Source organism: Pedobacter sp. SYP-B3415 (genome assembly GCF_004138205.1).
Classification (GTDB): Bacteria; Bacteroidota; Bacteroidia; order Sphingobacteriales; family Sphingobacteriaceae; genus Pedobacter.
The window spans coordinates 288,357-346,027 of sequence record NZ_RXNQ01000022.1 but is presented as its reverse complement, the minus strand read 5'-3'; the positions used below and the strand labels follow the sequence as shown (position 1 = coordinate 346,027).

44 protein-coding genes and 1 tRNA gene (2 of these 45 cut by a window edge) are annotated in these 57,671 nt (G+C 45.2%); 35 read left to right on the top strand and 10 right to left on the bottom strand.

All coding sequences use genetic code 11. The annotated features are described in order from the left end of the window. Positions 1-1,322, top strand: partial view of an ABC transporter ATP-binding protein gene (locus EJV45_RS10170; protein ID WP_129715567.1) — the 3' portion only. The gene continues 430 nt to the left of window position 1, outside the view; only the last 1,322 of its 1,752 coding nucleotides appear in the window; its start codon lies beyond the left edge, outside the window; it ends in the stop codon at positions 1,320-1,322. 154 nt (positions 1,323-1,476) lie between these two features. Here EJV45_RS10170 and EJV45_RS10165 read toward each other — a convergent pair whose 3' ends face one another. The 3 genes from EJV45_RS10165 to EJV45_RS10155 all read right to left on the bottom strand — a co-directional run bounded on the left by EJV45_RS10165 (position 1,477) and on the right by EJV45_RS10155 (position 3,332). Then, on the bottom strand, positions 1,477-2,763 hold the full coding sequence (locus tag EJV45_RS10165) for an MFS transporter (RefSeq protein WP_129715566.1): 1,287 nt from the start codon (positions 2,761-2,763) through the stop codon (positions 1,477-1,479). Between the two features lie 63 nt (positions 2,764-2,826). Next, positions 2,827-3,012, bottom strand: coding sequence for a DUF6358 family protein (locus EJV45_RS10160; protein WP_129715565.1), 186 nt, complete (start codon positions 3,010-3,012; stop codon positions 2,827-2,829). A gap of 2 nt (positions 3,013-3,014) precedes the next feature. After that, the gene (locus EJV45_RS10155) at positions 3,015-3,332 is read right to left on the bottom strand and encodes a rhodanese-like domain-containing protein (RefSeq protein WP_129715564.1); all 318 of its coding nucleotides are present in this window, start codon (positions 3,330-3,332) and stop codon (positions 3,015-3,017) included. Positions 3,333-3,528: 196 nt separating this feature from the next. On the opposite strand from EJV45_RS10155, the gene EJV45_RS10150 reads away from it, so the two are divergent. The 4 genes from EJV45_RS10150 to EJV45_RS10135 all read left to right on the top strand — a co-directional run bounded on the left by EJV45_RS10150 (position 3,529) and on the right by EJV45_RS10135 (position 9,279). After that, positions 3,529-4,653 (top strand): DUF4407 domain-containing protein, encoded by a 1,125-nt coding sequence (locus tag EJV45_RS10150; RefSeq protein WP_129715563.1) that lies wholly within the window; start codon positions 3,529-3,531, stop codon positions 4,651-4,653. A gap of 72 nt (positions 4,654-4,725) precedes the next feature. Then, positions 4,726-6,561: a M61 family metallopeptidase gene (locus EJV45_RS10145; RefSeq protein ID WP_129715562.1), complete on the top strand. Its 1,836-nt coding sequence runs from the start codon at positions 4,726-4,728 to the stop codon at positions 6,559-6,561. 2 nt (positions 6,562-6,563) lie between these two features. Next, entirely contained in the window at positions 6,564-7,880 is a 1,317-nt protein-coding gene (locus tag EJV45_RS10140; RefSeq protein ID WP_129715561.1) for a M20/M25/M40 family metallo-hydrolase, read from the top strand. Positions 7,881-8,439: 559 nt separating this feature from the next. Further along, positions 8,440-9,279, top strand: a complete 840-nt coding sequence (locus EJV45_RS10135; protein WP_129715560.1) for an AraC family transcriptional regulator — start codon at positions 8,440-8,442, stop codon at positions 9,277-9,279. On the opposite strand, the gene EJV45_RS10130 is transcribed toward EJV45_RS10135, so the two are convergent. After that, positions 9,276-10,952 (bottom strand): alpha-glucosidase, encoded by a 1,677-nt coding sequence (locus EJV45_RS10130; RefSeq protein WP_129715559.1) that lies wholly within the window; start codon positions 10,950-10,952, stop codon positions 9,276-9,278. The two genes, EJV45_RS10135 and EJV45_RS10130, sit on opposite strands and share 4 nt — an antisense overlap. Before the next feature lie 103 nt (positions 10,953-11,055). Between EJV45_RS10130 and EJV45_RS10125 the strand changes: the two genes are divergently transcribed. Both EJV45_RS10125 and EJV45_RS10120 read left to right on the top strand, forming a co-directional pair. Then, positions 11,056-11,271 (top strand): hypothetical protein, encoded by a 216-nt coding sequence (locus EJV45_RS10125; RefSeq protein ID WP_129715558.1) that lies wholly within the window; start codon positions 11,056-11,058, stop codon positions 11,269-11,271. A gap of 105 nt (positions 11,272-11,376) precedes the next feature. Continuing rightward, a complete protein-coding gene (locus tag EJV45_RS10120) occupies positions 11,377-13,065 on the top strand; it encodes a S41 family peptidase (RefSeq protein WP_129715557.1) in 1,689 nt (562 codons plus the stop codon). A 21-nt stretch (positions 13,066-13,086) separates the two neighbouring features. Here EJV45_RS10120 and EJV45_RS10115 read toward each other — a convergent pair whose 3' ends face one another. After that, positions 13,087-13,416 (bottom strand): 2Fe-2S iron-sulfur cluster-binding protein, encoded by a 330-nt coding sequence (locus EJV45_RS10115; RefSeq protein ID WP_129715556.1) that lies wholly within the window; start codon positions 13,414-13,416, stop codon positions 13,087-13,089. A gap of 74 nt (positions 13,417-13,490) precedes the next feature. After that, positions 13,491-14,501, bottom strand: a complete 1,011-nt coding sequence (locus tag EJV45_RS10110; protein ID WP_129715555.1) for an NAD(P)/FAD-dependent oxidoreductase — start codon at positions 14,499-14,501, stop codon at positions 13,491-13,493. Positions 14,502-14,750: 249 nt separating this feature from the next. On the opposite strand from EJV45_RS10110, the gene EJV45_RS10105 reads away from it, so the two are divergent. The 4 genes from EJV45_RS10105 (at position 14,751) to EJV45_RS10090 (ending at position 18,467) form a co-directional block, all read left to right on the top strand. Then, positions 14,751-15,551, top strand: a complete 801-nt coding sequence (locus EJV45_RS10105; protein ID WP_129715554.1) for a UDP-2,3-diacylglucosamine diphosphatase — start codon at positions 14,751-14,753, stop codon at positions 15,549-15,551. A gap of 201 nt (positions 15,552-15,752) precedes the next feature. After that, positions 15,753-16,826, top strand: coding sequence for a peptide chain release factor 1 (gene prfA, locus EJV45_RS10100; RefSeq protein WP_129715553.1), 1,074 nt, complete (start codon positions 15,753-15,755; stop codon positions 16,824-16,826). Positions 16,827-16,928: 102 nt separating this feature from the next. Beyond that, positions 16,929-17,002: transfer RNA gene (locus EJV45_RS10095), tRNA-Asp, on the top strand. A 247-nt stretch (positions 17,003-17,249) separates the two neighbouring features. Then, the gene (locus EJV45_RS10090; protein WP_129715552.1) at positions 17,250-18,467 is read left to right on the top strand and encodes a site-specific integrase; all 1,218 of its coding nucleotides are present in this window, start codon (positions 17,250-17,252) and stop codon (positions 18,465-18,467) included. A 470-nt stretch (positions 18,468-18,937) separates the two neighbouring features. Here EJV45_RS10090 and EJV45_RS10080 read toward each other — a convergent pair whose 3' ends face one another. After that, positions 18,938-19,210, bottom strand: a complete 273-nt coding sequence (locus tag EJV45_RS10080) for a helix-turn-helix domain-containing protein (RefSeq protein ID WP_129715551.1) — start codon at positions 19,208-19,210, stop codon at positions 18,938-18,940. A 379-nt stretch (positions 19,211-19,589) separates the two neighbouring features. Then, positions 19,590-20,897 carry a HEPN domain-containing protein gene (locus EJV45_RS10075; RefSeq protein WP_129715550.1) on the bottom strand — a complete coding sequence of 436 codons (1,308 nt, stop codon included), beginning with the start codon at positions 20,895-20,897 and terminating at the stop codon, positions 19,590-19,592. A 442-nt stretch (positions 20,898-21,339) separates the two neighbouring features. Here EJV45_RS10075 and dndC point away from each other — a divergent pair, with 442 nt between their 5' ends. From dndC to EJV45_RS10015, 12 genes are all read left to right on the top strand, one after another. After that, positions 21,340-22,659 (top strand): DNA phosphorothioation system sulfurtransferase DndC, encoded by a 1,320-nt coding sequence (gene dndC, locus EJV45_RS10070; protein ID WP_129715549.1) that lies wholly within the window; start codon positions 21,340-21,342, stop codon positions 22,657-22,659. Beyond that, positions 22,649-24,796 (top strand): AAA family ATPase, encoded by a 2,148-nt coding sequence (locus tag EJV45_RS10065; RefSeq protein ID WP_129715548.1) that lies wholly within the window; start codon positions 22,649-22,651, stop codon positions 24,794-24,796. The genes dndC and EJV45_RS10065 overlap by 11 nt, the downstream gene beginning before the upstream one ends. Next, a complete protein-coding gene (locus EJV45_RS10060) occupies positions 24,786-25,181 on the top strand; it encodes a DndE family protein (RefSeq protein WP_129715547.1) in 396 nt (131 codons plus the stop codon). The genes EJV45_RS10065 and EJV45_RS10060 overlap by 11 nt, the downstream gene beginning before the upstream one ends. 109 nt (positions 25,182-25,290) lie before the next feature. Then, positions 25,291-25,548, top strand: a complete 258-nt coding sequence (locus EJV45_RS10055; RefSeq protein WP_129715546.1) for a helix-turn-helix domain-containing protein — start codon at positions 25,291-25,293, stop codon at positions 25,546-25,548. Between the two features lie 3 nt (positions 25,549-25,551). Further along, positions 25,552-27,303, top strand: a complete 1,752-nt coding sequence (gene dptF / locus EJV45_RS10050; RefSeq protein ID WP_129715545.1) for a DNA phosphorothioation-dependent restriction protein DptF — start codon at positions 25,552-25,554, stop codon at positions 27,301-27,303. Then, complete coding sequence (dptG, locus tag EJV45_RS10045) at positions 27,300-28,781, top strand: DNA phosphorothioation-dependent restriction protein DptG (RefSeq protein ID WP_129715544.1); 1,482 nt, start codon at positions 27,300-27,302, stop codon at positions 28,779-28,781. Before dptF ends, dptG begins: the two co-directional genes overlap by 4 nt. Beyond that, positions 28,753-33,942 carry a helicase HerA domain-containing protein gene (locus EJV45_RS10040; RefSeq protein ID WP_129715543.1) on the top strand — a complete coding sequence of 1,730 codons (5,190 nt, stop codon included), beginning with the start codon at positions 28,753-28,755 and terminating at the stop codon, positions 33,940-33,942. Before dptG ends, EJV45_RS10040 begins: the two co-directional genes overlap by 29 nt. 24 nt (positions 33,943-33,966) lie before the next feature. Beyond that, on the top strand, positions 33,967-34,839 hold the full coding sequence (locus EJV45_RS10035) for a GIY-YIG nuclease family protein (protein WP_129715542.1): 873 nt from the start codon (positions 33,967-33,969) through the stop codon (positions 34,837-34,839). Between the two features lie 422 nt (positions 34,840-35,261). After that, a complete protein-coding gene (locus EJV45_RS10030) occupies positions 35,262-35,822 on the top strand; it encodes a BfmA/BtgA family mobilization protein (RefSeq protein WP_129715541.1) in 561 nt (186 codons plus the stop codon). 1 nt (position 35,823) lies between these two features. Next, positions 35,824-36,762 carry a DUF5712 family protein gene (locus tag EJV45_RS10025; protein WP_129715540.1) on the top strand — a complete coding sequence of 313 codons (939 nt, stop codon included), beginning with the start codon at positions 35,824-35,826 and terminating at the stop codon, positions 36,760-36,762. Positions 36,763-36,778: 16 nt separating this feature from the next. After that, entirely contained in the window at positions 36,779-38,797 is a 2,019-nt protein-coding gene (gene mobC, locus EJV45_RS10020; RefSeq protein WP_129715539.1) for a conjugal transfer protein MobC, read from the top strand. A gap of 174 nt (positions 38,798-38,971) precedes the next feature. Beyond that, the gene (locus tag EJV45_RS10015; RefSeq protein ID WP_129715538.1) at positions 38,972-39,445 is read left to right on the top strand and encodes a JAB domain-containing protein; all 474 of its coding nucleotides are present in this window, start codon (positions 38,972-38,974) and stop codon (positions 39,443-39,445) included. 5 nt (positions 39,446-39,450) lie between these two features. Here EJV45_RS10015 and EJV45_RS10010 read toward each other — a convergent pair whose 3' ends face one another. Continuing rightward, positions 39,451-39,744 (bottom strand): helix-turn-helix domain-containing protein, encoded by a 294-nt coding sequence (locus EJV45_RS10010; protein WP_205942363.1) that lies wholly within the window; start codon positions 39,742-39,744, stop codon positions 39,451-39,453. A gap of 534 nt (positions 39,745-40,278) precedes the next feature. Here EJV45_RS10010 and EJV45_RS10005 point away from each other — a divergent pair. The 6 genes from EJV45_RS10005 to EJV45_RS09980 all read left to right on the top strand — a co-directional run bounded on the left by EJV45_RS10005 (position 40,279) and on the right by EJV45_RS09980 (position 50,976). After that, positions 40,279-41,649 carry a TlpA disulfide reductase family protein gene (locus tag EJV45_RS10005; RefSeq protein ID WP_129715536.1) on the top strand — a complete coding sequence of 457 codons (1,371 nt, stop codon included), beginning with the start codon at positions 40,279-40,281 and terminating at the stop codon, positions 41,647-41,649. Then, the gene (locus EJV45_RS10000) at positions 41,642-44,824 is read left to right on the top strand and encodes a SusC/RagA family TonB-linked outer membrane protein (RefSeq protein ID WP_129715535.1); all 3,183 of its coding nucleotides are present in this window, start codon (positions 41,642-41,644) and stop codon (positions 44,822-44,824) included. The genes EJV45_RS10005 and EJV45_RS10000 overlap by 8 nt, the downstream gene beginning before the upstream one ends. Before the next feature lie 10 nt (positions 44,825-44,834). After that, the gene (locus EJV45_RS09995) at positions 44,835-46,184 is read left to right on the top strand and encodes a RagB/SusD family nutrient uptake outer membrane protein (protein WP_129715534.1); all 1,350 of its coding nucleotides are present in this window, start codon (positions 44,835-44,837) and stop codon (positions 46,182-46,184) included. A 737-nt stretch (positions 46,185-46,921) separates the two neighbouring features. Further along, a complete protein-coding gene (locus EJV45_RS09990; protein WP_129715533.1) occupies positions 46,922-48,079 on the top strand; it encodes an AAA family ATPase in 1,158 nt (385 codons plus the stop codon). Beyond that, the gene (locus EJV45_RS09985) at positions 48,054-49,118 is read left to right on the top strand and encodes a DUF4435 domain-containing protein (RefSeq protein WP_129715532.1); all 1,065 of its coding nucleotides are present in this window, start codon (positions 48,054-48,056) and stop codon (positions 49,116-49,118) included. The genes EJV45_RS09990 and EJV45_RS09985 overlap by 26 nt, the downstream gene beginning before the upstream one ends. Beyond that, positions 49,105-50,976, top strand: coding sequence for a DUF262 domain-containing protein (locus EJV45_RS09980; protein ID WP_129715531.1), 1,872 nt, complete (start codon positions 49,105-49,107; stop codon positions 50,974-50,976). The genes EJV45_RS09985 and EJV45_RS09980 overlap by 14 nt, the downstream gene beginning before the upstream one ends. 767 nt (positions 50,977-51,743) lie before the next feature. Here the strand turns inward: EJV45_RS09980 and EJV45_RS09975 are convergent. Beyond that, a complete protein-coding gene (locus tag EJV45_RS09975; RefSeq protein ID WP_205942362.1) occupies positions 51,744-52,727 on the bottom strand; it encodes an endonuclease/exonuclease/phosphatase family protein in 984 nt (327 codons plus the stop codon). Positions 52,728-53,373: 646 nt separating this feature from the next. Here EJV45_RS09975 and EJV45_RS09970 point away from each other — a divergent pair. The 6 genes from EJV45_RS09970 to EJV45_RS09945 all read left to right on the top strand — a co-directional run. Next, complete coding sequence (locus EJV45_RS09970; RefSeq protein ID WP_129715529.1) at positions 53,374-53,997, top strand: hypothetical protein; 624 nt, start codon at positions 53,374-53,376, stop codon at positions 53,995-53,997. 58 nt (positions 53,998-54,055) lie between these two features. Then, positions 54,056-54,253: a hypothetical protein gene (locus EJV45_RS09965; protein ID WP_129715528.1), complete on the top strand. Its 198-nt coding sequence runs from the start codon at positions 54,056-54,058 to the stop codon at positions 54,251-54,253. Beyond that, positions 54,240-55,232: a DUF932 domain-containing protein gene (locus tag EJV45_RS09960; RefSeq protein ID WP_129715527.1), complete on the top strand. Its 993-nt coding sequence runs from the start codon at positions 54,240-54,242 to the stop codon at positions 55,230-55,232. The genes EJV45_RS09965 and EJV45_RS09960 overlap by 14 nt, the downstream gene beginning before the upstream one ends. A gap of 400 nt (positions 55,233-55,632) precedes the next feature. Continuing rightward, positions 55,633-56,214, top strand: a complete 582-nt coding sequence (locus tag EJV45_RS09955) for a helix-turn-helix domain-containing protein (RefSeq protein WP_129715526.1) — start codon at positions 55,633-55,635, stop codon at positions 56,212-56,214. An 83-nt stretch (positions 56,215-56,297) separates the two neighbouring features. After that, positions 56,298-56,483, top strand: a complete 186-nt coding sequence (locus EJV45_RS09950; RefSeq protein WP_205942361.1) for a hypothetical protein — start codon at positions 56,298-56,300, stop codon at positions 56,481-56,483. A gap of 128 nt (positions 56,484-56,611) precedes the next feature. Beyond that, positions 56,612-57,671 carry the 5' portion of a mechanosensitive ion channel family protein gene (locus EJV45_RS09945; protein WP_240755247.1) on the top strand. The gene runs 530 nt beyond the window's last position, so the window shows 1,060 of its 1,590 coding nt (coding positions 1-1,060); its start codon is at positions 56,612-56,614; the stop codon falls past the right edge of the window.

Below are 57,671 nucleotides of genomic sequence, written 5' to 3'. Positions count from 1 at the left end.
GTATTATTGGGATTGTGTTTGTTACCGTTTATGCGGTAACGGTTTATTGGCTTATTGCTGTTGTTTATTTCTCAGCGATTCCATTGCTTGGCATTCTGAGTTCTGTCCTGAGCAAGCGTATAAAAAAAGTTCAGAAAAGCATTGTGTCAGAAACGACGGCTCTCGCCGGATCCACAACCGAGTCGCTCCGCAATATTGAACTTGTGAAAAGCCTCGGCCTGGCTCAGCAGGAGATCGGCAGGTTGAATACAACCACAACAAAGATCCTGGGGCTTGAGCTGAAAAAAGTAAAGTATGTGCGCAGCCTGAGTTTTATCCAGGGAACGTTTGTAAACCTGCTTCGTAACGGGTTGCTCTTTCTTATGATGTACCTGATCTTTGCCGGGACGATCACCGTTGGCGAGTTCTTTTCGCTGTTTATTTATTCATTTTTTATTTTCGGACCGCTTCAGGAGCTGGGTAATATTATTAATGTTTATCGGGAGACCGAGGTTTCGCTCAATAATTTTGAAGCAATCATGAGCAGGCCAAAAGATGCTAAACCGGCCAATCCGAGACATATTGAGCATATTGCCAGGCTTGAGTTTGAGCAGGTTGGGTTCAAACACCAAAGCGCGAACAAAAATGCGCTTGAGCAGATCAGTTTTGCTGTGAAGACAGGCGAGACCATAGCATTTGTTGGTCCGTCGGGTGCAGGAAAAACCACACTTGTGAAACTTCTGGTTGGTTTATACCAGCCTAAGATAGGCAAAGTGCTTTACAACGGCATTGACAGTGCAGACATTGATCTTGATGAACTCAGGGAGAAAATTGGCTTTGTAACGCAGGATACGCAGCTGTTTTCGGGAACGATAAGGGAGAACCTGCTGTTTGTAAACCCATCAGCATCAGACGAGGATTGCATGCGCGTCCTGCATCAGGCTGCCTGCCAAAACTTGCTGGCACGGGCTGAAAAAGGCCTCGATACCGTGATTGGGGAAGGCGGGGTAAAGGTCTCTGGCGGAGAAAAACAACGTTTGTCTATCGCAAGAGCCTTGCTGCGTAAGCCTGACATCCTGGTGTTTGATGAAGCTACCTCATCACTTGATTCCATCACTGAAGAGGAGATCACATCGACAATCCGTAACGTGTCTGATATGACAGATCACATCACAATCCTCATTGCGCACAGATTGTCTACAATCAGACATGCTGACCGGATCTATGTGTTGGAGAAGGGACATATTGTTGAATCAGGAACGCATCAGGCGCTGATTGATAAAAACGGATTATATCAGGCTATGTGGCGTCAGCAGATTGGAGAGCAAACGGAGCTGGCATAGGGAGTCTGATTCAACGCAATTTTCGGTAGAAAGGCATGCGACTCCTAAACCAACGAACTTAAAATAGTGTCAAATTCTCTCAAAGAGCTTCAGCTCAAAGTTGGTAACTTTCACAAAGTTACCAACTTGGTCGTGAAATTTCATAAAAATTAATTTATTTTCTTTCTTGGTTGTTGATGTCTTCCAGGCTGAGGCTGGTGAGCGCGCGTGTCTTCCACCACGTGATGCCTGCAATTGCAATGGTCATGCTACCGCCGAAAATTACGGCGGGAACGGTACGCATCAGTTTTGCGGTAAGACCCGATTCGAAAGCGCCGATTTCGTTAGATGATCCAATGAACATCGAATTCACTGCCGAAACGCGTCCGCGCATCTCATCAGGTGTAAGCAACTGCATAATTGTAGACCGTATAATCACGCTGATGCTGTCGAAAGCACCTTCAAGAAATAAAAACAGAAGTGTCAGATAGAAATTTTTCGAAATGCCGTAACAAATGATGCTCGTACCAAAGCCTACTACGGCGATCAGCAGGTTGCGCCATGGCCGGTTCATGGGCGAAAAGCGGGTCATGGCCAACATGGTAAGCACAGCGCCGAGTGAAGCTGATGCGCGCATCATACCTAAACCCTCAGATCCGACTTTCAAAATGTCATTTGCAAAGACCGGCAAAAGTGCCACTGCACCGCCGAAGAATACTGAAAAGAGATCCAGGCTCATGGCACCCAACATCATCTTGTTCCTGAATACAAATACAACACCCTCAGACAGGCTCTTGAAGATATGCTGTTGAGGAACAAACGTTGGTGGATGCGATTTCAGAAAAAATATGCAAACCAGCGATGTCAGAATCAAGGCCAGAATGATCGAATAAGTTACGGTGATACCAGCAAAGCCGTAGATAAGTCCGCCGGCTGCGGGGCCCAGTATAGATGCAGCCTGCCAGCTTGAGCTGTTCCAGGTGCTGGCATTGGGGTAAAGTGACTTGGGCAGGATCTGCGCCATCAGCGAAAATGTTGCCGGTGAAAAAAAGCCGCGAGCAATACCGATCCCAAACACCATTACGTACATGATCGTTACCACCCGGTTTACAGGGATAAATTGGTGTGCCCATTGGGTAGTCGCAACAAGCATAACCAGTGAGCAAAGAAAAACCCCACTGAAGACTTTTAACAAAAGGCCGCGTTTCTCAGACTTGTCAGCTACATACCCTCCATACAACGCAATTGTGATGGCCGGAATGGCTTCGCATAGCCCTACCATGCCCAGGGCCAGCGGATCTTTAGTCAGGTGGTACACATGAAAGCCAATAATGACAGCCTGCATCTGGTAGGCAAGCGTAAAAAAGAAACGCATGCCCAGGTATGATCTGAACTCACGAAAGCGTAAAGCAGCATATGGGTCCGGTTTTTCGGGCCGGTTATCGGTGAGGGATGTTGTCATTTGATACTCACGTTGCACATCCGGCGAAGCCGAAAACATGGGGATAAAAAAAGGAGTAATTTCTTACTCCTTGAAACTTTTGCGAACTTCTTTAAGCAACTGCATTTTAAGATAAAAGAATACAACACCCGTGGCCACAAACATGGCGACCAACAGGTATTTTTCGTTCTGAAAACTCCATACCAGTCCGAATCCGGAAAGGATCAGCCCGATCGTGAAGAATATATTCAGTGCGATCTTTTTGCCCATGATTAGTAAACCGGCATGTTCGGATCAAACGCTTCCTGCCAGGCAAGAATGCCGCCTTTCAGGTTATACAGGTTTGTGAAACCATGCGCCTGCTCAAGCTGCATAACCGCTGCAGCACTCCTTTTACCACTGCGGCATTGAATGATGACAGGCTTGTCTGTCGCAATCTTGTCTGACTCGATCAGAATGCCGCCAAGCGGAATATTCTCGCCATCCAGGTTAGAGGTTTCATATTCAAACGGCTCCCGCACATCGATAAGCTGGAAGTCCTCTTTGTTGTCGATCTTTGCTTTGAGTTCCTCAACGGTAATCTCTTTCATATGCTTGATTTTTTGGTTGCGCCGCCGGAAATTTTTTCGCCGGCAGCTACGCAAATATACAAAGAAATTTTACCGCAGGTTGTTTGCCGAATTGTCTTTACATTTGTAATACACCCAGCAGACCATTTACAAAAGTTTTGTAACAACCTGACATCCCGGGCGTTTAAATACAGTATACACGAAAATTCTTCTCGAGATGAACAGGATAAACCGTTTTTTCTGGTTTTGCAGCGGCGCACACATTCCCACATTAGAAAAATACCCGACAGAGCACAATAAGTTCACTGGTATTGGGGCAACGATATTTTTTACGGGCCTGTTCGCAGCTCTTTCGGGCGGCTATGCCATGTACTTCGTGTTTAAGGGTGATGCCCTCGCGGTTCTTTTCGCCCTGTTTTTCGGTCTGATCTGGGGCCTTGCCATCTTTAACATGGACCGTTATATCGTTTCCAGTATCAACAAAAGCGGATCAACCTGGAAACAGGTACTTCAGGCTGCCCCGCGTATCTTCCTGGCGGTAATGATTGGTATTGTCATTTCGCGACCGCTTGAACTGAAACTCTTTGATAAAGAAATCCGCGAGCGCCTAAAAGTCAGTTATCTGAATGCCCAGCGTGCTAAGATTGATACACTTAACAAGGCTTTTGCCAAAAAATACACGGCTGAGCTGGCTAAGCTTGATGAATTAAAGGCCCGGCGCGACTCGCTCGAACAAGGGATAAAAACCGACCGGCAGAAACTGAATTTCGAAATTTTCGGAAACAAAACCACAGAAACATCCGGAGTAATGGGGTACGGACCGTACGCAAAACGTAAAGAGGCTGAGCTGAAAGCCCGTGAAAGTGATCTCGACAGCCTGAAGGCCGGGATTACCAAAGCGGAGGGGTTTGTTGATGGCCGGAAAAAGTTTGATGGCCTGATGGATGAAAAACTGCTAACCGGCGTTCAGCTTGACAGTGCCGTGAATGTAGCTGGCTTTGCAGACCGTAACTGGGCGCTTGGGCAGCTAAAAGTTAATCCGAACGGTACGAAAAACGAAGACAATGCGATGGCTGTCACGTTCATTGGTTTGTTATTTATCTTCTTTGAATGTCTTCCGGTGTTTGTCAAACTGATGAGCCAGCGCGGTGTATATGACGTTGCTATAAACGACCTGGAGTTCGTAAATGTGCACCATTCAACAAAAGACAGGGATTATAATGTGAACGTGGCCGACCGTATACAGGGTACCAGGGTAGAGGCGGAAGTAACAAAAAGGCAGGAGATTCTAAAGGGCCGCGCATACCGCGATCTTGAAAAATACAACTGGGATCAGGACTAAGCAGTGCTGTAATTCTATAAATATTTCTTTCGTCAGCCTTTATGCGTTAAATTGGCGCATTACCTTACATTCATGAAGAAATTTTGCCTTTATGCCGGGCTATCGCTGTTTGGTTTTACAGCATTCGCCCAGAAAGAAGTCGCCTATACGGTATCTTTCCCCAATGCCATACACCACGAGGCGCAAGTCGTTCTTGAACTGACCGACATCAAAGCGGGCGATGTTCTTTTTCGCATGGCACGCTCTTCACCCGGCAGATATGCTACGCATGAGTTTGGCAAGAATATCTACAACGTTAAGGTTTGGAACAACGGTAAAGCCGTCTCATTCGAGCAGCCTGCAGGAGACCAGTATCGGGTAAAGGCTGCCGCAGGAAAATTGCGCCTTGAATATACGCTCTTTGGTAATTGGATTGACGGCACCTATGCAGGTATTGATGAGAGTCATGCACACCTGAATGTGCCGGCCGCTTTTTTATTTCCTCTCGGGATGGATAAACTTAGCCGTAAGGTGACGTTCAATCTGCCGAAGGGTTCTGAGTGGAAAATCGCTACCCAGCTAAAACCGCTTTCTGAAACCACCTTCACCGCACCCGGGCTGCAATATTTTATGGACAGCCCGATCGAACTTGCCCGATACCGCCAGGCGCTTGTAGCCGAACGCCAGACCAATGGAAAAAAACAACGTATCTGGTATGTGGGCCACATTGCTGATGACCAGTCCGTAGCAGATCAGTATGCCGCTATGATTGCTAAGGTTGTCGATGAACAGGCTGCTATATGGGGTGAGCTTCCTGCTTTTGATTATGGCGAATACCGCTTTTTGCATGATGTGCATCCCGAAAATGGCGGTGATGGAATGGAGCATCGCAACTCGACGGTTATTACGCAGCCCCGCAAAACCGTTAAAGGCAATGAAAGTCAGTTGCTGGGTACATTCTCTCATGAATTTTTCCATGCCTGGAATGTGGAAAGACTGCGCCCTAAAAGCCTCGAACCGTTTGATTTCAGCCATTCAGATATCAGTAGTGAGCTTTGGCTTGCAGAAGGTTTCACCCAGTATTACGGAAACCTCGTGCTGAAGCGGGCCGGCTTCAGAACACTGGAGGAATGCCTGCACGTCTTTTCCGGCATTGTAAATACGGTGTTAACGAGTCCGGGAGCGCGAGAGTTTTCGCCCGTTCAGGCCAGCCGTTATGCGGTCTTTGCAGATGCAGGGGTAGCGGTCGACCAGACAAATATGTCAAATATCTTTACCTCTTATTATACCTACGGTGCTTCCGTTGCCCTTGCGCTTGATCTGAGTCTGCGCAGCAGCTACCGGCTCACACTGGACGATTATATGCGCGCGCTCTGGAAAAATCATGGCAGGCCGGAGATCCCGTATACCATTCCAAACCTCGAAAAAACGCTTGCTTTACTTACTAAAGACGAACCCTTTGCCAGAAAATTTTTTGCAGACTATGTATATGGTACAGCGAAGCCCGATTTTGCGGCCTTGTTTGCCCATGCGGGATTCATACTCAGAAAACCAGCCAATCCGGCATTGTATACGGGCCTTGAACGTGTTCAGGTAGCCAATGGCGAAGCCCGGATTTCAGGCTCAACCATCAAAGGCAGCCCCGCATACGAAGCAGGCCTTGATGCAGGAGACATTGTAATCAGGCTTGGCAGGCAAAGAATCAATGACGCTTCAGATCTGGCTAAAGCGCTTGAAGGGCATAAAGCCGGTGATTCACTCGACCTGTTATACAGCCATCGCGGAGAAAAAAAACAAACGACTATAAAATTAACTGAAAGCCCTGTTCTTGAACTTGTCGCCATGGAAGTGGCCGGGAAACAACCCGGTGCAGATATGGTGGCCGTCAGAGCGCAATGGCTTAACAGTCAGATCAAACAAACCAACTAACAATGAAAAAACTTTTATTCGCGCTCTCGACGCTGGTCACTGTGCAGGTGTCGGCCCAGCAAAAACCAGACATCAACCAGATCATTTCAAAAGAATATGCAGACAGGCTGATCAAAACCCTGAGCGCTGACGAGATGCAGGGTCGCGCAACTTTCGGACCCGGAATTGATAAGGCAGCCACTTTCATTGAATCAGAATTTAAAAAGATCGGCTTGCAGCCATTGGCGGGACTGAAGGGTTACCGGCAGACATTTTACAAATACAGACTGAGCGGCAGACAGGGTACAGTAACTGTAAACGGAAAACCGATTGACCAGGCAAACATAGCCGTTATCGGGAGTACAACCGAGAAGCTCGCTTTTGATGCGAAGAGCGGAGCACCTGTAACCGTGCTCGATACGACTAAAGAGTTTTCAGCGCAGTACCGGCAGTTCGCGCGCGCGCCGAAAAAACAATTGGTCATTGTACCGGCAAAATTCGCGGAAGCCTTCAAACGCATCAGAGGCTTTTCAGCCGGTGCGTCTGTTGTTGATGAAAAAGATCTGAACGCGACAGAGGGCGGGGGCTCCGTATTTGTACTCGGCGCCGATCCCGCTGCAAAGGACTTCTCTGTAAATATGCAAAGCAAGGTCGAGAAACTTCCCTTGTTTAACGTGGCGGGTATGATTCCCGGTAAAAGCAAAAAACAGGAATTGGTTATCTTCTCAGGACATTACGATCATATAGGCATCCAGAAGGCGGTAGGCACAGATAGTATTGCAAACGGTGCCGACGATGATGCTTCCGGAACTACGGCAGTGATCGCGCTGGCCAAGTACTATAAGGCCTTAAAAAACAATGAACGTACGCTTATTTTCGTCGCCTTTACGGCCGAAGAAATCGGAGGCTTTGGTGCCCGCTATTTTTCAAATCAGCTCAATCCTGACGATGTTGTTGCGATGTTTAATATCGAGATGATTGGCAAAGATTCAAAATTCGGACCGAACACCGCGTTTATTACGGGTTTTGAAAAATCGGATTTTGGGAAGATCCTGCAGAAAAATCTGGCGGGTACCGAATTCAGTTTCCATCCGGACCCCTATCCACAGCAGAATCTTTTTTACAGAAGTGATAATGCAACACTTGCAGCGTTAGGCGTTCCTGCACATACCATCAGCACTGTGCAGATTGACGGCGATAAACTCTACCACACCGTGAAGGATGAATACAGCAGCCTTGATGTCCAGAATATCCTGGCTACCATACGAGGTATTGCTAAAAGTGCTGTAAGTATCGTGGCAGGTAAAGATACACCGACACGCATAGCGAAATTACAATAGCAGCAGTGCTAGTTTCAGCCGATATTCTGGTAGTTTTCAACTTGATTAAGCTAATTGTCGCTTCTGCTCGTAAATTTCGATTTACGTTTGTTTTTTTAACTAAAGTTGGTAACTTTCGAAAAGTTACCAACTTTGCAGGAGTCAAACTCTGTTCAAAAACCGAGAAGTCCCTTCGTAAAACTTATTAACTACCTAGTCTCTCTTCCGGCATTTTCCGCAACAATAAACTTTTCAAGCCATCCGCTGAAAACTTTATAGCGCCCATTGGTAGCACAGCGCCTCTTAAGCTGAAAACTTCCCTCTGCACCTTCGCATGATCATTTCATCATTCGAGTTTGTTCAGACCACTAAAATGATAAAGCTCCCTATCCAGGGAGCTTTTACCAACTAACAAAACATATTTATTGGAGATGAAGGACTAAGTCTTGGCGTCGCCCTTTGCCCGGCCATAAAAACGGACAGGCTCAGGGGACATTTGTATTTTTATTTAGACTCATTATAAATTATATACGAATTTGCTTATAATTGTGCTCATCTGTTAACGCGAGGCGGATAAAAAATGCCTTCAGAAGGAGCAATGCACATCGAAATAAAATTTCCCAATCAGCATACATTAAACTATACGCTTGAACGCCTGCCGGGCGAAGCCTGGTTGTTTGCACACCCACTCCTTTGTGTCAGATCTGCAGTCGTGGGGCATATGCACCTACTTTTATTCGATTGTAAAGGGATAGACGCAATCATGCTCGATCCGGGTGTGGCTGCAGATGGGTTGGTGTTTGCCTTTAACGGCGACATCCACCTTGATCATACCATCCTGCCGCAGGGTTCTGCAGCTAAGATCAATGCCAAAATGCTCATCAAACCCCAATTCTCCGCATTCATAATTACAGGTCAGGGACTAGAAGGGACTGTGGAACAGGGCATGCTGAAGCCCGATACCCACGTGTTTCACTCCGCTCGTTTACTTGCGGAACTGCTTCGCATATCACCGATAGATATGCCGCAGCTTGAACAGCAAGCTTCTGCATTTTTAGAAAAAGGGCTTTCCGGGGACACGGATCAAGGCAACATAACTGAAGATGACGTCAAAAAGCTATGGCATGCGAAGCAATATATGGAAGAACACATGCAGGCCCCCCCGACACTATATGAGCTTTCCCGTATAGTTGGCTTAAACGACTATAAGTTGAAAAAAGAGTATAAAGCGTTTTTTGGCAATACGGTTTTTGGTCATCTCTTCGATACGCGCATGGAAAAAGCCAGGAGCATGTTGGTATCGGGCAGGCTTCCGGTAGGTGAGATTGCCTACCTGGTTGGTTACAAAAATCCCCAGCACTTTACTGCGGCCTTCAAGAAGAAGTACGCCTGCCTGCCTGGTAGCTTACGGAAAGACTAGTCTTCTACCCGGATAATCACCGCCTGCCAGGCCTCAAGATGAACATTCCCTGAATCCCGGCGCATGTGCTGCTTTAAATTGTTGATTAATACACTGTATTCATTGACATACGAAGGCAAGCTAATCGACGTCCTGTTGCTGCTGAAGTTAAGTAAAACGATCAGCCGGTCATTTTCGAGAGTCCGGGAGTAGGCATAAACTTCCGGATGCGTAGCATCTACCAGTTCATAGATGCCATAGATCAGTGTTTTGTTTTCCCGCCGTAACGCCACAAGTTTTCTAAAAAAGCTGAGTGGGCTGTCAGGGTCGTTCTCCTGCAACTCGGCATTGACAGTTTTGTAGTTGGGATTTACTTTTAGCCAGGGGTTCGACGTGCTGAACCCTGCATTCGGGTCTGAATTCCATTGAAAAGGGGTGCGGCCATTGTCGCGGGCTGTTAACTTCTGGTTATCCATAAATGTCTTCAGATCGCCAACTTCCTGTCTGATACGTTCGTACTGGTTAATGGTCTCAATATCACGGTAGTCGTTGATAGAATCAAAGCGTATATTGCTCATGCCCAACTCGTCTCCGGCATAAAAAAACGGGGTAGCCCGGTGACTGAGCAGAAAGGTCATAAGTAATTTGGCCGAAGCCTTAGCGAACGCCGGATCGTCGTTGCCCCAACGGCTCAACATACGGGGCTGGTCATGGTTACCGAGGTAGATCGTGCCCCAGCCGCGCTGTTCAAAGACCTTATCCCATGCAGTATAAACCTGTTTAAACTTGAGCAGGTCTACCCCTTCGGGATCAGGTACCTTGTACGCACCCGGGATATAACCAATATCCATGCCTTCGAAGTGATAAAGGAGATCCAGCTCTTTTCTTTCCGGATCGACAAAATTAAGTGCCTTTTCTGGCGTGACACCAACTCCTTCGGCAATGCTGACCATATTATAATGCTGCAAAACCTCGCGGTGCATCTCCTGAAGGTGTGCATGCAGGGAAGGGCCCTCAGAATACACCTGAACCGGTGGCCAATTTGTGTCTTTCGAAATAAACGGGATGACGTCCATGCGAAAGCCGTCTATCCCCTTGTCTAGCCAGAAACGCATAATGTTATACATCTCGTGGCGTAAGGCAGAATTTTCCCAGTTCAGATCAGGCTGTTTTTCGCTGAAATAGCGCAGGTAGTAGGAATTTGTGTGTGCATCGTACTTCCAGGCGTCGTTCTTAACATCAAAAAAACTAAAGCGCTTCGGCGGTACGCCCTTTTCGGCGGGAAACCAATGGTAATAATCCCGGTAAGGATTGTCGCGGCTTTTGCGGCTCTCAATAAACCAGGGATGTTCATCACTGCTGTGGTTGGCTACCAGATCAAGAATAAGGCGTAAACCGCGGTCATGCATTTGACTCAGCAGTTCGTCGAAATCATCCATGGTGCCAAAATCGTCCATGATGTTCCGGTAGTCACTGATGTCATAGCCGTTATCATCATTCGGAGATGTAAAAATAGGGTTCAGCCAGACTGCATCCACGCCGAGACGCTGTATATAGTCCAGCTTTTCAATAATGCCCCGCAAATCTCCTATACCGTCCCCATTACTGTCTTTAAAGCTGCGGGGGTAAATCTGGTAAATGATTGCCTCTTTCCACCATGGTTGCGGTGTCTTGCGAATGTCTGTTGCCGTCATGTACAAGAAACCGCGGGTGGTGTAGATTTGTTTCCGGCCGGACAGCCCGGGCGGTGTTTTGACCTTGCCTTTTATTTGTTATTTTTGATGCAAATATTTACCGATGGCAAATTTTACGCTTACTGCAGAGAACTGGGAAAAAGTGAAAATCAAATTTCTGCGCAAATACCGTGACCTGTCTGGTGCCGATATCGAGTTTACACCCGGTAAGGAGGAGGAACTTGTTCAGCAGCTGATGCAATTGGTAAAGCGTGACCGTACGTATATTGAATTTACAATCAATAAGGCGCTTGCTGATCTGAAAGGTAACCGCCTTTAAAACTCCTCAATTCGCGAATTTTTGGTGCCTGAAGATTTACAGGCCGCTTCTGTTTTTGTATATTTAAACGATGGCACGTTCCAAGGTGCTGCGATAAATTTTACGATGAAAAAAAGCCGCTCATTCCTGTTTGCGGTCCTTTTGCTGGGTATATCTGTATTAAGCTGGACCTTTCGAGAAGACCTGTTCCTTGTTTCAAAGAACCTGGATATTTTTGCCTCTGTTTACAAAGAGATCAATATGAATTATGTTGATGAAACAAACTCATCTGATCTGATGCGCACAGGAATTGATGCCATGCTCGAAAGTCTGGATCCATATACCGAATATGTTCCTGAATCTGAGGTTGAAGATTATAAGCTTAAATATGTCAGTACCCAATATGGTGGGATCGGTGCAAGCACAGTATTTCTGGAAGGCAAATTGTACGTAAACGATATCAGCGAAGGTTATCCGGCCAACCGCAGCGATCTTCGCTCGGGCGACCAGGTGGTACGGATCAATAACATTGCTGTACAGGGAAAGGACCGTGCCGAGATCAGCCGTTTGCTGAGAGGCCCCAAGGGCAGTCCGGTTACCCTGATGCTGATCCGCGATGGCAATGTGCTCACCAAAACGCTTACGCGCGATGAAATACGCCAGCCGAACGTAAGTTACTCAGGTATGCTTCCTGACGGAATTGGTTATATCCGGCTGGATAAGTTTCTGGAAAACTCGGCAAAAGAAGTGCGCGACGCGCTGGCAAACATCAGCCGGCAGCAGCCCCGCGGTCTTGTGCTCGATCTGCGGAACAATGGCGGCGGCATTTTACAGGAGGCAGTAAAAATAGTGAACCTTTTTGTGAATAAGGATGTGCTGGTTGTTACGCAGAAAGGTAAAAACCCTGAAAAAACAATTGCCTATAAGACGTACAGCAGCCCCGTTGATGCGCAGCTTCCCCTCGTTGTGCTGATTAACGGCAATTCGGCTTCTGCTTCAGAGATTGTTGCCGGTGCCATGCAGGATCTGGACCGCGGTGTAGTGATCGGCCAGCGCAGTTACGGAAAGGGTCTGGTGCAGCAAACTTTTAATCTGCCGTACAACAGCCTGGTGAAGGTTACGGTTGCCAAATATTATACGCCTTCCGGCCGATGCATCCAGGCGCTCGACTATGCCCATCGCCAGGCCGGCAGGGCATCGAAATTTGCCGATTCCACAATGTCTGTATTTCAAACCAGCTCCGGGCGCCAGGTGTATGACGCAAATGGCATTTATCCAGATGTGCACGTGGCGGCGCGAAAGGTTAGTCCGGTCACGCTCTCGCTTTTCACCAAAAATCTTTTTTTCGGTTATGCAAACGCCTATAAAAAGACTAAACCGGCGCCTGCCGATGCCCGGACATTCCGCCTTTCTGATGCAGATTACAATGAATTTGTTGCAAGCCTGGCAGATAAAGATTATAGCTATACAAGCAAAACGGAAAGTCTGATCAGCGGCCTGACTGAGGAGGCAGAGAAGGAAAACAAACTTGCCCAGGTTAAGGCCGATATTGATGACCTCAAAGCCAAGCTGCTGGGCACCAGGAAAACAGAGCTGACAACCAACAAGACCGAGATCAAACGGGTACTTGAAAGCCAGATCATTGCCCGGTATTTTTATGAAAAAGGCAAAATTGAGCAGTCATTCCAGTATGACAAGGAATTACAGCAGGCCAGCCAGGTGCTGAATAATAAAACGCAGGTGCTCGCTATCCTCAAAGGAACAGGAAACTACAAGACTATCGGCAAGCCCGGAAAAAGTGCTGAACTTGACTAACGTAAGTTGGCAAAAGCAGGTTTAAGACTGGTGATGCAGTTTTACCTTCAGACCATTCATGGCGGGGTTAAGCTGCAGCTGGCAGGCCAGGCGTGAGTTTGGCAGGAGGTCTGGAAGGGTATCCAGCATAGCGTACTCATCGTCAGACATCTCGTTTAACTTCTCCTCACCCTCAAGTACATCAACACAGCAGGTTGCGCAAAGCGCCATGCCGCCGCAGGTGGCAAGGATGTCGTATTCAGAAGCTTTAAGGAATTCCATGAGGCTAAGGCCCATGTCAACCGGTGCCTCGTGTTCGGTAACCGAACCGTCGGGTTCCTGTACGTAAATCGCGATGTTGTTTTCGTCCATGACGGAGTGAGTTTGCTTTAACGTCCGGCAGCTTTTTAGCCGCCGGAGCGCAAATTTAACAAAATGCCGGAAAATTAAAATTCAGAGATGCCGTTCACCGTAGTGTACTTCATCGTGTATTTTTTACCGGGGTTCATGTATTGGTATGCACTATGGCTCATCAGTGCGGCTTCATGGAACCCACAGAGAATCAGCTTCAGTTTGTTTGTGTATGTGTTGATATCGCCTATGGCGTAAATACCGGGGATATTGGTCGAGTAGTCATCTACGTTTACCTCAATGGCACTTTTACTGATATTGAGGTTCCATGCTTCGATCGGGCCAAGTTTCGGACTGAGACCAAACAACGGAATCAGGTGATCGGTTTCTACGCGGGTTGTTTCCATGCTGCGGTTGTGAATCAGCTCGATCGCTTCCAGCTTGCCATTGCCCTGAACGGCATTCAGGTTGCTGTTCAGCACCAGGTTAATGCGTCCGCTTTCGGCCAGCTCCATCACCTTGTTCACTGAATCGGGCGCACCGCGGAAACTTTCACTACGGTGAACCAGCGTAAGTTCGCTAACTACATCGGCAAGATAGATGGTCCAGTCTAAAGCAGAGTCGCCGCCGCCTGCTATAACCATTTTCTGACCCCGGTATTTTTCAGGATCAAGAATCATATAGTTGACGCCCTTGCCATTTTCAAACTGCTCTAGACCCTCAACTGCTGGCTTGCGGGGTTCGAAGCAACCGAGCCCGCCGGCAATGACTACAACTTTCGCTTCGATCACGGTGCCCATGTTTGTGGTCAGAACGAAATCGGCCTCGCCACGTTTTTCAAGTCCTTCAATGCGCTCGCCGAGCGTAAAGGTTGGATGAAACGGTTTGGCTTGCTCCATGAGGTTATCAATAAGTTCCTGCGCAAGAACCGAAGGATAACCAGGGATGTCGTAGATCGGTTTTTTAGGATAAATTTCAGACAGCTGCCCGCCAACCTGCGGAAGATAATCGATCAAATGGCAACGCATTTTCAGCAATCCTGCTTCAAAAATTGCAAATAAACCAACGGGTCCGGCACCGATAACGGCAATATCTGTTGAAATCATAATTCTAATTTGGCTGCAAATTTACAAAAAATACAAATACGACCAGTCTTATTTAGAAGAATTCCAAATAATGAATCGTCATTATGTGTTTTGTTAACCAGGCTTGCGCGCGGTGGGCCAAAAGTAATGAATATAAATGTAACTCTATAGAAATTGTAGATTATCCTTCGCGACCGTTAACCGAGGCTCTTTTACTGTAGCGTATGGACCATAGCCATTAGACAACGAATTTTGTTAGTTTTGTTTCGCATGAAAAATATCTATTTCGCATCAGATTTCCACCTGGGGACACCGGGCAGGGAGGAGAGCAGGAGCCGCGAGCGGCGTATTGTGCGGTGGCTGGACAGCATCAGGCCAGATTGTGCAGAGCTCTTTCTGATGGGGGATGTGTTTGATTTCTGGTTCGAATACGAGAAGGTAATTCCGAAAGGATTTGCCCGTTTGCAGGGGAAACTTGCTGAAATGAGCGATGCCGGTATAAAGATCTGGTTCTTTAAGGGCAACCACGACATGTGGGTTAGAAGTTATTTTACCGAAGAATTAGGGATGCAGATTGTGAGTGATGAACTGGTAATTGAACGGGGCGGAAAAAGGTTCTACCTGCATCATGGCGACGGATTAGGACCCGGCGACAGCAAGTATAAATTTTTGCGTAAAATTTTCAGGAGTCCGCTGTGCCAATGGTTGTTTGCGCGTGTTCACCCCAATCTGGGAATTGGCGTTGCAAATGCCTGGTCTCGGCACAGCCGTGCGGCAGGTGCCAAAGAAGAAGTTTATCTGGGAAAAGCACGCGAATGGCTGGCCATTTATGCCGAAGAAATTCTGCAGCAGCAGCACATTGATTACTTTATCTTCGGTCACCGGCACCTGCCGCTTGATCTTCAGCTCAGCCGGGGAAGCCGGTATGTAAATACGGGCGAATGGCTGTTGTACCAGTCGTACGCCGTTTTTGATGGTACGGAACTTAAACTTTGTTTTTTTGAGAGTGACAAAAGACCCGGCTGGATGCAGGAGGAAAGTAACCGAACAGCAGCCAAACCTGCGCTATAAACCCGATTGCGCGGAAAGCCCGGAGGGAGGTACGACCGAGGACTTGCAGCAAAAGCGGGGCTGCAGCGGGCTATGTTAGCCGGACCCTGCTTTTCGGCCACATATGAACCATAAAAAATGTGCGCGAAAAGCCGTATTTTTGTAGCCCGAAACACGACGGCGTCTTTGCCTGTTGTGCATTGGAATTCTGAACAATAGCATATGTTAGATAAATTAGAAGCCATCAAACTGCGGTGGGAAGACGTTGAGGAGCAATTGAGCAATCCGGATGTGATCCAGGATATGAAACGTTTTGCCGCGTTGAATAAGGAATATAAAGACCTGACCAAAATTGTAGAGGAGTACAAAGTCTACAAGAATGTGATGAGCAACATTGACGCGAACAAAGATATTCTGGCTAATGAAAAGGACCAGGAGATGCGCGAAATGGCTAAAGAAGAGCTTGATCTGCTGCTTGATCAGCAGGAAGAAATGGAAGAGCGCATCAGGCTGATGCTGATTCCTAAAGATCCTGAGGATGCTAAAAATGCAGTGTTCGAGATCAGGGGTGGTACCGGCGGTGATGAGGCTGCGCTGTTTGCGGGCGATCTTTACCGGATGTATACCCGGTATTTTGAGACCAAGGGTTGGAGAACGGAGGTTATGGATGTGACCGAGGGTACGGCCGGCGGGTATAAAGAGGTTGTGCTTAAGGTAAGCGGCGACGACGTGTACGGTCAGCTCAAATACGAAAGCGGGGTGCACCGTGTACAGCGTGTGCCTGAAACGGAAACGCAGGGCAGGGTGCATACATCGGCGGCTTCTGTTGCTGTGTTGCCCGAGGCTGAAGAAGTGGACGTGTACGTGAATCCTGCCGATGTGGAGCTTCAAACTTCGCGTTCGGGTGGTGCCGGCGGACAAAACGTAAACAAGGTAGAAACCAAGGTGCAGCTAACGCACAAGCCTTCGGGCATTGTGGTTGTGTGCCAGGTAGAGCGCTCGCAGCTGGCCAACCGGGAGCTGGCCATGGAAATGCTGCGCAGCAAGCTTTACGACCTGGAGGTGCAGAAAAAACACGGCGACATCGCAGCCAAAAGAAAGACGATGGTCTCGACGGGCGACCGGTCGGCCAAGATCAGAACCTACAATTATCCGCAGGGGCGGGTAACCGATCACCGCATCGGGTTGACGCTGTATAACCTTCCTGCGGTAATGGATGGGGCGGTTCAGGACCTGATTGATGCCTTGCAGTTTGCTGAGAATGCAGAAAAGATGAAAGAAGGCGCTGTAAATTAAGCGCTTATAAATTATTTGAAAAAAGTATTTGCAAAGTAGAATATTCGATCTATATTTGCATTCCCGAAAGGGAAACAGGAGCTGGAAAGCAACTGAAACTTAGGAGTGGTAGTTCAGCTGGTTAGAATACATGCCTGTCACGCATGGGGTCGCGGGTTCGAGTCCCGTCCATTCCGCTTAGAGAGTATCTAAAATTGATTAAACCCTTCAAATGATATCATTTGAAGGGTTTTTTGTTTTTGGCCCATGCCAAAATATGCACTGGAACTCATAAAAAACGTGAGTAAAACGTGAGTCGCAAATTCCAATTCTTGGACTCACGCGGAAGGGGTTAAGTTGTTGTAATACAACATGTTCAGCGAGTGAACATCTTGATTTCAAATGATGAGCAAATTAATTTTATAACTATTAATCCTCATTGTTATGAGTGCAAGAACCACATTGCTTTTTCATCTGAGAAAGCCAAAAGCATTAACTGCTAACGAATCACCTGTTTATCTGCGTTTTACAGTTGAAGGTAAACAAGCCGAGACATCTACCGGACGCAGCTGCAATCCAGACTCCTGGAATAAAAGACTCGGCAGGGCTTATGGCAACAGCGAAGCCGCCAGATCACTCAATTTTTTTCTAGATACCCTTGAAGCACGTGCAAAAGACGTCGTGCGACTAACGGAAATGCAAGGAGAGGTGATCACTGCTGAGACACTAAGAAATCGCCTGATAGGAAAAGTCGAAAAATCGCGATCCATCATATCCGTGTTTGAGGACCACAATAAGCGTATGCGTAGCTTGGTTGGGCAGGATTTTGAAAAGAGTACGCTTCAAAAATACGAGACCTGCCTGATGCACCTTAAAGATTTCCTTCTATGGAAATACAAAGCAAAAGACCTGGCCGTAAAACAAATCACCTTCGAGTTTCTGAATGATTTTGACTACTACCTGCGGAGCATTCGCAAATGCGGGAGCAATTCTACCATCAAGTACCTGAAGAATTTTGGAAAAATTGTTCGGTTGTGTATTGGCAATGGATGGCTAACCGTCAATCCTTATATCAACTACAAACCGAAAACAACGCGGGTTAACCGCATCGCTCTCACAAATGAAGAACTGGCACGCATAGCAGATAAAGAATTTCCCGTAGGCCGTTTGAATGGCGTTAAGGATATATTTTTGTTTAGCTGTTACACTGGATTGGCTTATGTTGACGTACGGAAGCTGAAGCGTTCAGAATTGATAAGAGGTGTTGATGGAGAATTGTGGATCATGACCAGTCGGCAAAAGACAGATACGCTGTCGCGTATTCCTGTGCTGCCGCCGGCCAAAGCTGTTTTAGACAAGTACGAGGATCACCCAGAGTGTTGCAATACCGGCCATGTGCTGCCGGTCATGAGCAATCAGAAGATGAATGCTTACCTAAAAGAAATTGCTGATCTCTGCCGTATCGATAAGCCGCTAACGTTCCATATTGCCAGGCATACATTTGCAACCACAATCACGCTCAATAATGGCGTTCCTATAGAAAGCGTAGCAAAGATGATGGGGCATACCAATATCAAGACCACCCAAATCTACGCGAAAGTGCTGGATGAGAAGATTGGGAGGGATATGGCGGCGCTGCGGGAAAGGTTGTCGGTTGGTTAGTTTCAATTGTCTATTGTCGAGAATGCTTGGCAGTAGACAATTTAGTTATGATATTTGACCGTGATTCGTTTGTTAGCTTTAAGGATATTAAGGAACCATTATTAGCTATTAATAAACTTTAGGCAAAATGCCCGATGTATCTTCGCCGATTTGAACAATCGGTCACTCGGCATTAACTTCGTTATCTGCCCAATAAATTAGGCTGCCTGATTTTGGATGATTGGAAGGCTGATACCTTATAAAGCCAGCTATCTGTAACTCACGAATGCATTTGTGATACGTCGCAATGGAACCGATACAGGCATAGGTCATCAGGGTTTTGCGTGTTATCGGAAATGGGCTTAAAAATTGGTGTCGCTGATAGCAAAGGAACAGTGCAGTAAATAGACTGACATGCATTGCTGAGAAGTCCGGATGGAGGGCGATTCGTTTGATGGAATCACTAAAAGACTCAGGGATAAGGATTGTTGTCATTTGGAGATTTTCTTTCTGCCCTCGAGCAACGCTTGGATATCGTCGAGTTGGTAGTAATGGATGCTGCCCACTTGGCTATATTTTAGTGAGCCGTTGATGCGTAGGTTCTGCAGTGTGCCAGGGGAAATTTTCAGAATCTTTCTCACTTCCGAGCTGCGCAGCCAGGCTTGAGCGGATGGGTTTGGTTTGATGTGTCGTTTTAAATCTTCAAGCAGTTCGACTTTGAACTGCTGCAAGTCTTCTTTGGTGATTAAGTCTGATGTTTTCATGATATTGTCGCTTATCGCAAGTTACTCTGTGTGTATGGCAGTGTTTCGGAGCTTGGAAATGAAATGTTATCGCATTGATAGCCACATGGTCAGCAAAAGATTCTAATGCAAAGCAGCTGTACTGCAAACAAAATTTTCTTCAGGAGAATAAGGCGTAAGTTATGCTAGCAGATTTGAGGGATGTTATACTGACGTGAACGGATATCACAAGCGAAATTAGCTTCCGTTTTTGATATTAAGGAATGAGAGTTGGAAATGACTATTTCGGTCTTTACACTGATTTATTTTTGCGATTTGGACGAATTGATAGAGTGAAACGGCGAAGAGTTTTTCACGACCGTCGGTATAGCTATTGATTAAATTTACATCAATCGCTTTGTTAGCTAAGAAGGCTTATTCTATTTTCCAACTGTGAAATTTTACTTTCAAAGTTAGCTTTGATCAGCCAGACTGCTTGTTTGACCAGATGGGAAATGAGTTCAATATCTCGTTCCGCTATCTTATAATTCTCATATCGGCTTGAGATATATGCGTTATTCAAGATTTCAAGAGATGTCTTTGCTGTAGAACTTGAGAACAATTCATGCAATTCTGGGCAGATATCCTTTAAATGGGATACAAGGGAAGGCAGATGATGAGTCTTCTTCTCCTTATAGGTAAAAGCCATAGCTAACGCTCTGCATGACAATTCTAGGCTTTGATGAAGAAGAAACAGATTAACTTGACCGTCAAGCTGGTGGCCTGCTGTAGTGGTTCGTGTAAATAGATCATGTGCCTTGTCATATAACTGGGAAAATATCATCCGGGATCTATCTAGGCTTTCAACCATAGATGTCTTGCGCGGATAGATAGGAAGCGGTGTCGCTGAAGTGAACACTGGATCTGCAATCAACCGGATATACAAATAGAAGGGCGTGCCGAGTTCAACCTGTTTCGAGAAATGAGAATACTTCACTACCAAGATTTGCATTGCAAGTTTATCATCAACCAGCGCCTGAATAGTGTCAGAGACATCGTTGAAAGATCTCGGATTCTCATCTGAATCAATTAATAGGAGTTGGCATCCGCTACTTGTGCCATCATTAGCATATTGATATATGAATAACGGTTTGCAAACCTTTTTTATCAGCTCAATAAGATCAAGCAAGCCGGAAGACTCTTTATTTTCGCTTTCCAGTGATAGAGAATAGAATGTTTCCAACAAGCCATCGAGTAGCTCGTATGCCTCAAGTACAGTTTGATGCCCATAAAGTTCGCTAATGCTGTCTGAATGTAAGGCGTATTCAAACATTTCCAATATTAGCTTGCCCCAATCATTCGGGGAGAGAAATTGGAAAAAATCATCAAAAAAACCTTCTGGCATAGTTTGGTTTGAAGATAGTCGACGTAGTTGGTGTCTGCCATCCAAGTGTAGTAATTGAGCTTCTGCAAAGACTTGCCGCAAAGTCAAGGCTTCCTGAGACACTCGATAGTCGCTTTTTTTTGCTATCGCTAAATGCCAGGCCGCGCTAGTTGTTATAAGCTCATTTAGTTGGTTTTTAAGTGTTATGAGAACATCAAAGCTGTCTGTCCAGATTCTTTCACTGGTGGCGGCTTTGTAAAATGCCCAGAGTTCAGCTTTAATCATCGCGAAGTCCGAAGTATCAAAAAGTTCTTTTGATATAAGGCTGTTAAGTTCGTGTTTCATAACCAGTTTTTATACCGCAAACTACTGCGATGATTATGGTTACACAATAGCAAATTACGCATAAGTGACTAGCTGGTTGAGGGTCACAATGTTGCTCAAGGATCCCCGTACCAGGCGCTTGTCTTAGTAGGTGAACTGAAGTTTAGGGAAGGCCAAGTCGTTAAACCTCAATGGTGTTGATTGACATATTAAGCTGAAAGAAATAAGCGATTGAGTTGTTATCTGGTGGGGCTAGGCCGACTTTAGTTGGTTAATATGAGTAAATTTATTTATCGTTCTTGCGAAATCTTTATATCCTGAGCCCCTGATCATTAAAGAATATTTGCCGGTATGACACAAAATATACCTCGATTTTTCAACATTAAGTTAATTTTGAACCTGTTCGGTGAATGCCGGACAAAAGACTAAATTCGTGAGTACAACTCTTTAATCCCGATCATCTATGGCATTGAATATTAGATATTTAGAATCTGAGATACAGGATCAATACTTGAACGATCATAGCGATCGGCCGTGGATCATTGGATTCAGCGGGGGCAAAGATTCGACCATGTTGCTTCAACTGGTATGGATTGCGCTCAAGAAAATACCTGCTGAACTGCGTACACGGCATATCTACGTCGTGTGTAACGATACTCTGGTCGAAAATCCCAAGATTGCGCAATTCGTCCACCGTACGCTCGACCGCCTTCAGATCGCCTCTGCGCAACAAAGTATGCCGATCACGGTCCACGAAACGACGCCTTCCCTGGAAGAGACCTTTTGGGTCAACCTGCTGGGCAAAGGCTATCCGGCACCCAATAATATGTTCCGCTGGTGCACCGAGCGCCTGAAGATCAATCCGACCACCGAGTTCATCAAATCCAAGATCAGTGAAACAGGAGAGGTCATAATCTTGCTCGGTACCCGATCGGCAGAAAGCTCGAACCGCGCACGCAGCATCAAGCGTTACGAGGTAAAGGGAGAACGCCTGCGCAAACATATCCTACCAAATGCCTACGTATTTGCCCTGATCAAAGATGTCCTGACGGATGAGGTTTGGACCTATCTTTTGCAGGTGGATCCTCCATGGGGCGGCACGAACCGCGACCTAGTAACATTATACCGGAATGCCAACGGGGGCGACTGTCCGCTGGTGATCGATGACACGACACCCTCCTGCGGTAACAGCCGTTTTGGCTGCTGGGTTTGTACGGTGGTCAACAAAGACAAATCTATGGAGGCACTCATTGACAATGGCGAAGAATGGATGGAGCCACTTTCAGAATTCCGGGACATGTTGCAGGAAGAACGGAACAACCGTGACTGGCGCGAGAAGCGCCGCCGCAATAGCGACATTACCGGCGAAGATGTCTGGGGCCCCTATTATCCGGAAAAACGCGCCTATATGCTCAAAGTCCTGCTGGGAGCCCAGCGGGAGATACAGCGCACGGAGCCCGACCTGGTACTGATCAATTATCAGGAGCTCGTGGCGATACAGGTGACCTGGCACCGCGACTCGATCTTCAAATATAGTGTAGCAGAGATCTATAACGAGGTATATGGAACCGAACTGAACAAAACGGATTTCAGCGACAACACCATATTCGAGAAAGAAATCTTGCAGGAGGCTTGTCATGATGATACTGCCTTCGGACTGATCAATGAATTGCTGGAAATTCAAAAATCCAGGTTCATTATGGTGAACAATTACGGATTACAGAGCGACATTGAAAATCACCTGGAATACCATATTAAACACAAGCAACAGGATGTTCATTAACAAAATATCATTAACCAATTTTCGGGTATACTACGGGATTAATGAGCTCGAACTGGCTACCGATATCAATAACAATATCTCGGTGATCGCCGGGAACAATGGCTTTGGTAAAACTTCATTTTTAACTGCCTTGGTTTGGGGCTTGTTTGGTAAGTTAATGACAGCTGTGGATGAACGTTACCGTCAGGATATCATGGAATCAGGTGGCTATAAACGTTATTGCGAAAAACTGATGAACCGGTTGGCCCTGAGTGAATCAGTGGAAAAGATCGCCGCTGTTCAGGAACAAATTGCCGCTACACCGAACTCAGCAGCCAAGCTGGCGCTGAAAAAGCAGTTGACCGGCTTTTCCTCTTTCAGTGTCGGGCTACAACTTTCGGGGCTGATGATCCCTTCTGTTGTCTGTGAGTTTGTAGAGATCAAAAGGACTTATGACATTAAAACCCATCAGGAAAGCGTAGAGATACTGATCGACGGCAAAGCTAATGAGCTGACCAAAGGAGTCGGACCGGAGATCTTCATCAACGATTTTATCCTGCCTAAAGAGATTGCTAAATTTTTCTTTTTCGATGCCGAAAAGATCGTAGCCCTGGCCGACATCAATACCGCAGAGGAAAAGAGATACCTGAGCCAGGCGTATGCTGAGGTGCTGGGAATAAAAAAATACACTGACCTGAAAAGTAATTTACAAAATCTGCGGCTGCGCCTGCGGCAGAAATCAGCGGTAAAAAGTGATCGCGATCTGCTCGAAAAACTTAACAAGCAACTGATCCAGAATAAAAAGCTGGGGCAACATTATCACCAGCAGCTTGAAGAACGTGCAGAGATCATTCACGCTAAAAAAGTGGCTTCAGATAAGTACCAGGAACAACTCATCCGCGAAGGAAGTTCGATCACACTGCAAGAATTAAAAAGGCTGAGAGAACAACAAATACAATATACCAATGACCTGCTTAAAACGAAAAGCCGTTTTAATGAATTGCTGGAACTGGCGCCGTTCGCAATGCTGGCCGGAAAAGTTGCGCAAGTAAAGCAGCAGCTCGAAGCAGAAATGAATAACAGCGTCGCTTCCCGGGCATTGCTCCAGGACAAATTCCTGGCGATCAGTGCAGCCATGGAAAGCTTAAGGCCCCGGCTCGATTTCAGCGGAGATACTGAAGATACGCTTCTCGGGCTCATTAAAGCCGAATTGTTGCCGGATCACCAGCAAGAGGTGAAAACACTGCTGGACTTTACCTTGGACCAGCAAAACCGGTTTTTTGCGATCTACGATAACCTGAAGAACGCCTATAGCAAAACATTCCGCCAGTTGGTCATGGAGCAAAAGCGGCTCCAGGCGTTGTACAGCAATGTACAGCGCAAGCTTTTGGATGCGGAATCAAAAGAGCGGGACCCGGTGATCATGGAGATCCGTCAGTCCAAAGACCGTATCGATGAAGAGATCAGGTCCCTGGAAAATGAGATTGCCGGCATCACTGCCAAGAAACAAACTGCCGAAACAGAAATACAGGTCCTTTCCCGTAAGATCTCAGAATTGAGCAAGAAGGTGGATCTTGAGGATACCGATAAGGAAAAGGATGCTATGGCTGAAAAGCTCATCGAAAAGCTTGATAAATTCATCAACCAGCTTAAGCTCAAAAAAAAGATTAACCTGGAGAAAAGCGTACTCCGGGAGCTCAACCGGCTTATGCATAAAGATGATTTTGTCAGCAAGGTTAATGTGGTCATCTCCGGCGACCTGATCGACATCGAATTATACGACCATCGAAGGCAGTTCATCGATAAGGAGCTGCTTTCTAAGGGAGAGCAACAGTTATATGCGACAGCCTTGTTAAAAGCCCTCGTAGATGAGTCGAATATCCGCTTCCCCGTATTCATAGACAGCCCGCTCCAAAAGTTCGACAAACAGCATTCCCGGAATATTATCCAGGAATTTTATCCCTTCCTTTCTGGGCAGGTGGTTCTGTTCCCGCTGCTGCAAAAGGAACTGAATGAACAGGAATATGAGTGGATGCGCCAGCGTGTGGGCAAAGCTTATCTGATCAGCCAGAATGGGAAATATCATTCGGTGTTCCAAGCCGTTCCAGCCGATCAACTATTTGTTAATTATAATCTCAGCCAGGCATATGTTCAGTAATATCAAAACCTCAAAAGCGAATAAAGACATTGTCAGCAGCCTCACGAATAAACTGAACCTAGGTGCCGAGAACATTATCGCACGCCTGGCTTTAGCCTACTCGATCAACCTGGACCGTAAAATGGAACTGGCCAATATCCAGGATTCGGGCGGCAAGGAATACAGCGCTAAAGTGCTTTTCGGTGACTACACCGACTACTACATTGCATTGGTCTGCGTTCATTACCAGGTTTATAAAACCGATAAAGACATTAGCCGGTATATAAAAATGCATATCGACGACGGGCTGGAACTGCTTAATAAAGAATTCGCGGGGAATATAAGCACAACGGGCTTCGATTTCATAGCCACAAAGATCGATCAGGGGCTGCAGTTTGCTTTATAAGCTTCGGCAAAGTCATGCTGGTCATGAAAAGGTATCGGCCATATGAGCCTTTTTAAAAGTGCCGTTTTAGGCAGGTACTAAAAGCGCGTTCTATTAGCAAGCTTTGCTAATGCCTAAAACTCAGAACGAAAAATTCAGCGCCGAAGAGATCGAACTTTTAGAGCGGCTCGGGAAACGCATCAAGACACTCCGTATTCAGAAAGGTTTTTCCAATTATGAGCATTTCGCTTATGAAAGCGGCATTTCCCGCACGCAATACGGGAAATACGAGACCGGTGATAACTTAAAATTCCTGACACTCATGAAGGTCCTGAAGACCCTGGAAATCCCGGCTTCAGAATTCTTTGCCGAGGGCTTTGACCATTGACCTATGGAGACACATCAACTGATCACCCAACTGGGCAAACTTAAGGAATCTGCCAAGGAAGCCATCGCTAACGCGAACACACCGATCGACGAGGACCTTAAAAACTACCTGCATATCACCCGGCCGGTGGAACAGGTACTGACCGCGGTCATTACTGAGGCGGCGGGCGCCACAGGCTCCGCGCTGATTTTGGTTTGCGGTAACGTTGGTGATGGAAAATCACACCTGCTGGCACGGCTCCGCGGCAATGAAGCGACAGCCAAAGATTTCAGCCGGTTTCATATTCATAACGATGCGACCGAAAGCTATAGCCCTGAAGAGACATGTAACGAAACATTGAGCCGGGTGCTCCGTCCGTTCAGCGATACTTTGCTCGGAACGACAGATGAAAAGATCATCCTGGCCATCAATTTGGGCACCCTGAGTAATTTTCTGGAAGAGCGCAAGGAGGACTTTGGCCGCCTCAAACGCTTCGTAGAACGTCACCGGATCATTGAAGCCGATGGGCTGGAGGAAGCGTCGGACAGTGATGATGGCCTATTCAGGTATGTTAATTTTACCAGCTACCACTTTTATAGTCTTCGTGCCGATGGTCCCCAGACATATCTTATTGAGACCTTACTCAACCGGATCGTTGATGAATCACCCCGAAATCCCATCGCCAAGGCTTACCAATGGGTTTGTGAACAACCATGGGCAGCGCTTTGCCCGGTCAAGACCAATTTCGAACTTTTGCGGAATGAAAATACCCGAAAAGTGATCGCCAGTTTGCTGGTCGCATGCCTGATTAAAGAAAAGCAAATCATTTCCTTTCGCCAGTTGCTCAATTTTGTGCACGATTTACTTGTACCCTATCCACTCAATCAGCCCGACGTCTCAAAATACCTGGCACTGATCCAGCAATTGAGCGAAGAGGACCGGCTGCAATACCTGTTGCCTTATTATTTATTCGAGAACCCGAATCTGTCCAAGATTTTCTATAACCTGCATCAGTTGGACCCTGCTGTCAGGCGGTATGAGGCACTTGACGAACGCGCTGTCATGTTATTCACTGATGCAGACCCGCTGGAATGGCTCAATACCGAGTTTGCCCCATGGCTTGGTCGCTCAATGCAACTGAAACCAAATGAGCGCATCCGCCATGAACTGATCATCAAGTCTTTCCTCAGGCTTCATTATTTCAAATATTCAACGTTGCCTATATATCATGACGACCATTTCCTGGATTATACCCAAGCGCTGTTCGCCTACAACAATAATGATGCAGCAGGCCTGCGTAATATGATTGAACTGGTTAAGAAAGCGGCCTACAGTTGGAACGGCGGGACATCGGAAAAAAATAAAGCGATCGTGCCTGGAACAGTCAGAAATACTTCCTACCGTGTATTTAAACAACTCGGTTTGCGGGCCGTCCTCCCACGCCGCGAGGATAAAAAAGACCGGCCGGTAGTCAATGAATTCAACCAAGAGATCACCTTGAAATTCGGAATACCGCCGGATCACAGCTTTCTGATCACCATAGATTATTCGCTCTACGTACTGCTGCAGAACGTAAATGCCGGGTATCGGCCGAATAAAATCGACCGGCATACCTATATTAACTTCGCACGCTTTGTGGAACAGGTCACCTTCGCCGATATACAAGGCCAAACCCTATACATTGACGAGGTCAACTTTGGCTTCCCACTTGACTATAAGTTTGAATTTAATGAAGAATACCAGGAGTTCACCTTTTCAAAATTACACCGCGCATGAGCTTCGACGTAGAGACCGCCCTTAAATATTATGTGAGCCGATCCAAAAAGGGGTACGAGTTTAAGCATAACAAAGCCACCCGGTTACCCCTGGTTCCTTTTATTACCAAACTGGAAGCAAAGGACATCGAAAAACTTGATTTCAGGTCTTTTGAAGGCTACATGGGACACTGTTACCGTCAAATGGTCCAAAAGGACCTGCCTCCTGACCTGGAAGATGCGCACTTCAAAACCGGGCTGAAAGCAGCGGTACTCCGTTATTTGCGGGAAGAGGTGAAAACCAGCGCAGACCTGCGGGATAAATTCATTCATATCGCCGAGTCGCTGTTTTTTAACGGCCAGGAGCTGATCAAATTCAGTGTCGAATCTCAAGCCTACCTGTATTGGAAGCGTAAAGACTCGGGGTTAGAAAACATTGCGGACTTTATCTGCAAGATATTTGTCAATGAACATATCGCCCGGCTTTGGCAGGATAAGCAGGGCATACCAGAGAATATTTTCCAGCAGCTGCTCAACCAGTCGCTGCCGCGCCTAAAGGATAAAGCGCCACGCGAACGAAAAGCTGACGACCCCAAAGACCCCGACTACCATGTCATCAACCCGCGCGTGGTAGAGCTGTTCCGGAAAGACTTCGAGTTTCTGAATAAAGACAAGCAGGGCTTTCTTGCGCAAAGTGACCTGCTGTTCAAATATTACTACTTTTTCTATGTCACGCAGCTGGCTTTCACGGTCAATATGTTCTTTAATGCTGGAGGAGACATTGCACCTTTGTTTTTTACCATCGAAAGTGAGACAGTGTCTGAGAACCGCAAAACGATCAGGCATGGCTGGAAAATGCTGGAACCCAAGCTGGTCAACCTGATGTCTCACTCCGTGAACTTGGATATGCTGAACCGCTTGCCACTACCCGTTCAGACCGGTGGTTATGATTACCTTGACCTGAAAAAGCTCTTTGAAGGCCAGTTGCCCGAGGAAGCAGCAGCGCTGGTCGACGATATTGGCACCCTTAATTCCTTTTACTCAGCCGTCGTGCCGGTGGAGAAAGCAAGCTGGGATGATTTTGATGCGTACTTTGAACGCAAAACGGGTAACCGGCAATTTGGCAATGAACAGGAACGAAGAGTATTCGAGCTGTTCCACCGTATAGAGTTTCAATTTGACTATTCCAGCAGGAAGTCGAAGCGGCAATCTTTCGCCAATTGGTTCATCTTTTTCTGCAAGGAAAATTTTCTGAAGAACCGCGGCCGGAACGGCTACTCACTGAACCTCTCCCATGAAATGCTCATCTTCCTCACCAAGATCTGTATCGGTGACCGGCCGAAGATCCGGCTCAATGACCTGATGCAGGCTTTCCGGGAACGGGGGCTGCAGTTCGATGAAGCAAGCAAGCGCGTGATACTTGAAATTTATGAAAAGATCAACCTGATAGAGAAAAAAAGCGATAGTGGCGATGCACAATACATTAGACAAGTTCTTTAATTATCTGGCGGAGGTCTTGTTCCGCTATTTTACGGCGATCAATCCGATCCAGCCCGGCGACCGCTATTATATCCATTTTGAGAATGAAGAAGACGTTACGCAATGCTTTGCTCAGTTGGATGGTTATCATCCGGAACAGGTTGAAGATTTCGCTTACCGCTTCGATGACGGGACAGGGCTGTTCAGCACTAAAGTGGTGCGTTTTGGTCATATCCGGCTGATCCTCGCCTCTCATAAAGATGCAACGGAGAATTACCTGACGCTACTACGTAACCAGGTCGCCGCGCAGGAAGGTGTTTTTAAGGATACAGCTATCCTCATCTTATTCAACGGACAGCTTGACAGCTTGATCGGCGGAAGTGGAGACCTCACGAAATCGGGTATGCCGTTGAGTTTTGATAGTTTTTACGCAGATATCCTGACTAAGATTACCGATAACTTCGCCGGGCAGACCGATAAGCGGACCATCCTGGAATTAGCGCTGAAGACCAAGATCGGCGAATTCCCGGCAGGTGATCTCAGTATATTTGACTTCAATCACATCATCGCCGTGGTCCAGGGCCGGCGGTTCGAACGCGACGATTTTCAATTGCTCGGCCTTTTCCCACACCGGGAACTGGAGACCATCATGGACGTCAACCGCGTTACGGACAAACTGGAACAGAACCACGGCGTATTCGAGACCATAGAATATGCAGTCAATTACGGCAACGTCCAGAATGACCTTGACAAATTATTAACGCCGGGCGGGATACAGGCCATCGAAGCAGGACTAACTGATGGGGCCTGGAAACTAATCGATTACGCGGACCTGGCCAGGATGATCATCAAGCCCGACAAGGAGAAACCGGTCGAATATAAGGGGGCAGAAATGGACCTCCTTAGCGCTAATCTGGAGGTCTGGGAACGCAAGGACACGAACAACCGCCGGCTTTTCCATGTGATAATTTTTAATAAGGACGCCGTTTATCCGTTTACCCAACAGTTCGCTTTCAATGCCACGTTGAGGGGGCAGCTCAACTCGACTAAGCTCGGTGCAGCCGGAACGAAGGTGGAGCGGATCGGGAAACAAATTCAGCTGACGGTCCAGGCCCCCGCCAGTAATGACGACACGTTATATTTTGAATATGTCGACCAAAAGGTCAGCAGCGCAAAATTCCGTTTTCGCGTTTGGGTGATAGACAGCGCCTCGGCATTCCTCAGCGATTTTCGTGCTAATTACAGCATTAGTACCGATGGGCAACTCCTTCTCGACGTGGAGGAACTGGTCAGGATCAACCCCGGTGCCCCGGAAATCGATGAATATGAATTGCTTCCGGAAGCAGAGTACACACTGGAGCATGACCGCGGCCTGTTATTGCATATCCGCGACGAGGACGAGGAAATCTTTCCGTTTACCCTGATCAAGGACAGGAAACCCTTGCATATTTCAGTCAAGCAGCAGATAGGCACCTCCAGGACTATCAAAGGATGGGATATCTGGCAGAACAAGCGTGTCGGAAAAAAAAGTTTTGAGCACATTTATAATTCCGAGACGGACGCACTCCGGCTGCTCTTCGGAAATGAGGAATATGGTGTTAAACAGGAATACCGGCAGAATCTGCTGTTGGAAATCCAGATGATGGCTCTACCCGCCACCGCCTGGTTCCAGCAGGAATCAGGTGAACTGACAGTTCGCCCCCTACGCGTCGCTTCAGCACTGACGGAAGCATACCATCGGTATACAGATCATATTGGAACATATGGCAACCTCCCCAGCTTGTATTACCACGATGCAGAGGCGAAGGCTATAGCCGGCGAGTATGTGGCTGCCTTCCTTCACGAGATCAGCAACATCGGGAACAATGAGTTATTGAGTGAGGATAGCCAGGCTGACCTGTTGCTTTTAGGTACGATTACCGAGGCAAATAAAGACCAGATCATCAAAATAACACCCTTGCATCCGTTGATGGTCGCCTATCAGCTGGAAATCTATCACCAGCTAAAAGAAAACAGCCTGTACGAGGCGATGTTGAAAAAGCTGACGCCGCTTAATCTTTTGCCCTATATGTTCTGGAGTGGCGGCCAGGCGGGGCAGGGACGGCAGCTCTATGCCAGTAAAGAAAATAGTCACTCGCCTGAATGGTTGTATTATAGCCATGATCTTCATTTCAAACGCTTCTCAGGTCGGGAATTCATCCGCGGTCTGGTCAGCGAAAAATTGCACGATTTTATAACGAACTTTTCTTTCCTTTTTGCCTATGACCTGCGAGCGCCGATTAAGATCAATGTCTACAATATGGGGGATTGTCTCCAAGTCATGCAGGGTATCTTTGACTACTATAAAGAGCGCGTACTTCAAGGAACCGCGATGCACGATCTTCGACCGATCGATCTTTACCTGCACGGGTCGGACCATTATGTGACGACTTTTGAGCGGATGTCTCATCTGATCGAACAGGAAGATATTGAGCGTTCTTTCGACCTGCTTAACAATAGTAAAAGGGTCGATTTTGAAGATCTCATCAATGCTTTCCGCAGTAAGGTTAAATATTTTGCGATCGAGTCGGGACAGGGGACGCAATATGCGCACCTCACTTTCTATCAGTTTAACAACCAATACACGAGCGTCACTTATCGTGACCATGCGCGGATCCCCTCAGGCTTGTCGATGAACGGGCTTCTGTCCGATCTTCCTTCGTATTATCATGACCGCACTTATGTCACCGGTTTCGGGACGGAACACACACCAAAAGAAAATGAATTGATCCGGGTTGCCAAAGGCTATAACAGCCTGGCCAAAGTGACCTTCTCCAAAGATCCCTTTGAAGCGGAAAAGGTCATTTGTACAACCATTAACAGTGAGATTAAGTCAAGCCTCAATAAACTTTACGACCATTCGCAATGGGTGGTTTTCGTCGATCCGCACTTTGACCTGAGCTTCTTTAGAGAGGATAATGATTTGATCATCATCCATTACAGTGATCAATACAGTAACGCCAGCGGCTTTGATGCGATCACGGTTAGCCGCAAGTCAGTGCAATACCGACATCTTTTAGAAACCATATTGAATGGCAAAGGGGTCTCCTATAGTCCCCCGGACATTCTGCGGCTGATCAATCTTTACAATGCCATCAATGGGCAGTGGCTCATCAAAATGATCGGCAAAAAGGATGAACGGACCCGCAAAGAAAAAATAAGTATCCCTGCCGCGGCCAAATTGTTCCTGGCTTATTACGATCATCCCGAAGTGACCTGGGTTCCCGTTTCTTTGGAGGAGATCCTGCGTATTTCGGGAGGTGCTGGATTAAGCCGATCGGAAGGGCTTTTCTCGACTTCTAACTTGGGCGCGAAAAACGAACACTCGGACGATCTGTTGATGATTGGGCTTTTTGAGCGGGCCGGCCGCCTACAGCTCCAGCTCTATCCTGTTGAAGTAAAGATCGGGCTCAATAAGTCGGATGTGCTCGATAAGGCGCGAAAGCAGGCTAAAAAGACGTTTGACCTGGTATGGAGCCATCTGACCTCGACAGACCGGCCATTCGAGGCGGCGTTTTATCGAGGCTTCTTCGCTAAGCTAGCGATCATGAATGCGAGCAAAATGGCGCTTTATGAAGTTTGGCCGGAAAAGAACTGGTCTGTCGTGACCACGGATTACCGGAGCCGGCTGCTGAACGACGATTTCGTGATCACCCGTTCACTGAGTCCGGTCATCAAGCACTATGGCATGGTAGCATTTTCGCAATCGCCGATAATCCGCTCTTATAAGTTGGAAGAGGATGGCATACTGATCACCCATTTTGAAGAAGACGCTTATCAATACCTGGTCCAGGATGTTCCTAAAATAAAAGATTGGCTGCTCCATATGCCCAATTCGATAAAGACCGAGGAACTACTGGTCAAAAAGGCCCCCGAACTGGAAGATCTGCCGACCGAGACTGAACCGTTTCCATCACCATCCGCGCCAGAACCCGAGCCGGTACCGATTATCGAAACCCTGGCTGCAGAAACAGACCCGGAACCTGAAGCCCCTGTCGCTGAAAGTCAGCCTGCCCGGATCTATTTCGGTGATGACATCAATAACGGTCAGCACGTATATTGGTTCCCGACCGATACTACACAGGTCATGCATAGCAATACCGGTATCATCGGCACGATGGGAACCGGTAAGACCCAGTTCACTAAATCGCTCGTTACACAGCTACATCAGGAAAGCCGACATAATGTTGATGGCAGGCCGATCGGCATCCTGATCTTTGATTACAAAGGAGATTACATCAACGAGGAGTTTGTAAAGGCGACGGGTGCCAAAGTTTATACGTTATACGATCTGCCTTACAACCCCCTCTCGGTGGATGTAACGCCACGTTCTGTTCCGTTACTGCCGCTGCATATCGCCTCGACCCTCCAGGAAACCATTGCCTTGGCTTTCAATCTCGGCAATAAGCAAAAGGCGTTGCTCAAGGAAATGATCATGCTGGCTTACGAGGACAAAGGTATTTTCAAGCATCTCCGGGAAAGTTGGACCAAAACGGCACCGACGATCGCTGATGTCTACGAAAAATACATGGAAGATGAACGGATGACCACTGATAGCCTGCATGCTGCGCTTAATCAGCTGTATGAATACCAAATATTCCAGCCCGACGGTAGTAAGACCAAGTCGCTCTACGAACTGATTGACGGGGTAACAGTGATCAACCTTTCCGGCTATAGCGCGGACCTACAAAACCTGGTGGTGGCGATCACCCTTGACGCTTTTTATTCCCAAATGCAAAAAAACGGCCACAGCAAGATTGACCGCAATTATCGTCAACTCACAAAGATGATCCTGGTCGACGAAGCGGATAATTTTCTAAGTAAGAATTTTATGTCTATCCGAAAAATCTTGAAGGAAGGACGCGAATTCGGCGTGGGCACCTTCTTGTCTACACAGTTCCTGAACCATTTCTCTACCGGGGATAACGAATACGCACAATATATCCTTACCTGGATCGTGCATCGCGTAAATGATATCAAGATCAAGGATGTCGAGGCTTTATTTCCGGTCTTTGAAAAGGAGCAAAAGGAACAGCTGGCGCAACTGATCAAAAAGCTGGAAAAGCATCACAGCGCAGTGAACCTGGCCGGCTCCAAACCGATCTTAATAGAGGATTATCCGTTTTGGAAATTGATTCAATAAGGAAACTTGCTTTATAAGAAATAGATGTCCAAAAAACTGACAATTTTCATGCTCGAAGACTCGGAGTTTGGTCCTAGAACTGCAGAGATCGGCAATTGGGTTGGGAAGGCCATTTACACATCGCGGGCATCGTTAAATGAGATTACCCACAGATCGGAATTTAATAATCCTGGCATTTATTTCCTAAAATCGGCACCGAAAAGCGATGCATTTTCGGAACGGATTTATATCGGTGAAGCAGAGCAAATAGGGGTAAGGATTCGTCAGCATCTTGCTGAGAAAAAAAGGGATTTTGAGGAGTTGATCTTCTTCATCAGCAAAGATGAGCTGCTGACTAAGACACAAATCAAATACCTCGAATCCAGGCTGATTGACCTGGCACATGCTGCTAAGTCTGCCGAAATTGAAAATAACAATCGACCTAAAATCCCCACTTTACATGAAGCCGACATTTCTGACATGGAATATTTTTTGAATAATGTAAAGCTCATTTTACCACTAATGAATTTCCGGTTTTTGATTCCGATGACCGTCAGATCAACGGCTGCAGCAAATCAGGTACCGATCGGTAATAAAATATTTCATATTAAATCCAATCACTATTCTGCTCAGATGTATGAAAGCAAAGAAGGATTTATTGTGACGAAGGGCTCTCAAGCGAAATTTGAGATGGCGCAAAGGGTTAACGAAACTTATAAGATATTAAAGCGTAAACTCATCGAGACAGGAATACTTGTCCTTGACGGGACTGATTACCGATTTGTCGAGGATACGATCTTTTCAAGTCCAAGCGCTGCAGCCAATATCGTATTGGGCCGTCAGACGCCCGGGCCGCTGAACTGGCTGGACGCAGATAAAAAGAGTTTTAAGCAGCTCACAGATGAGGGACTTATTTAATGGCTCATTACAGTTTTAAATACACAAAACGGTGCAATAAGATGTTGGTTACTCGTCCGGAAGCCACAAGAAATCGTAGTTTCTGAGAATTCATAAGGGAGCAAGCGGAAGTTGGGCAGTCGCCCTACTTTGTCGCTTGGCACTATCGCTATAGCGGTTGTGGGAATTCTCCGGGAATTCCTAAGCTACCCGCAGGTAATCAGAACACAGATTGCGGAAGCCAAGTAGGAAGTCGCTTACCATATTTAAAAATTTTAAATGCCTTAGTCAAAGTTGGAAAGGAATAGTGATTTGAATGTCTATAGATGCATTGGCGCTTGACTAGTCTGTGATGAAGTGTCAGAGGACAACGTACTCGACGTTTTTCAGAGCTCTGAAAACATGCGGTAAGCTCTTACTAATATTGAGTTTCTATAATACATATGGATCAATCCGTTTCTCAATTCACCAATTCAGTAAAGTTTGATGGTGAAACCGATCGAAAGTTCTCTGCACTTGTGCAACGATTTGGTCGAAGCAAGCGAGAACTATTAGGTCAGGTGATTGACTATTTTTACCGAACCAAAAAAGACCCTGCTGATATCAGTGATGAGGCTCTAAAAACAAGTATCATCAGAAATCATAAAGAGTATGTCGGATTTATCAAGACCCAGGAGGGTGCTTTGCTGATTCCGATCAAGCAGGATGTTGCGGACATCTCAAAGCATGTCGGAGCTTTGATTGATCTGATAGAGGGGCAGTTGGCTAAACAAACCCAGGCTTTGCTTTCTGCCCAGCGTGCCCAGGCTGTCCGCGTCGATCAAATTTTAGCGCATAGTGAACTTATGGTTGCTGATACACATAAGACCGATCGGCTAAAGGAGCGATTTAAATACATCCTTCGCGCTTATATCGCTGCCAGAGATTCATTTTCACTAATGACGCCAGCAAAAGAAAAAGATGAATTAGCGAAGTTGACATTTAATCAAATAGAGCTGCTTTAGTATGTTTATTAATATCAGTGACTCTTCAACGTCAGATAATAAGGGTAGTTGCGGGCCTCTGGTAGCTTATTTGGAGAAAGAGAACCGGGCTGCCGGAGCTGAAAAGAGAGAATACTGGTTCAATGAAACGGAGCGTTCGATTGAGCCGTATGTAGTCTGTAAGGCGATAGATAACAATATTGCGAAACTGAGTTCTATTGACGCTAAATTTTTTTTGATCAATATCAGTCCAAGCCAGAAGGAGATCGATCATATCCGCGGATTGGTAGGCATAGAAAAACAAGTTGAAGCCTTGAAGAGATATGCCGTTGCAGTGATGGATGAATACGCCAGGAATTTTAAAAGGCCGGGGGTCGGCAGTGCAACCGATTTGCTTTGGTTCGGTAAAATGGAACGAAACAGGTATTACAGTTTCAAAGATCACGAAGTAAAGCAGGGCTCGAAGAAGCGTGGTGACCTGAAAAGGGGAGACCAGATGCACATTCAAATTATTGTCAGCAGGAAAGATATTACCAATAAAATAAAGCTCAGCCCAATGAATACTTCGAGAGGCAAAAATGCGACGCATTCAGCGAAACTCGGGCAATTCAATAGGATGGCATTTAAGCATTCTGGCGAAACGCTATTTGACGAGATGTTTGGTTTCAACAGGGGACTATCTGATTCCTTAGCTTATGCGAATGTGAAAGCGAACGGTGAGCTTGAACATAAATCTCAACTTCAGGTTCTGCAGCGAGGGCAGCATCGGATTGTGCAGGCGCAAGTCCTGCAGCTCGGACGAGAGATTAGTGATGCTGTTGGCGGGACGCCAGCTAAGATGCCGTTTGAACAGACGCTGGATATGTTATTGAAAGCTGACTATTCAGATCAGCATGCTGCGCCAACGGTATCACGCAAGAAACGCAGGCGCAAAGGACGGTCATTTGGAAGAGGCCTTTAACTGAAAAATTTTTTATATGAATACGGGAGAGGATACGACTGGACTTCGGAAAATTGCGGACCTGGCAAGAATGATTAGTTTTGCCATATTGCTCATTCATCTATGGCTTATCAACTTTCACTGGATCGTAGCTGAATGGGGCGCATCCGACTTCTTAATGCGCATTACAAGAAATTTGTCGCAATTAAGGGTGTTTAGCAATCAACTTCTATCGAAGTGCTTTATGCTTGTCTTTCTTATGGCGTCGCTGCTCGCTGTATCTGCTCGGAAGGATGAGAGCCTTCGGGGGCGCGATGTTGCCTGGCTGATGGGTTATGGGCTGGCCTTGTTTTTTGGTTCGGCAGCATTGATTTGGCTAGTGCACGAGGCATACTGGTGGGGATTGGTTTATTCCATTGTCATGGTAAGCGGTTATCTGATGATCATCAGGGCAGGGGTTAAAGCGTTCCGATTGATGAAGCTGGCGATGCAAAAAGATATTTTTAACCGTGAGAACGAAACGTTTCCACAGGAGGAACGATACTTGTCAAATTCGTACTCGGTGAATTTACCAACTCGATATCAGTTAAAGCAGCAGTGGCGAGACAGCTGGATCAATATTATTAATCCGTTTAGGGGAATTCTGGTTGCAGGTACTCCCGGGGCCGGGAAATCGTATTTTGTTGTTAGGCATATCATTGATCAGCACCTGGCTAAGGGCTTTTCGATGTTTATCTATGACTTTAAGTTTGATGACCTAACTAAAATCGCCTACAACAAGCTCTTAAAGTATGCCGATCGGCATAAGATCGTTCCAAGGTTTTTCGTAATCAATTTCGATGACCTCTCCAGGACGCACCGCTGTAATCCGCTGGATCCAGCATCGATGGATGACGTAACCGATGCGACCGAAGCCTCCCGAACCATTATGATGGGACTCAACAGAGATTGGATTAAAAAGCAGGGTGACTTTTTTGTGGAGAGTCCAATTAACTTTTTAACGGCCATTATCTGGTTTCTACGAAGATATGAAAATGGAAAATACTGCTCATTGCCGCATGTTATCGAATTGATGCAGGCCGATTATCAGGAGCTTTTTGATTTGCTGGAAACTCAGGAAGAGATCAAAGTGCTCATTAATCCGTTTATTTCCGCCTATCGAAATAAAGCCATGGAGCAGCTCGAGGGCCAGATTGCCTCAGCGAAGATTGGTCTGGCGAGGCTTTCTTCCCCGCAGCTATATTATGTGCTGAGTGGAGATGACTTTACTTTAGATATTAATAACCCAGAAGAGCCAAAGGTTGTTTGCGTAGGAAATAATCCGCAAAAACTTCAGGTATATGGTGCGGTTTTATCGCTATACATTTCAAGAATGATTAAGCTGGTCAATAGGAAAGGCCAATTGCAAAGCAGCTTGGTCTTTGATGAATTTCCTACCATTTTCTTCAACAATATGGACAGCTTGATTGCTACAGCAAGAAGTAACCGCGTTGCAACAACCCTCGCTGTACAGGACCTAAGCCAGCTGCGTAAAGATTATGGCAAAGAACAGGCAGACGTGATTGCCGGTATCGTTGGTAACCTGATCAGTGGCCAGGTGACAGGTGATACAGCTAAAAGTTTTTCTGAAAGCTTCGGCAAGATCATGCAGGATCGAACCAGCACCAGTACCAACAGTTCAGATATTTCAGTTTCTAAGTCCCTGCAACTTGAATACGCCGTGCCGGCTGCAAAAATTGCCGGCTTGTCCTCTGGAGAATTTGTAGGAATGGTTGCCGATAACCCGGAAGAGAAAATAGCACTGAAGTTGTTTCATTGCCAGATAAAAAATGATCATCAAAAGATTAAAGCGGAGGAAGCCTCTTATATGCCCCTGCCAGTAGTGAAGATGGTGAGCGAAGAAGATGTACAGGAAAACTACCTTCTAATTAAGCAACAAGTCAGGGACATCCTGGATCAAAATAAAAAAGAGAAATCAAATCAGGACTTGGCAAAGTCGCAGTCTAAAACGCAAAACAAACGCGTCAAATCTGCATCTTCAGGAAATAAGCGATAGGAGAAATAAATCGTTGCGAAATTACTCAATCCGCTTTCCTGCGGAAGCAAGCCAAGGTAGTATCAAAAAAATGGGTATCCCTCCGGGGCCCTCCGCATTTTTTTGATCTCCACCTTGCCGCAGGAAGCGGATTGAGCGGTTGGTGCAAAATTTATTTCACCAATCCTTATTATCATGAGTTATTCTTTTAAAACTTCCGCATTCACTATTTCAGAAATCCAAGTGTCGTACACCCCAACGATGAATCGAATGGAGCAATCATCCATTTGTGGATCACGACAGGCTTATCAACTTGCAAAGGGGATATGGAGCAAAGACAAAATTGCCTTGCAAGAAGAGTTTAAAGTATTGCTGCTAAACCGGGCTAACGATGTGTTAGGAATCTATCACGTAGCTTCGGACGGCGTTGCAAGTGTCCTGGCTGACGCAAAGCTTGTATTTGGATGTGCCCTGAAGGCTTGTGCAAGTGCAATGATTTTGTTTCACAACCACCCGTCCGGCAGGGTATTGCCAAGCGCGGAAGACCAAGCGTTAACAAGCAGGTTTGTGCAGATCGGACAGCTGCTCGAGATCACAGTACTCGATCATATTATTCTATGTCATGAAGAAGTGTACTATTCTTTCGCGGACGAGGGGAGGATGGGTTAATCTTTTCAATAATCTACATTGGCATTTTCAGCTACTAGCACTTCTAGAGGTAGCTCAAGTGCAAAAGCAACTTCAATCAATGTAGAAAGCATGAAATCTTCCTTTGCATTTTCCATGTCACTAATTTTGGATCGATCAACGGTATTACACAGATTAGCAAGATCTTGCTGTGACATGTCTCTTTGCTTTCTGAAGTGTTTTATGTTCTTGCCAATGACTTTGTATGGTTTGGATGCTGCTTCTCTCATCAAATTCAAGTTGCGGCGATCACGAAAATATTTTCGTGGCAATATTGCCACATAAATAAGTTTTGTTCGTATATTAGTATATAGTTTAATAGGTGTTAATAAGAGTCTCGACTGCGAATTCCGATAAATAGCAATGGACGAGGCGATAGATTAATGCCTGTAGTGATATTTATGTATTTTTGATACATACTATAGCGCTACGGGCTCTATCGTAAATCCATTCCAAGGCGATCGGAAGCCCGCAGTGTGGTAAATAGAGCCCGGCTATAGTTGTCTCTATATATTCGCGGACTCGTAGATAAATACGAGTATGTACAGCCGACCTTCTGAATTTGTATTTCTTGAGTCTTTTCAATCAAGCTATAGAAGCCGAACTGTCAATCGGGCTGTCCAGCGATTTTATTTTTTCTTTCTAATTCTAATTAGTCTAGTCATCTGCTCTCCTGAATAGTCTTTAGAATAGGCCCTGCACTCCCTTTTCTTTATTTGGGTTAAGTAATTTTTTGGGGGTAGCAGGGGCCTATTCTTAATTGTTGTTTTGCTTCTGGTTCCGAAGCGTTTTTTCCTTACTAACCAAATATAACTATGATCAAAAAAATAACGATGCTCATCGTAGGGGGATTACTATGCCTTTACTTTTCCAGCTCAGCGCAATACGCTTCCGGGTTAAAAATTGCTGAGCCTGTTCCTGACTCTTTCTGGCGTTTATCCGGGTTGATCGGTAAGGTTGGGACAGGTGTTAATCCGGGGTCCGCCTCTTCGCTTGCTGATTACAAGGATAAGTTACTTATCATCGACTTCTGGGCGAGTTGGTGCGTGCCTTGTGTGGCCTCACTCAGTAAGCTTAATGCCATGACTTCGGAGTTTGCAGGCAAGGTTGCCGTTTTACCTGTGAGCCAGGAAAAGCTATCTGTCCAACTTCCATTTATTGCTGCGCGAGGGTGGAAGCTGCCTTTTGTATTGGATACTTCGCTTTCGGAGCAGCTGAAGGCCTACTTTCCGCACTTGACCGTGCCGCACCAGGTATGGATTTATCAACATAAGGTTGTTGCAATTACTAGTGGGGAGTCAGCAAGTAAAGAAAACATCTTAGCTGTCTTACGCGGAGATAAGCCCGTCATGCATGAAAAGCTCGACGCGGTTGATTTTGATCCTTCAGCTCCGCTATATGTGAATGGCAATGGAGGAGACGGGAAAGGGCTATTGTATCAGTCCGCGATCAGTGGGTTTAGCAAAGCGTTATTAAACGTAAAAAATATCATGGTAACTGGCGATCCGTTGCGGCCGACCAGGCTGTTTTTTCCAAACTTCTATTTAGCCAGGCTGCTCAACCTTGCTGCTGGCAATAGCCTTGGGAAAGAATACATTTATCAAAATAGGCTGCTCATTGACCTGCCGGATGCTTTGACTGGTAAGATCCTGCCGCCTGCATCTTTACAAGGTAAGATAGAGCAGTGGCTATCAGTCAACGGACTGACCTATAACCTGCAGCTACCTGCCGGAGTTAGCAAACAAGCCGCTTATAGGTATATGTTTGATGACTTAAACCGCCTGCTTTCGGCTCAAGGGCTTATTTGCAGGATAGAAGAGGTCGATGCTGACTGTTATAGCCTTGAGTTTATTAATTCTGCGCTTCCTGTTCCACCTGCTTTAGAAGAAAATAAAGTTGAAGTACAAGAAAAACTTGCCCGACTTTTAGGGCGAAGCATGCAGCAGCACGTTTCCTGGCTGAGAAGTCAGTATAAGTTTCTTCCTTGTACCATTATCGACCATACCGGGTTTTCTGGCAAACTCGATCTGGAAATTGACTTATCAAAACTGGACCTTGCTACGCTCCAAGCGAGCTTAGCAAAATCTAACTTGCGGCTTCGGCTTACCCGGCAGCGAGTCTCAATGCTTACCCTCCGCCAGATTTCCCCGGCAATAGCTAAAAAGGAAGGCGGTAGAGATGAATAGGCTCATTTTATTTTGTTTGCTGCTGCTTTCTTCAGCCGCAGCAGCTCAGCATGCCGTCAGTGGCCGGGTGCTTGGGGGCGGAGATAAGCCCTTGAGCGGGGCAGTTGTCCGCTTAGGCGCAGCGCAGACCAGGACAAATGAACTTGGAGAGTTCTTTGCCTCTTTGCCTACTGGACGGCATGTGTTAAGAGTGAGTTATACCGGCATGGAAACTTTTCAAAAGGAGGTCTCCATTCCGCTTACTTCGCAAATTGTGGTGCGCTTAGCACTTCGCAGCGATACGCTGGCTGAAGTGACGGTGTCGACAGGCTATTACCAAAGTGCGTCAGAAAAAACAACGGGGTCATTTTCTAGTCTAAAGGCTGAAGATTTGCAGCGCAACGTTGCCCCAAATATCCTTTCGCGACTCGAAGGGGTGGTGCCGGCATTATCATTTGATCGCAGGGAAGCCAGAAACCCGCAGGACTTAGGCCAGGTTCGCCTGCGCGGGCAAAGCACCATTTTTGCTGAGCAGGATCCTTTGATTATTGTCGATAACTTTCCATTTGCAGGAAACCTCTCCCAGGTCAACGTCAATGATATCGAATCGGTTACGGTTCTTAAAGATGCCGCTGCGGCTAGCATCTGGGGTGCGCGCGCAGGAAATGGCGTGATTGTGATCACTACTAAGAAGGGGAAACTTGGTTCGGCGGTGAATGTGGCGTTAAATTCCAGTCTGAGTGTTTTGGAGCGGCCAGACCTGTTTGAAAGTCTCGGCTTTTTACCAGCCAGGGAATACATCGGGGTAGAACGCTTTTTATTCGATGGAGGGTTTTTTCTTTCCAGTGAGCAGGATGTTACCCGGCCGCCGCTTTCGCCGGTAGTTGAGCTGCTGATTAAAAGACGCGAGGGACTGATTTCTTCCAGCCAGCTTGAATTGGCTCTGGCTGATTTGTCTATGCTGGATGTTCGAAGGGATGTTAGCCGGCATCTGTACAGGCAGGCCATTAGCCAGCAGCACGCCTTAAGTGTCAATGGCGGAACAGCCAACTCATCCTATTATTTTTCCGGGGGCTTTGACAAAAATCCTGCGTCGCTGCGGGGAAATGAAGTTGCCAGGACTACGCTATCCAGCAACTATAAATATTTACCCATCAAGGCGCTGGAGATCAATTTATCGCTAAACTATGCAGCTAACCGCACCGATTACAATGGACTTGAATATTCAGAACTTGGTCCTCAGGTGGGTAGCCAGCCTTTTCCGTATACTGCTTTGGTGGATGAATATGGGACCCCAGCGATCATTACCCGTCAGCACAGAAGAAGCTTTACAGACGCGGCGCAAGCAGCAGGGGTGTTAGACTGGACCTATAGCCCACTTTTAGAGCAGCAGGCAAGAGACAAGTACCAGCGGGCAACCGAGTTGCGCATGATGGCCTCAGCCAAATATTCCCTAATTTCTCCGCTATCGATTGAACTGCGTTACCAGCGGCAGCAATCCGAAACGTCCATCAGCGAGCTGCAGCGGGCCGAGAGTTTTTATGTGCGCAGTAGAGTGAACCGCTTTACCCAAAGTAACGGATCAAAAATCTTTCCGCTGGGCGGGGTGCTCTATAAAGGGGAGCGTGAAGTGTATACAGATAACCTGCGCGCACAGGCTAATTTCATCAAGCGTTTTTCCCGGCACGACCTGTCTGCCTTAGCGGGGGCCGAAGTTTCTGATAGCAGGGCAACCGGCCATGGCAATGAAGTCTACGGCTATGATGAAAACCTGTTAACTTTTTTCCCAAGACCCGATTTTGTTACGTTCTATCCCACCCGGCCCAATGGTTCCTCGCAATTGCCGCTTCCAAGAGTTGACTTCGCTTCGACCACAGATCGTTTTGTGTCTTACTTCGCCAACGCCGCTTATACCTATAATGATAAGTACACCCTCTCTGCCAGCGCGCGAAGAGATGCTTCAAATTTGTTTGGCGTAGAGACCAATCAAAAAGCTGTACCGCTTTGGTCAATAGGCGGGAGCTGGCTGGTGAGTAAAGAGCGGTTCTATAAACCTGGATTTATCGATTATTTGCGCATCCGGGCAACCATTGGGGAAAATGGTAATATTGATAAGTCCGTTACCGCCTTTACAACAGCAGGTTATTCAACCAATTCAGCAAACGGTTACCAGGCGTTAAATGTGATTAGCCCGGCTAATCCTCAGCTTCGCTGGGAACGCGTAAAGACAAGTAACCTCGCCCTGGAACTTCGCGGCAAGGATGATCTGTGGAGCCTCACCGTTGAAGCATATGAAAAAAAAGCGAGGGATTTATTGGGACGGATGCCCATTGATCCTACCATCGGGTATTTTACCGGTTCGCTTTCCGCCTATACACTCAACTATGCCCGGATGAGAACGCGTGGCCTGGATGTTTCCCTGCAACTTCGATTGCTTGAACAAAGAAAGCTGAAATGGAATTTGCTGGCGATAACCAGTATGGTGAGTGAACGAGTGCTTAATTACAACTATAGCACTTCTAGTCAGCATTCAAGTTTAGTCACTGGCCTGGCCAGTGTTCCGCGGGTTGGCAAACCCATCAATGCTGTATTTAGCTATCCATGGATGGGCCTTGATGCAGCTGGAAATCCGCAGGTGAGTATTGGCGGACAAGCTTCCACGAATTACTCGGGATACTTTCAGCAGTTATCCTTGGATGACTTGATACACCATGGCTCTTCTACGCCAACTCTTTTCGGTTCGGTCATCAATACCCTTCAGTTTGGCCAGTTGACTTTTAGCTTTAATATCGCTTTCAAGGCAGGCTATTATTTCAGGCGGTCTACTTTAAACTATTCCCGGCTTTTCAGCAGCGGCATTGGCCATAGCGAATTTGCCCAGCGCTGGCAGCGGCCCGGCGATGAGCAGTTGACCACCGTGCCTTCGATGCTGCTAACTAACCCGGCCGGCAGGGATAACTATTACGCCGGTTCGGAAATTAATGTTGAAAGAGGAGACCATGTCCGGCTTCGCGACATTAATTTATCTTACCGGTTTGCCCCAATTGCAAAACGCACCGCTCTGAGTCTATATTTCAATGCAACCAATCTGGGGATTTTATATAGGGCCGATAAGCGCGGTTTGGATCCGGACTTCCCAACTGCTGAATATCCCCTTCAGCGCACTTATGCTTTTGGTCTGCGCTTAAACTATTAACCTTCCAATCATGAAAAAATCAATTTACATTACGCTACTATTTTGCACATTTTTTGTAGGCTGCGAGCAGGACTTTTTAGCTGTCAAGCCTGATCAGAAACTGGTAGTGCCCTCAACCGTCCGAGATGCGCAGGCTTTAATGGATAACTCTACAATGAACGCTGACGGGCCTTATTTGGGAGAAGTGTCGGCAGGAGACTATGTGCTCACGGCAGCTTTCTGGTCATCGATGACCCCGGAAATTAGAAACGCGTATACCTGGGCGGCTGACATTTATCAGGGCGGGGCGGTTCCCGACTGGAATAAGGCCTATCAAAAAGTTTTTTATGCAAATTTGGCGCTGGAAACCCTCGAAGGTATTTCGCCTGTTTCATCAGAGCAAGAGGCCTACAACCAGGCTAAGGGGGCTGCCTTGTTCCACCGGGCCTGGAATTTTTACTTGCTTTCCCAACAGTTCTGTAAGCCTTATGTTGCGCAGACTGTTGCTACAGATTTAGGAATCGCTTTGCGGCTCAAGTCAGACATCAACGTCAAGTCCGTCCGCTCCTCGGTTGAGCGAACCTATCAGCAGATTATTGCCGATGCTACTCAGGGCGCAGACTTGCTTGCCGATCTCCCTTCATTTAAAACCAGGCCTTCTAAATGGGCTTGTTATGCCTTACTGGCCAAGACGTATCTGCAGATGGGTGAATATGCTCAGGCAGAAAAGTATGCAAATGAGTGCATGAAGATCAATTCAGAATTGCTGGATTTTAACACGCTCAATCCTTCAGCCAACTTTCCGTTTAGTCAGTACAATAAGGAAGTGATTTTTCATATGGTTATGCCTAACGTATCGCCCTTTACGTCGTCAAGGGTGGACGTTAAAGCGGAGTTATTAGCCAGGTATGAGACCAATGACTTAAGGCGAAGCTGTTATTTTTTTGCGAACGCGGGAAGAACCGCTTATAAGGGATCCTATAATGGCTCTTCGGCGCTGTTTTGTGGGCTGGCGGTAGACGAAATCGTGCTTATTGCTGCTGAAAGCGCCGCAAGGCTTGGTAAAATAGAAGCCGCTTTGATGCATTTAAATCGACTGCTTCGCTTTCGATACAAGACAGGAAACTTTACGCCGAGAGTAGAAAGCAACCAGCAAGCTTTGCTAGCAATGATCCTACTTGAAAGGCGTAAGGAACTTTTGTTTCGCGGGGTCCGGTGGGGCGATTTAAGAAGGTTGAATTTAGAGCCAGCTACAGCAGTGACTTTGAATGCCTCGCTTTCTGGTGAAACTTTTACCTTACTACCAAACGCGTTGCGGTATACTTTTGCATTGCCGGATGAAGTGATCGCTTTGTCGGGAATGCAGCAGAATGAGCGGTAAGGACGCTCACATATTTTTTGTTTTTATCCGTTCATGCAGCTTGAACAGATCACTATTTCAAGTTGTAGTTACTATCTTTACCATGTTAACTCGGGCGCTTTAGTTAGGATAAACTCTTGATCTGCTAACGATTCTCGGCGGAAAGACTTGTTGAATAGCGTCTTTTCGCCTTTTTTTATATTGCAGCCCGCAGTATTTTCACTTAAAACCAAAGGTATTCTACTATTGTCGTTTTATCCAGAAAGACTTAAATCTTGTAGCGGATTGCCGAATTGGAAACGTTGATTGATGATGTTTTTGAATAACTGTTTATAAATGTACGTGCTGTCAACAGCTTTGATATCTTCGCAAGAACTAAATGTCGGAATGTCATCACCAACCAATCAAATTGATCAGGAATTGCTTTGTCTTTTGAGATCTAACTAGGCTATTCGGTGTGTTTTAGAGCACCCAGGTTTATAAGCAAATAAAAAACTCGCAATTAATAGTCAATAAATCAATATCTTCAAAGTGTCAAGGAATTAATCATTCCTTATTTAGGAATAGGGTGATCAGTGGCTCTGGAATGTCTAGAATGCGGCGGATCATACAGTGAGTTTATTTCACACCTTAACGTCAACTGTAATTTGTACAATTGCATAACATTGACAGACTTTAACTGTAATTGTATTATTAACTTTCCTATTAAATGAAATCAAAACGCTTGCGGTAAAAACATCCTATTCCTATCATTGCAAATGGAAATACAAAAATTTGAAATCATCAAACTTTATGGCGCCAAGAATTGGGATCTTGTAATCAAGAATAACAGGTTGGTGATTGTTGCGGAAAATGGCGCTGGTAAAACAACAGTTTTAAGACTTTTGTATCTTTTTCTATCGAAGCAATGGGGCAAGCTCATCGAATATGATTTTGAGGCTATAACAGCGACCATTGACAATGTTTCCTATACTTTTACCAAGGACGAATATGATGTCAAAAAAATACCTCAATCATTTATAAATTTAGCAGTAAAAAAATACCCTATTTATAAGGAGTTTCTTGAGACCAAGTTAATATCATACACCCCGCAACAATTATTTACCGATGCTTTAGTTGCGAAAGAAATCGAAAGTAAGTATGATGTTCCGCTAAGTCTTGTTTACTCTCTAACTGCTGAGTTGTCACAGCACGAGTTTGATAACGACAGATATAAATGGCAGAGCAACTTATTATATCTTCCGACTTACAGAAGGATCGAAAGAGATTTTAATTCTTTATACGGAGACATAAGTAAACGACTTGAACAAATGTTGAGGCAAACTATTCCTTCTATAGATATAAGTATCAAAAAGCAGAAGGAAGAAAGCGAGAGCGGATCCAGTGAGCTTGAAAATGAGTTATTAAAGATCTTCGATACTTTATGGCAAAATAGAGATTTTGAAAGGTGGCAAGGTAAAATTGAACGAAGTTTTTATATGGAGCTGATTGAGTTCGGTATGGATGATGTTCAATTCAGAATATCTCAAATGGTAGAAAAACAACCAGCCAGAGTTCAATTATTCCTCAAAAAATGCAACAAATATTTATCAAGGAATAAATTCCTAGAACTTTCAAAAAGCGGAAAACGACTAAAGTTGAGGTATAAGGAATTCGATTCCCGAGATCTGAATATCCTATCTTCTGGTGAGAAGCAAATCATCAGTTTATTCAGTTACTTATTGGATGAACCCGAGAAGCTTTTAGTATTTATCGATGAACCAGAACTTTCTCTATCGATGAGTTGGCAAGAAATGATTTTGACAGATATAGAAGATTTTAAAGTTGGTGGATTGATCGTAGCTACTCACTCGCCATTTATAATATCGGACAATTTCAAAAATATTACCTATGGCCTCGATGAATTTGCAAGGTGATATTTCATTCAAAGATAAGTTTTTCCTGAAGGAAAAATCTAATATAGTAGTTTCAAACTATTTAAAGCTATTACAATGTTATTGGGTGCGTCCAAATACTGTGCACCTGTTTGTTGAAAATTTGGATGATTTCACCTTCTACTGCATTCCCGTGAAAATTGTTTATCGGGGTCATGATCCTGAATTTTATAGGTTGGAAGGAAAAACTAATGTAACTGATTCATATAGAGAGTTTGATTGGAAAAGATTTGAGAGATCGAAGATTTTATTTTTTGCGGATAAGGACTATGATGATTTTTTGGGTAAAGAACGGGTTATCGCATTTAATTTTTTTTACACAAAATTTTATTCCATAGAAAACTATCTTGTGAATGAATCTACTTTCAGAGCGATACTTGCGTATCTTTTCACTAAGATGGACAATGATATCGTAGAGAAGCTGGTTACTAAATTCAATATTGCACATAAGTTGTTCCAACAAAAACTTAAAGCACTTACGAGAATTATTTTGATCCATAGGGAAAAAGACGGTCATCTCGAACTTGATTCACTCAAAATGTCAGAGTTGATGTTAATCGATAATTTGGAATACTTTGAAAAAAAATTAATCTCTAAATACAACTACAATAAACTTAAAAGAGACCCTGCAGTAAACGCTTCTGTAAAAGCACTCTTACGAAAAGATACTATAAGTGAAATAATGGTAAAGAATTGTGGTGGTCAAGAGGGCTTAGTTACATTTTCAAAAATCATGAGAAAAGACGCACAGTTGAACAACTGCGATGATCCGCATTGTTACATTAGAGGAAAATATGCAATGTGGTTTTTAATGGGAATGATAAATTCTATTGAAAAAGCTATTGAGACAATTTATGAACTAGAAAAGCGGGTTAGCGATCAAATAAATCCCATGCCAAGGAAGCGAGCACAGATCACAGAAACACTTATCTTTGACCTACTATCTCCTAAAATAAACGTTCCTGCTGATGTCTATCAGTTTTTATTGAGAAATTATAAGTCTATACATGAAAACGATTAAAGATATATTCAATAGTGTAATTTTTCGTATTCCGGATTACCAACGTGGTTATTCATGGGAAAAGCCACATTTGAATGACTTTTGGCAGGATCTCAGCAACCTTCAAAACGATAAAGTTCATTACACGGGTATGATTAGTGTAGAGGCCGTTGAGAAGAGTGAATATGAAACATGGACTGAAGACATTTGGTTAATTACCGGGAAAAAGGATACTCCGTATTTTATAGTTGACGGGCAACAACGTCTTACAACTATCATTATTCTTATTTGGGTAATTGCGGATAGAATGGCGCCGGGCACCCAACTTAGTTATACAACTAAAGAGAACCTGATCGATAAGTATATCTTCACAGAAAATATAATGGCTGGTAAAAAGTCATACATTTTCGGATATCATAAAGACAATCCAAGTTATGACTTCTTAAAAAAGGAAATTTTTGAGCAAAGGAGTCCCGAAGACACCGAACCACTGGAAGAGACAGTATACACAAATAATCTACTTAATGCGAAAATTTTTTTCCTGGAAAAAACTAAAAAAATGAGCCAGCCTGAATTGGGTGTTTTGCTCGACAAAGTTACAAAACAACTGAAGTTTGATTTTAAGGAGTTGGAAAAAGAGCTTGATATATTCATCGTTTTTGAAACTATGAATAATCGGGGAAAACCGCTTTCTAATCTCGAAAAATTAAAAAACAGGCTTATTTACATTTCTACGCTATTACCTAGCGAATCTATAGAAAGAAAGTTGGAACTTAGAGATCAGATTAACTATCATTGGAAAATAATCTATAAATACCTCGGTTTAAATAAAGAACGCAGGTTAGAAGATGATCTGTTTTTACAAACCCACTGGATAATGTTTAAACGCTATGATAGACGGGAACCAGAATTTTATGCCAACGATATATTTGATCGGTATTTTACATCCAAAAACATCATAGAAGGAAAAGAAACCTTCGAGACAATTGAAGCTTATATAGCCAGTTTATCAGTGAGCGCAACACAATGGTTTGTGATGAACAATCCATCCCATACTCACGCTATGGAACTTGCGCAATCCGTTTCAACGAGAAATTGGTTACGGAAAATAAACCGACTCGGGTATAAATCGTTCGCTCCACTCGTCATGGGGGCGCTGGTAATCGAGCGCAACGATGATAAAATATCGAAATTATTGCAAGCCGTAGAGGCTTACATCTTTTTGATATTCTATGTTTCATTTAGAAGATCTAATACAGGTACGTATCATTTCAACGCAAAAGCGAGCGAACTTTACAATAACGAGATTTCCATAGACAATATAATCACCGATATCAGATATTGGATTTACGGTAACAATGATTATACTGGTTATTTTGATGCCAATAGTTTCCTATTGCAACTTAAGGATCTTTTTGCGAGAGACAATACCAACGGCTACTTTGATTGGAAGTTTTTACGTTATTTCCTGTACGAATATGATTTATCATTAAGGAATAAATATCCTATAAAAAAATCCTGGGGCGAGCTATCAACAGTCCAACATATTTATCCGAATCAGCCACAAATGAGCTGTTGGAAAATTCCATTTAGGGACTTTTCACAACAACAACGAAAATATTTATCCGGAAGCTTGGGAAATTTTGTTTTGGTTGGTAAAGGACATAACGAACACAACTGTTTAGAGGAAAAACAAGATTTCTATTCAAACTACGCTAATGCTGTTGATGTCTCTCATAAAACAGATTGGACAAGAGAAGATATTATACAGCGAGGTTTAGATATGTTACATTTTATGGAATGGAGATGGAACGTGAGTTTAGGTTCAGATGACAAGAAGTTAAAATTACTATTTATCGATTTTGAGATTACGACCTAGAAAACTCATATTAATATCCGTATTTGCGACTCGAATAGCTAATTAGCAATTTTAGTGATTATCCTCTTTGAAAATTTCAGAAAGTATCGACAAACCGCTCGCGTGTGGCTAAGCAGAATTTTCCCTCAAGCTGCTAGCTCTATTCAAGATCCCGAAGCCAAAGCTTTGTAAGAAATGCGATCCCATTTCTAGATTACTATGACAGAGATATTTTTGGCCGCTTAGATAAGATAAATTGCCAGATATTAACCGAAGAAAGTATGGGTGATTCAACGGCAGACTTGATGTAAAAGCGGCAATGGCACGATTAAAGCAATTGGAAGGGTTGAAGGTAGTGAAGGAATTACTAGCTGAATATATCGACAGCAACTTGAGAATGCATCAAATGATTCAATGAGCCCTCTTTGCATCTTTCCCCTTCGGTATCCACGAAATGAATCAAACCGTAAAGTTTAGCCACCTCCTGATACCGTTAATAGTGGCTGTCTAGTCCTAATTTTTCTTGTCTATCAAAAATTTAAAACACATTCAAGGCAATGATTTACCAGATCACTATTTAATATGGGGCTTGACTTCGTCCGTTTGTAAAGCCCGATGATATCACGGGAAGTTCTTACCAGTTTGACCAAGTTCTAGTTGCGAAAGCTAATTTTCGTGCGTAAGAAATACTGTGTTTCCCAAAGTCAAACGAAGAAGTAATTAGAATACCATGAAAAAGCAAATGTCGTTTTTTTTGCTATTTGTCAACAAGAAAAGAGACTTTTGAATCAAACTTGGGCGGTAAGTAACTTTTCACTTAAGTAGTTGTCGGTATGATCAATAGCTACTTCGACCCACATGGGCAAATGATCGGACATTTGGAACGTTCTCCAATGAGTTTTGTAATAAGTTGTCTTTGCGTCTTCGTCCCGGAGTTCACCTTTTGAGTTCTCCAAGTATCCTTTTCCCATGGAAGCGGCATATTCCGTTTCGCTTTTCTTGTTCGCTCCGAAGACAGATTCAAAAAAATCAAAAACACCCGCCTTTTTTGTAGCCTCAAAGCGACCGGGTCTGACTTTAAAGGCGATCTGATCGTAAAACTTGTTTTTTAAAGCGTTGGATGGGAGAGTCTGTAGTGCTTCGGGAACAGTAAATCCGGCTTTGGTGATCGCTTCGTAGGTCTGGTCTTCTTTTTTAAAAATATTGAAGTCTCCAAGCAGAATCATGTTATGCGACCAGGCAGACGTTTGAGCAGCTTTGTTAGCGATCATCTTAGCGAGGTCTTCAATCTCCTTGATCCGATCGGGATCATTGCCTACCGAAGCGCCATACAAAATATGAACCGTGGTTAATGTAAAGTTCGTCCAACCGGCCTTGAATCCGCAAAGGAAAGGGGTTCGGGCCAATTGCTTGACAGGCTGATAGATGGTCTGCCCGCTTACGGGGTCTTTTTCTTCCAAAGGAGGCAGGACCAGCTGACTGGCTAAGCCGCCAAACCTGACTTTTCGGGTGTCAAACAAGAAAGCGGTGCGCTCGGAATTCCCTTGGCGGCCTTCGGTTACATCGGTGAACATATAGGACCAATAACTACCTAATATTTCCATTATTTTATTGAGCGCCCTTAAATCATCACGCACTTCCTGCAGGGCAATCAGATCAAACTTTGATATGATTTCAGCGATGTAATAATAAGATTCCTCTAACCTGCCTCCGTATTTGCTGCCACCAAATTCTCTGATGTTCCAGGTAGCCAGCAGCAGGTTGCTTTCCATTTGTTTTTCCGGGATTTCCCGGGCGAGTTGCGCGCGCAAAGTTTGAAGGTTTAAAATGGTGCGCTTTCCTTCTGTCGTATGCGCATTGATGTTGTGGTAAAAAGGCATGATCGTTTGGCTTAGATGGCTTGTTATCAGGTGATAAGTTATTGAAGATAATCAAAAGTTAATAAACCTGTATACTTTATCAGAGAGAGGTCATTAGGTCAGTGGGCCAGCTTCTTTGGTACAAACGGACCTTATTACATGAATCAATCTTCACCGCTAGATCGGCCTTTTTAATCTCGAATTAGGCCTCGTTGGGGTAAGTCAGTTGTACCACCCATCTTTTTGGCAGCGAATTTCTCAACAATCCCTTTGACGTCAAGACCAGGCCCTACGGGTTTTCAGAAAAAAATCTTCCCTGCTCGCTCCGCTCACGAGGTTTTTTTTTCTGAAAAGTCTTGCCTTTCAAAGCGATTGATTTAGGTGATGGTGCTTATCAAAAAGATAGGAGGCCCCTCGCGGCTGACTAGCTAAAAGAAATAGCACCATGAAATCAGATCCACGAGCCGCTAGAAGCCCCCCAATCGTGCGGGAATAAAGCTTAAAAGAGATTAATAGTAGGAGAGAAGAAATCAGTAACAAAACTAAAAACATAAAAATCATGAAAACAACATCCGTAGCATCAGAAAATAACACCAGCAAAATAATTCCAAAGCGCGTAAATCAAAAGGCTGATCAAAGTGACTTTCAGGTTAAAGGAACTCCTGAAATTGATGTTAAAGTCGCCGGAGACAACTCGAACAATGAAGCAGATGCCAATAAGGAGCAACTGCGGGTTCATTCGCCAGCGCAGGCATCGGTTAATAACGGGGCGATTACCCAAGAAGGGCGAGTTCAGCCAGCACCGGCAGTGACTAATTCGCCAGCAATGCCGTCAAATCAGCCGACTCCCGGGTCAACCGCAAAACCGGAACTGCAGCGACCTCTGCTTAATCTTGAAAGCACGTTGAAACTTGTCGAGGAATTGCATCGCAGGAAAATCCAGCGGGACAGGTTATTAGAAACGATTGAAACCTTGGAAGCCTTCGAGATCGCGCAGCAGGAAGATGCCGAGGAAACCGATGCCAATCACTTTCAGAGTTGTGTGCTGACCATAGAGGATGACAACCGCAGAAAGTTTACCACTAAAAATCCCGTTATCATTCAGGCGGTCGCCCAATTCGTTAACAAAATGTGCGTAGATCGACTTGCAGAAATTGAAGCTGGGATTACCATCCCTGCCTGATCAAACTACCCCCGCCGTCTGGCGGGGGTATAGCACTTGGAAAATCAAATCAATCAACATGAAATATCAAACAATTTATATTATGGTTCGCGTAGCAGTGCACGCCGACTATATCCACATCGCGGAGGCCGTACATGAGCTGGAGACGCAGTCTAAGCTGAGTCTGACCGACACGGCTAACATCAATATTTTAGAAACAGAGATTTTGCTCTCGAGGGTACGTAACACTAAAAATATCAATCATGGAAAACATTAAAGAAAAAATATGGAAGGTCATTGGACAAGACATCGACCCAAATGCCACCAGCGCGGAAGCAATCAAACAGGCAGGCCTTGATTTTCAGGTCAGCAAATGCCCAAACATACACGTCTTGCCAAGTGGCAGAGAAATCACTTCCGGGAACTCCTTTTTTACTTTTCGGACAGATACCGAGGCGATTTTAGGAAGTAAGATAGGTAAGGATTATCAGATATTACAGAACACCGATGCCTTTGCATTTTTCGATAACATTGTCGGCGGCCCGGGCGGCATACAATATGAAACCGCCGGCGCTTTAGGTTATGGCGAAACCATTTTTATTACAGTAAAACTGTCCAGCTACATCCGGGTGGGTAGAGACGATTTGATCGATGAGTACCTGTTTTTGACCTCTACACATGACGGATCAGGCAGTATAACCATTGCCTTTACGCCGGTGAGAATCTGGTGCGCCAATACGTTGACTGCCGCATTGAAAAATTGCAGCAATCAAATCAAGATACGCCATACGGCCAGTGCATCAGAAAAATTGAAGAGTGCGCATCACATGTTGGGACTGTCCGAGCAGTTAAGCACTGATCTAGAGGATACCTTTAACCACTGGTCAAGGGTGCGCATATCTGATCCTGAAGTTAAAAAGCTAATTCAATTGGCGATGATGCCCAACAAGGAAAGCTATGAAAAGTTGAAGTTTGGCAGGGAAAGCGAATTATCCACCTACTATACGAACATCGTAGACAACGCTTTTGATTACGCGATGACTGCCGAGAGTCAGCAGGGAGCAACGACAAAAGGCACGTTGTTCGGTGCCTACAACGCCGTGACCGGTTATTACCAAAACGTGCGAAACTTTAAAGATGATGACAGTAAATTTAAGGCAATTATGCATGGGACTGCCCTTGAACGCTCGCAGGTTGCTTTTAACCTCTGCGCAGATTTCGCAACCCATGGCAGCAGCATATTGAGGCTTAACTAGCTCGGTGGTTTGATCAGATGTCCACAATCGCCTGGAAAAGGGATTGTGGATTTTTTTTGGCCCCTTGCGGGGCAAATGTGCCCTAACTGAGTACTGACTACACGCAGATCAAGCGATTGCTTTTGTGGAGGATGGCGAGAAATGAGATCTAATTAGCCTAAATATTGCAAATAATCTGCGTTTGTTTAAAGCTGAAAATGATTCCTGTGAGCCAGGTTGTAATGCCTGCCTTGATCTAACTAGCCGCTGCTATCCGGCATTCTTGACATAATAGGGGGAATCATAGCCCGGTGAGCTAAGCAAAATCAACGAAATAAACTTTCCCTGTTTACAAATACTTAACTTTGCGACGTTAAGTTTAAAAAATTAGCTAGGTTAGTGGCTCTAAGAAACACGTTCCATGAAAGAAGATATTTTAGTTCAGATTAGTAATAAGATAAAGCAGAAAAGAAGAGAAAGAAATATCACGATTCAAGAACTTGCCGATCGAGCAGGCGTCAGCAAAGGACTAGTCTCTCAAATCGAAAATTCCAGAACCGTTCCCTCGTTGATGGTTTTAATTGATATCGTCAGGGGGCTGGACATAGACCTGAATGTGTTCTTTAAAGATCTACATACAGCCAGATCAAGACAGGTTGTCCTGATAAAACGCGCATCAGAGTATGAGGATTTCGAAAAAGAAGACGCAAAAGGTTTTCTTTATCAACGTATTTTCACACAAAGCATTGGAAAAGGAACCATAGACATTGTGCTGCTTCGCCTGGAGCCGGCAGCTCAACGACCGATTGTCGTAACACAAGCATACGAATATAATTATATCATCAGTGGACAGGTTTCTTACAGAATTGGTGAAGAAGTTATCAACCTTGAGGAAGGAGACTCCATGCTTTTTGACGGCCGCCTTCCCCACACCCCGACAAATGCAGGCCAGACAATCGCTGAGATGCTGGTTATCTATTTTTTCGAATCCCAGGACGCTTAACAAAAATTTAATCTCGTCTACGGTAAAAATATGGTAAACAAAGTTTAGTTTTGCTAAACATTGTTTACCTTATTTTATATCGAATGAGCATAAATTATAAAATGGTTGTCTTTGACATGGCCGGTACCACCGTGAACGAAGACAACCTGGTCTACAAAACCCTCAAAGAAGAAATTAATGCTGCGGGCTTCACGTTGACACTCGATCAAGTTCTGGCGCATGGTGCAGGCAAAGAAACCGTAAATTCGAAAATATTTGGGGAAAGGTAGGATATTACAGGCCATTTAGAGAAATAATCGCCCAAGCTCTGGCAAAGGGTGAACTTACACTTGCCTTCTACTGGGAAAATAATCTAGGAAAATTTATTATCCTTATTTTATTATCGGCAACATCTTTTTTGTATCTCAGATCGCTAAAAAAGATTTACAAAGAAGGTAAACTTCTGTCCGCCCGCTTCGAGGGACAGCTCGTTCTTAAGTATCCATGGGCATCCGCACTGCTGATCACCATCAGCCTGTTTCAGTTCATCTTTTTTTCTCCGCCCTTTATCCTGAACGTGATTTTCTGGAGTATAGGTTGCTTGATGCTAACCTTGATGTTCAAAAACTATGTCGACTCATACTGGATGCGGGTATGGCTACTTATGGTATTATTCTTTGAGCTAGCTGCCTTTGACAACTTGATCTTGCAGGCTTCCAGAACAGAGAGGTGGTTTATGCTTGCTTTGTCACTTTTGGGCATTTTAGCCGGAGTTGTCGTGCTGCTGAATGGGCAAAGAGAAAAGTTGAGAGAAAAGCTTATTCTGGGTGCTATTGGCTTTATGAGTGTTTTGGAAATAGGGTCAGTAGTAGCAAATGTTAACGGAAGATATAATATGGCCAAGTCGCTGCTGATGGGCGGATATTTGAATGTTGTAGTTGCCATTTTATTTCTCTGGACGGTCCGTATCATAAATGAAGGTTTAATCTTGGCTTTTGATGTGTATACAGAACAGCGTCCAAAGCTGTTTTACTTAAACTTCGACAAAGTCGGAGGGAAGGTTCCGGTAGTATTTTATGTGCTGCTGGTTGTTGGATGGGCCGTGCTGTTCGGTCGCAATTTCCCTGGATTTGAATACATATCAGGCCCGTTGCGTGAATTTTTCGGCAGGGAACGTACTTTAGGCGATTACACGTTCAACATTGAAAGTTTATTGATGTTTGTTGTGATTATGGGCGCAGCGGTAGTCATTTCCAAAATTGTTTCATTTTTCGCCTCTGACAAACACCTTACTCCCAATAGAGACGGCGCACACCATAGCAAAGGGATAGGGAGTTGGCTGCTTTTGGTCCGGATCACCATTTTGTGCCTAGGAATGTTTTTGGCCGTTGCAGCCGCAGGAATACCCATGGATAGAATCACGATTGTAATTGGTGCGCTGGGCCTAGGAATAGGCCTTGGACTACAGACACTGGTGA

What these genes read in the sequence shown, in the direction of transcription:
- EJV45_RS10165 (WP_129715566.1), bottom strand. Translation starts at nt 2,763, where the DNA reads ATGACAACATCCCTCACCGATAACCGGCCCGAAAAACCGGACCCATAT.
- EJV45_RS10160 (WP_129715565.1), bottom strand. Translation starts at nt 3,012, where the DNA reads ATGGGCAAAAAGATCGCACTGAATATATTCTTCACGATCGGGCTGATC.
- EJV45_RS10155 (WP_129715564.1), bottom strand. Translation starts at nt 3,332, where the DNA reads ATGAAAGAGATTACCGTTGAGGAACTCAAAGCAAAGATCGACAACAAA.
- EJV45_RS10150 (WP_129715563.1), top strand. Translation starts at nt 3,529, where the DNA reads ATGAACAGGATAAACCGTTTTTTCTGGTTTTGCAGCGGCGCACACATT.
- EJV45_RS10145 (WP_129715562.1), top strand. Translation starts at nt 4,726, where the DNA reads ATGAAGAAATTTTGCCTTTATGCCGGGCTATCGCTGTTTGGTTTTACA.
- EJV45_RS10140 (WP_129715561.1), top strand. Translation starts at nt 6,564, where the DNA reads ATGAAAAAACTTTTATTCGCGCTCTCGACGCTGGTCACTGTGCAGGTG.
- EJV45_RS10135 (WP_129715560.1), top strand. Translation starts at nt 8,440, where the DNA reads ATGCCTTCAGAAGGAGCAATGCACATCGAAATAAAATTTCCCAATCAG.
- EJV45_RS10130 (WP_129715559.1), bottom strand. Translation starts at nt 10,952, where the DNA reads ATGACGGCAACAGACATTCGCAAGACACCGCAACCATGGTGGAAAGAG.
- EJV45_RS10125 (WP_129715558.1), top strand. Translation starts at nt 11,056, where the DNA reads ATGGCAAATTTTACGCTTACTGCAGAGAACTGGGAAAAAGTGAAAATC.
- EJV45_RS10120 (WP_129715557.1), top strand. Translation starts at nt 11,377, where the DNA reads ATGAAAAAAAGCCGCTCATTCCTGTTTGCGGTCCTTTTGCTGGGTATA.
- EJV45_RS10115 (WP_129715556.1), bottom strand. Translation starts at nt 13,416, where the DNA reads ATGGACGAAAACAACATCGCGATTTACGTACAGGAACCCGACGGTTCG.
- EJV45_RS10110 (WP_129715555.1), bottom strand. Translation starts at nt 14,501, where the DNA reads ATGATTTCAACAGATATTGCCGTTATCGGTGCCGGACCCGTTGGTTTA.
- EJV45_RS10105 (WP_129715554.1), top strand. Translation starts at nt 14,751, where the DNA reads ATGAAAAATATCTATTTCGCATCAGATTTCCACCTGGGGACACCGGGC.
- prfA (WP_129715553.1), top strand. Translation starts at nt 15,753, where the DNA reads ATGTTAGATAAATTAGAAGCCATCAAACTGCGGTGGGAAGACGTTGAG.
- EJV45_RS10090 (WP_129715552.1), top strand. Translation starts at nt 17,250, where the DNA reads ATGAGTGCAAGAACCACATTGCTTTTTCATCTGAGAAAGCCAAAAGCA.
- EJV45_RS10080 (WP_129715551.1), bottom strand. Translation starts at nt 19,210, where the DNA reads ATGAAAACATCAGACTTAATCACCAAAGAAGACTTGCAGCAGTTCAAA.
- EJV45_RS10075 (WP_129715550.1), bottom strand. Translation starts at nt 20,897, where the DNA reads ATGAAACACGAACTTAACAGCCTTATATCAAAAGAACTTTTTGATACT.
- dndC (WP_129715549.1), top strand. Translation starts at nt 21,340, where the DNA reads ATGGCATTGAATATTAGATATTTAGAATCTGAGATACAGGATCAATAC.
- EJV45_RS10065 (WP_129715548.1), top strand. Translation starts at nt 22,649, where the DNA reads ATGTTCATTAACAAAATATCATTAACCAATTTTCGGGTATACTACGGG.
- EJV45_RS10060 (WP_129715547.1), top strand. Translation starts at nt 24,786, where the DNA reads ATGTTCAGTAATATCAAAACCTCAAAAGCGAATAAAGACATTGTCAGC.
- EJV45_RS10055 (WP_129715546.1), top strand. Translation starts at nt 25,291, where the DNA reads ATGCCTAAAACTCAGAACGAAAAATTCAGCGCCGAAGAGATCGAACTT.
- dptF (WP_129715545.1), top strand. Translation starts at nt 25,552, where the DNA reads ATGGAGACACATCAACTGATCACCCAACTGGGCAAACTTAAGGAATCT.
- dptG (WP_129715544.1), top strand. Translation starts at nt 27,300, where the DNA reads ATGAGCTTCGACGTAGAGACCGCCCTTAAATATTATGTGAGCCGATCC.
- EJV45_RS10040 (WP_129715543.1), top strand. Translation starts at nt 28,753, where the DNA reads ATGCACAATACATTAGACAAGTTCTTTAATTATCTGGCGGAGGTCTTG.
- EJV45_RS10035 (WP_129715542.1), top strand. Translation starts at nt 33,967, where the DNA reads ATGTCCAAAAAACTGACAATTTTCATGCTCGAAGACTCGGAGTTTGGT.
- EJV45_RS10030 (WP_129715541.1), top strand. Translation starts at nt 35,262, where the DNA reads ATGGATCAATCCGTTTCTCAATTCACCAATTCAGTAAAGTTTGATGGT.
- EJV45_RS10025 (WP_129715540.1), top strand. Translation starts at nt 35,824, where the DNA reads ATGTTTATTAATATCAGTGACTCTTCAACGTCAGATAATAAGGGTAGT.
- mobC (WP_129715539.1), top strand. Translation starts at nt 36,779, where the DNA reads ATGAATACGGGAGAGGATACGACTGGACTTCGGAAAATTGCGGACCTG.
- EJV45_RS10015 (WP_129715538.1), top strand. Translation starts at nt 38,972, where the DNA reads ATGAGTTATTCTTTTAAAACTTCCGCATTCACTATTTCAGAAATCCAA.
- EJV45_RS10005 (WP_129715536.1), top strand. Translation starts at nt 40,279, where the DNA reads ATGATCAAAAAAATAACGATGCTCATCGTAGGGGGATTACTATGCCTT.
- EJV45_RS10000 (WP_129715535.1), top strand. Translation starts at nt 41,642, where the DNA reads ATGAATAGGCTCATTTTATTTTGTTTGCTGCTGCTTTCTTCAGCCGCA.
- EJV45_RS09995 (WP_129715534.1), top strand. Translation starts at nt 44,835, where the DNA reads ATGAAAAAATCAATTTACATTACGCTACTATTTTGCACATTTTTTGTA.
- EJV45_RS09990 (WP_129715533.1), top strand. Translation starts at nt 46,922, where the DNA reads ATGGAAATACAAAAATTTGAAATCATCAAACTTTATGGCGCCAAGAAT.
- EJV45_RS09985 (WP_129715532.1), top strand. Translation starts at nt 48,054, where the DNA reads ATGGCCTCGATGAATTTGCAAGGTGATATTTCATTCAAAGATAAGTTT.
- EJV45_RS09980 (WP_129715531.1), top strand. Translation starts at nt 49,105, where the DNA reads ATGAAAACGATTAAAGATATATTCAATAGTGTAATTTTTCGTATTCCG.
- EJV45_RS09975 (WP_205942362.1), bottom strand. Translation starts at nt 52,727, where the DNA reads ATGGAAAGCAACCTGCTGCTGGCTACCTGGAACATCAGAGAATTTGGT.
- EJV45_RS09970 (WP_129715529.1), top strand. Translation starts at nt 53,374, where the DNA reads ATGAAAACAACATCCGTAGCATCAGAAAATAACACCAGCAAAATAATT.
- EJV45_RS09965 (WP_129715528.1), top strand. Translation starts at nt 54,056, where the DNA reads ATGAAATATCAAACAATTTATATTATGGTTCGCGTAGCAGTGCACGCC.
- EJV45_RS09960 (WP_129715527.1), top strand. Translation starts at nt 54,240, where the DNA reads ATGGAAAACATTAAAGAAAAAATATGGAAGGTCATTGGACAAGACATC.
- EJV45_RS09955 (WP_129715526.1), top strand. Translation starts at nt 55,633, where the DNA reads ATGAAAGAAGATATTTTAGTTCAGATTAGTAATAAGATAAAGCAGAAA.
- EJV45_RS09950 (WP_205942361.1), top strand. Translation starts at nt 56,298, where the DNA reads ATGAGCATAAATTATAAAATGGTTGTCTTTGACATGGCCGGTACCACC.